57 protein-coding genes are annotated in these 52,429 nt (G+C 58.7%); 43 read left to right on the top strand and 14 right to left on the bottom strand.

Translation table 11 applies throughout. The features are described from left to right. The 6 genes from VWY75_RS01600 to VWY75_RS01575 all read left to right on the top strand — a co-directional run. Positions 1–685 (top strand): amino acid ABC transporter permease (locus VWY75_RS01600; RefSeq protein ID WP_416541596.1); only part of this gene is annotated, 685 nt, incomplete at its 5' end. 10 nt (positions 686–695) lie between these two features. Continuing rightward, positions 696–1,556, top strand: coding sequence for an amino acid ABC transporter permease (locus VWY75_RS01595; RefSeq protein WP_416541595.1), 861 nt, complete (start codon positions 696–698; stop codon positions 1,554–1,556). A gap of 10 nt (positions 1,557–1,566) precedes the next feature. Further along, on the top strand, positions 1,567–2,337 hold the full coding sequence (locus VWY75_RS01590; RefSeq protein WP_416538560.1) for an amino acid ABC transporter ATP-binding protein: 771 nt from the start codon (positions 1,567–1,569) through the stop codon (positions 2,335–2,337). Positions 2,338–2,346: 9 nt separating this feature from the next. Next, positions 2,347–3,717 (top strand): aspartate ammonia-lyase, encoded by a 1,371-nt coding sequence (locus tag VWY75_RS01585; RefSeq protein ID WP_416538559.1) that lies wholly within the window; start codon positions 2,347–2,349, stop codon positions 3,715–3,717. Continuing rightward, on the top strand, positions 3,714–5,162 hold the full coding sequence (locus VWY75_RS01580; RefSeq protein WP_416538558.1) for an aspartate/glutamate racemase family protein: 1,449 nt from the start codon (positions 3,714–3,716) through the stop codon (positions 5,160–5,162). Before VWY75_RS01585 ends, VWY75_RS01580 begins: the two co-directional genes overlap by 4 nt. Before the next feature lie 134 nt (positions 5,163–5,296). Further along, positions 5,297–5,992 carry a hypothetical protein gene (locus VWY75_RS01575; protein WP_416538557.1) on the top strand — a complete coding sequence of 232 codons (696 nt, stop codon included), beginning with the start codon at positions 5,297–5,299 and terminating at the stop codon, positions 5,990–5,992. 317 nt (positions 5,993–6,309) lie between these two features. On the opposite strand, the gene VWY75_RS01570 is transcribed toward VWY75_RS01575, so the two are convergent. Genes VWY75_RS01570 through VWY75_RS01560 form a run of 3 tightly spaced genes read right to left on the bottom strand, consistent with a single transcriptional unit; the run spans position 6,310 to position 8,657 of the window. Beyond that, on the bottom strand, positions 6,310–6,777 hold the full coding sequence (locus VWY75_RS01570; RefSeq protein ID WP_416538556.1) for a thioesterase family protein: 468 nt from the start codon (positions 6,775–6,777) through the stop codon (positions 6,310–6,312). 15 nt (positions 6,778–6,792) lie between these two features. Next, positions 6,793–7,659: an amidohydrolase family protein gene (locus tag VWY75_RS01565; RefSeq protein ID WP_416538555.1), complete on the bottom strand. Its 867-nt coding sequence runs from the start codon at positions 7,657–7,659 to the stop codon at positions 6,793–6,795. Then, the gene (locus tag VWY75_RS01560) at positions 7,656–8,657 is read right to left on the bottom strand and encodes an ester cyclase (protein ID WP_416538554.1); all 1,002 of its coding nucleotides are present in this window, start codon (positions 8,655–8,657) and stop codon (positions 7,656–7,658) included. Before VWY75_RS01560 ends, VWY75_RS01565 begins: the two co-directional genes overlap by 4 nt. Before the next feature lie 136 nt (positions 8,658–8,793). Here VWY75_RS01560 and VWY75_RS01555 point away from each other — a divergent pair, with 136 nt between their 5' ends. The 15 genes from VWY75_RS01555 (at position 8,794) to VWY75_RS01485 (ending at position 23,882) form a co-directional block, all read left to right on the top strand. Beyond that, positions 8,794–9,849, top strand: coding sequence for an ABC transporter ATP-binding protein (locus VWY75_RS01555; RefSeq protein ID WP_416538553.1), 1,056 nt, complete (start codon positions 8,794–8,796; stop codon positions 9,847–9,849). A gap of 81 nt (positions 9,850–9,930) precedes the next feature. Beyond that, positions 9,931–11,154, top strand: coding sequence for an ABC transporter substrate-binding protein (locus tag VWY75_RS01550; protein ID WP_416538552.1), 1,224 nt, complete (start codon positions 9,931–9,933; stop codon positions 11,152–11,154). A 65-nt stretch (positions 11,155–11,219) separates the two neighbouring features. Continuing rightward, positions 11,220–12,248, top strand: coding sequence for a carbohydrate ABC transporter permease (locus tag VWY75_RS01545; protein WP_416538551.1), 1,029 nt, complete (start codon positions 11,220–11,222; stop codon positions 12,246–12,248). Between the two features lies 1 nt (position 12,249). After that, entirely contained in the window at positions 12,250–13,131 is an 882-nt protein-coding gene (locus tag VWY75_RS01540) for a carbohydrate ABC transporter permease (protein WP_416538550.1), read from the top strand. Positions 13,132–13,315: 184 nt separating this feature from the next. Then, on the top strand, positions 13,316–14,290 hold the full coding sequence (locus tag VWY75_RS01535; RefSeq protein WP_416538549.1) for a hypothetical protein: 975 nt from the start codon (positions 13,316–13,318) through the stop codon (positions 14,288–14,290). Positions 14,291–14,485: 195 nt separating this feature from the next. Then, a complete protein-coding gene (locus tag VWY75_RS01530) occupies positions 14,486–15,016 on the top strand; it encodes an ester cyclase (RefSeq protein WP_416538547.1) in 531 nt (176 codons plus the stop codon). A gap of 11 nt (positions 15,017–15,027) precedes the next feature. Next, positions 15,028–16,356 carry a histidinol dehydrogenase gene (gene hisD, locus VWY75_RS01525; RefSeq protein WP_416538601.1) on the top strand — a complete coding sequence of 443 codons (1,329 nt, stop codon included), beginning with the start codon at positions 15,028–15,030 and terminating at the stop codon, positions 16,354–16,356. Between the two features lie 65 nt (positions 16,357–16,421). Then, a complete protein-coding gene (locus VWY75_RS01520) occupies positions 16,422–17,471 on the top strand; it encodes an ester cyclase (protein ID WP_416538546.1) in 1,050 nt (349 codons plus the stop codon). After that, positions 17,468–18,232 carry an SDR family NAD(P)-dependent oxidoreductase gene (locus tag VWY75_RS01515; RefSeq protein WP_416538545.1) on the top strand — a complete coding sequence of 255 codons (765 nt, stop codon included), beginning with the start codon at positions 17,468–17,470 and terminating at the stop codon, positions 18,230–18,232. Before VWY75_RS01520 ends, VWY75_RS01515 begins: the two co-directional genes overlap by 4 nt. Further along, a complete protein-coding gene (locus VWY75_RS01510) occupies positions 18,229–19,245 on the top strand; it encodes a LacI family DNA-binding transcriptional regulator (protein WP_416538544.1) in 1,017 nt (338 codons plus the stop codon). The genes VWY75_RS01515 and VWY75_RS01510 overlap by 4 nt, the downstream gene beginning before the upstream one ends. Next, the gene (locus VWY75_RS01505) at positions 19,242–20,231 is read left to right on the top strand and encodes an ester cyclase (protein ID WP_416538543.1); all 990 of its coding nucleotides are present in this window, start codon (positions 19,242–19,244) and stop codon (positions 20,229–20,231) included. The genes VWY75_RS01510 and VWY75_RS01505 overlap by 4 nt, the downstream gene beginning before the upstream one ends. Before the next feature lie 151 nt (positions 20,232–20,382). Next, complete coding sequence (locus VWY75_RS01500; protein ID WP_416538542.1) at positions 20,383–21,345, top strand: cupin; 963 nt, start codon at positions 20,383–20,385, stop codon at positions 21,343–21,345. Positions 21,346–21,373: 28 nt separating this feature from the next. Beyond that, positions 21,374–22,498 carry a cobalamin-independent methionine synthase II family protein gene (locus VWY75_RS01495; RefSeq protein WP_416538541.1) on the top strand — a complete coding sequence of 375 codons (1,125 nt, stop codon included), beginning with the start codon at positions 21,374–21,376 and terminating at the stop codon, positions 22,496–22,498. Further along, positions 22,495–23,190: an alpha/beta fold hydrolase gene (locus VWY75_RS01490; protein ID WP_416538540.1), complete on the top strand. Its 696-nt coding sequence runs from the start codon at positions 22,495–22,497 to the stop codon at positions 23,188–23,190. Before VWY75_RS01495 ends, VWY75_RS01490 begins: the two co-directional genes overlap by 4 nt. Further along, positions 23,187–23,882, top strand: a complete 696-nt coding sequence (locus VWY75_RS01485) for an RraA family protein (protein ID WP_416538539.1) — start codon at positions 23,187–23,189, stop codon at positions 23,880–23,882. Before VWY75_RS01490 ends, VWY75_RS01485 begins: the two co-directional genes overlap by 4 nt. Positions 23,883–24,267: 385 nt before the next feature. Here the strand turns inward: VWY75_RS01485 and VWY75_RS01480 are convergent, their stop codons facing one another. The 3 genes from VWY75_RS01480 to VWY75_RS01470 form a co-directional block, all read right to left on the bottom strand. After that, positions 24,268–24,495, bottom strand: coding sequence for a hypothetical protein (locus VWY75_RS01480; RefSeq protein ID WP_416538538.1), 228 nt, complete (start codon positions 24,493–24,495; stop codon positions 24,268–24,270). A 169-nt stretch (positions 24,496–24,664) separates the two neighbouring features. Next, complete coding sequence (locus VWY75_RS01475) at positions 24,665–24,922, bottom strand: helix-turn-helix domain-containing protein (protein WP_416538537.1); 258 nt, start codon at positions 24,920–24,922, stop codon at positions 24,665–24,667. Positions 24,923–25,046: 124 nt separating this feature from the next. Continuing rightward, complete coding sequence (locus tag VWY75_RS01470) at positions 25,047–25,307, bottom strand: hypothetical protein (RefSeq protein ID WP_416538536.1); 261 nt, start codon at positions 25,305–25,307, stop codon at positions 25,047–25,049. Between the two features lie 203 nt (positions 25,308–25,510). Between VWY75_RS01470 and VWY75_RS01465 the strand changes: the two genes are divergently transcribed. Genes VWY75_RS01465 through VWY75_RS01395 form a run of 15 tightly spaced genes read left to right on the top strand, consistent with a single transcriptional unit; the run spans position 25,511 to position 36,978 of the window. After that, a complete protein-coding gene (locus VWY75_RS01465) occupies positions 25,511–25,864 on the top strand; it encodes a hypothetical protein (RefSeq protein WP_416538535.1) in 354 nt (117 codons plus the stop codon). A gap of 43 nt (positions 25,865–25,907) precedes the next feature. Next, positions 25,908–26,522, top strand: a complete 615-nt coding sequence (locus VWY75_RS01460) for a lytic transglycosylase domain-containing protein (protein WP_416538600.1) — start codon at positions 25,908–25,910, stop codon at positions 26,520–26,522. Next, entirely contained in the window at positions 26,519–26,812 is a 294-nt protein-coding gene (locus VWY75_RS01455) for a TrbC/VirB2 family protein (RefSeq protein ID WP_035252599.1), read from the top strand. Before VWY75_RS01460 ends, VWY75_RS01455 begins: the two co-directional genes overlap by 4 nt. Beyond that, complete coding sequence (locus VWY75_RS01450; protein WP_416538534.1) at positions 26,805–27,083, top strand: type IV secretion system protein VirB3; 279 nt, start codon at positions 26,805–26,807, stop codon at positions 27,081–27,083. Before VWY75_RS01455 ends, VWY75_RS01450 begins: the two co-directional genes overlap by 8 nt. Continuing rightward, complete coding sequence (locus tag VWY75_RS01445; RefSeq protein WP_416538533.1) at positions 27,073–29,436, top strand: type IV secretion system protein B4; 2,364 nt, start codon at positions 27,073–27,075, stop codon at positions 29,434–29,436. The genes VWY75_RS01450 and VWY75_RS01445 overlap by 11 nt, the downstream gene beginning before the upstream one ends. After that, a complete protein-coding gene (locus tag VWY75_RS01440) occupies positions 29,433–29,600 on the top strand; it encodes a hypothetical protein (RefSeq protein WP_162841715.1) in 168 nt (55 codons plus the stop codon). The genes VWY75_RS01445 and VWY75_RS01440 overlap by 4 nt, the downstream gene beginning before the upstream one ends. A 55-nt stretch (positions 29,601–29,655) precedes the next feature. Continuing rightward, positions 29,656–30,744, top strand: a complete 1,089-nt coding sequence (locus tag VWY75_RS01435) for a lytic transglycosylase domain-containing protein (protein ID WP_416538599.1) — start codon at positions 29,656–29,658, stop codon at positions 30,742–30,744. Then, positions 30,744–31,553, top strand: coding sequence for a type IV secretion system protein (locus tag VWY75_RS01430; protein WP_416538532.1), 810 nt, complete (start codon positions 30,744–30,746; stop codon positions 31,551–31,553). Before VWY75_RS01435 ends, VWY75_RS01430 begins: the two co-directional genes overlap by 1 nt. Positions 31,554–31,567: 14 nt before the next feature. Continuing rightward, positions 31,568–32,224 (top strand): virB8 family protein, encoded by a 657-nt coding sequence (locus VWY75_RS01425; protein WP_416538531.1) that lies wholly within the window; start codon positions 31,568–31,570, stop codon positions 32,222–32,224. A 1-nt stretch (position 32,225) separates the two neighbouring features. After that, complete coding sequence (locus VWY75_RS01420; RefSeq protein ID WP_416538530.1) at positions 32,226–32,921, top strand: TrbG/VirB9 family P-type conjugative transfer protein; 696 nt, start codon at positions 32,226–32,228, stop codon at positions 32,919–32,921. Beyond that, positions 32,918–34,297, top strand: coding sequence for a TrbI/VirB10 family protein (locus VWY75_RS01415; protein WP_416538529.1), 1,380 nt, complete (start codon positions 32,918–32,920; stop codon positions 34,295–34,297). Before VWY75_RS01420 ends, VWY75_RS01415 begins: the two co-directional genes overlap by 4 nt. A gap of 4 nt (positions 34,298–34,301) precedes the next feature. Beyond that, positions 34,302–35,288, top strand: a complete 987-nt coding sequence (locus VWY75_RS01410) for an ATPase, T2SS/T4P/T4SS family (RefSeq protein WP_416538528.1) — start codon at positions 34,302–34,304, stop codon at positions 35,286–35,288. Then, on the top strand, positions 35,285–35,479 hold the full coding sequence (locus tag VWY75_RS01405; RefSeq protein ID WP_416538527.1) for a hypothetical protein: 195 nt from the start codon (positions 35,285–35,287) through the stop codon (positions 35,477–35,479). The genes VWY75_RS01410 and VWY75_RS01405 overlap by 4 nt, the downstream gene beginning before the upstream one ends. Then, the gene (locus tag VWY75_RS01400; RefSeq protein ID WP_416538526.1) at positions 35,476–35,889 is read left to right on the top strand and encodes a hypothetical protein; all 414 of its coding nucleotides are present in this window, start codon (positions 35,476–35,478) and stop codon (positions 35,887–35,889) included. Before VWY75_RS01405 ends, VWY75_RS01400 begins: the two co-directional genes overlap by 4 nt. A 12-nt stretch (positions 35,890–35,901) precedes the next feature. Beyond that, positions 35,902–36,978: a type IV secretion system protein gene (locus VWY75_RS01395; protein ID WP_102859897.1), complete on the top strand. Its 1,077-nt coding sequence runs from the start codon at positions 35,902–35,904 to the stop codon at positions 36,976–36,978. Positions 36,979–37,188: 210 nt separating this feature from the next. Here the strand turns inward: VWY75_RS01395 and tnpC are convergent, their stop codons facing one another. The 5 genes from tnpC to VWY75_RS01370 all read right to left on the bottom strand — a co-directional run bounded on the left by tnpC (position 37,189) and on the right by VWY75_RS01370 (position 42,082). Continuing rightward, positions 37,189–38,700, bottom strand: a complete 1,512-nt coding sequence (tnpC, locus tag VWY75_RS01390; RefSeq protein ID WP_416538525.1) for an IS66 family transposase — start codon at positions 38,698–38,700, stop codon at positions 37,189–37,191. 55 nt (positions 38,701–38,755) lie between these two features. Continuing rightward, a complete protein-coding gene (gene tnpB, locus VWY75_RS01385) occupies positions 38,756–39,109 on the bottom strand; it encodes an IS66 family insertion sequence element accessory protein TnpB (protein ID WP_416538524.1) in 354 nt (117 codons plus the stop codon). Then, positions 39,106–39,492 (bottom strand): transposase, encoded by a 387-nt coding sequence (locus VWY75_RS01380; RefSeq protein ID WP_416538523.1) that lies wholly within the window; start codon positions 39,490–39,492, stop codon positions 39,106–39,108. The genes tnpB and VWY75_RS01380 overlap by 4 nt, the downstream gene beginning before the upstream one ends. Positions 39,493–39,760: 268 nt before the next feature. Beyond that, positions 39,761–40,381, bottom strand: coding sequence for a LysE family translocator (locus VWY75_RS01375; RefSeq protein WP_416541593.1), 621 nt, complete (start codon positions 40,379–40,381; stop codon positions 39,761–39,763). Between the two features lie 702 nt (positions 40,382–41,083). Further along, positions 41,084–42,082 (bottom strand): IS110 family transposase, encoded by a 999-nt coding sequence (locus VWY75_RS01370; RefSeq protein ID WP_416538521.1) that lies wholly within the window; start codon positions 42,080–42,082, stop codon positions 41,084–41,086. A gap of 72 nt (positions 42,083–42,154) precedes the next feature. Here VWY75_RS01370 and VWY75_RS01365 point away from each other — a divergent pair. Further along, positions 42,155–43,506 (top strand): IS3 family transposase gene (locus tag VWY75_RS01365; protein WP_416538520.1). Its coding sequence is split into 2 segments (ribosomal slippage): positions 42,155–42,491 and positions 42,491–43,506, totalling 1,353 coding nucleotides; the frame shifts between segments, so codons are not numbered across the junction. 30 nt (positions 43,507–43,536) lie between these two features. Here the strand turns inward: VWY75_RS01365 and VWY75_RS01360 are convergent. Further along, complete coding sequence (locus VWY75_RS01360; RefSeq protein WP_416538519.1) at positions 43,537–43,698, bottom strand: hypothetical protein; 162 nt, start codon at positions 43,696–43,698, stop codon at positions 43,537–43,539. Further along, the gene (locus tag VWY75_RS01355; RefSeq protein WP_416538518.1) at positions 43,695–44,615 is read right to left on the bottom strand and encodes a helix-turn-helix domain-containing protein; all 921 of its coding nucleotides are present in this window, start codon (positions 44,613–44,615) and stop codon (positions 43,695–43,697) included. Before VWY75_RS01355 ends, VWY75_RS01360 begins: the two co-directional genes overlap by 4 nt. 50 nt (positions 44,616–44,665) lie before the next feature. On the opposite strand from VWY75_RS01355, the gene VWY75_RS01350 reads away from it, so the two are divergent. Beyond that, positions 44,666–45,562, top strand: coding sequence for a DMT family transporter (locus VWY75_RS01350; RefSeq protein WP_416538517.1), 897 nt, complete (start codon positions 44,666–44,668; stop codon positions 45,560–45,562). Between the two features lie 317 nt (positions 45,563–45,879). Here the strand turns inward: VWY75_RS01350 and VWY75_RS01345 are convergent, their stop codons facing one another. Next, on the bottom strand, positions 45,880–46,671 hold the full coding sequence (locus tag VWY75_RS01345) for a response regulator transcription factor (protein ID WP_416538516.1): 792 nt from the start codon (positions 46,669–46,671) through the stop codon (positions 45,880–45,882). A 114-nt stretch (positions 46,672–46,785) separates the two neighbouring features. Here VWY75_RS01345 and VWY75_RS01340 point away from each other — a divergent pair, with 114 nt between their 5' ends. Genes VWY75_RS01340 through VWY75_RS01320 form a run of 5 tightly spaced genes read left to right on the top strand, consistent with a single transcriptional unit; the run spans position 46,786 to position 52,288 of the window. Continuing rightward, complete coding sequence (locus VWY75_RS01340) at positions 46,786–47,841, top strand: ABC transporter ATP-binding protein (RefSeq protein ID WP_416538598.1); 1,056 nt, start codon at positions 46,786–46,788, stop codon at positions 47,839–47,841. Continuing rightward, positions 47,841–48,731, top strand: a complete 891-nt coding sequence (locus VWY75_RS01335) for an ABC transporter permease (protein ID WP_416538515.1) — start codon at positions 47,841–47,843, stop codon at positions 48,729–48,731. Before VWY75_RS01340 ends, VWY75_RS01335 begins: the two co-directional genes overlap by 1 nt. A 41-nt stretch (positions 48,732–48,772) precedes the next feature. Next, entirely contained in the window at positions 48,773–49,516 is a 744-nt protein-coding gene (locus tag VWY75_RS01330) for an ABC transporter permease (protein WP_416538514.1), read from the top strand. Positions 49,517–49,544: 28 nt separating this feature from the next. Then, complete coding sequence (locus tag VWY75_RS01325) at positions 49,545–50,567, top strand: extracellular solute-binding protein (RefSeq protein WP_416538513.1); 1,023 nt, start codon at positions 49,545–49,547, stop codon at positions 50,565–50,567. Beyond that, a complete protein-coding gene (locus VWY75_RS01320) occupies positions 50,546–52,288 on the top strand; it encodes an amidohydrolase (RefSeq protein WP_416542753.1) in 1,743 nt (580 codons plus the stop codon). Before VWY75_RS01325 ends, VWY75_RS01320 begins: the two co-directional genes overlap by 22 nt. Positions 52,289–52,429 lie beyond the last annotated feature (141 nt).

Genomic DNA, 52,429 nt, shown 5'->3' with positions numbered 1-52,429 from the left:
CTACCAGCCCGTTCAGGCTGGAAAGATCTGGACAGGGATACAATACACGCTGCTGCTTTCCGTGGCCTGTCTGATTTTCAGTGTCATCATTGGCGTCGTCGGGGCATGGCTTCAGGGATCAAAACTGCGCGTGCTGAGGGCCGTGGTTCAAGGCTACATCCAGCTTTTTCGGAACACGCCGCCCTTCGTTCAGTTGCTTTTCTTTTACTTCGCGCTTGGTCAGTTGACACCGACCTACTCGCCAGACGGGTGGTTGCAAGTGCCGATCATCTCGAATGTCGGCTGGGCGATCATCTCGCTTTCCTTCTTTGCTGGCGCTTTCAACGTCGAGATTTTCCGATCTGGCATTGAGGCAGTTCCGGACTCTACCATTGAAGCCAGCGAAGCGCTCGGCATGACCCGACTGCAGACCTACATCTACGTCATCCTGCCGCTGGCCTTCCGGGTGAGCCTTCCTGCGCTCAACAACAACCTCGTGAACCTGATCAAGACAACCACACAGGCCTTTGCAATCGCCGTGCCCGAGCTTCTGTATCAGGCGGTGACGATTTGGAACGACTACCCGTCCGCGCAGTACCCCGCCATGCTTCTGCTTTTCGTCGTCTATATCGGCCTCGTCGGCATCATGGTTTTTGGCATGAATCGTTGGGAACGCCGCTTGGCAATTCCAGGTTACGGAAACTGAGGATTAGACCATGAATACAATGAAGCCTCTGGCTGTCCTGAAGCCCGTTGACCGGACTGGGCTGCAATACGACCCCATGACTCTCACGCGCGTGATTGCCTCGGTACCGTCGTGGGTTCCATTCGCCTTCTTCGTTCTGCTGGTGTTGTGGCCGACCCTGGCTGCCGCACAGTCCGGTGAAGCTGTGCGCCCATTCAACGCCCTTTGGCGGTGGGCACCCTTCCTGATCACCAAGGGGTTCTTCTTTAACATCCTGATTTCGTTCCTGTGCCTCCTGATTGGTACGTTTGTCGGCGTCCTGCTTGGGCTTGGCCAGATATCCCTGTCCCGCCCGGTGCGCGCCGCCGCCTGGTTCATCACCCAGCTGTTTCGCAATTCGCCATGGCTCGTGATCCTTTTCATCGTGATGCTGGCCTTGCCGTTCGAGGTCACGATCTTTGGCCAAGACTACTTTGTTCCTGCCTGGATCAAGGCGGTTTTCGGGTTGTCCTTGCCAATCATGGCGAACATTTCTGAAATCGTGCGCGGGGCCATCGGGTCTGTGCCCAACACCCAGTGGGAGGCCGCTGAATCGCTGGCGTTTACCCGCACCCAGACCTTGTGGCGCATCATCCTGCCACAGTGTTTCAAACGCATGATCCCACCGTGGATGAACTGGTATGCGATTCTGACAATGGCCACGCCGCTGGTGTCGATCCTCGGGGTAGAGGAGGTCGTGAACCTGACCCGTCAGGCGATCGTCGCCGAAAACAACCGCCCCGAGCTGCTGATGCCGTTCTATGGCTTCGTGCTGATCTTATTCTTTGCCTATTGCTATCCGATTGCGCGGCTCACGCTGCGGCTGGAACGCAAATTCGCCGTCAAGCTGTGAGGACCTCAAAATGACCGCAACCGATACATCAACCGCCCCATGGACGCCGGACCAACCCATCGTGTCCATCCGCAATGTGCGCAAGTCCTTTGGTGCGCTGGAGGTGCTGAAGGGCATCGACATGGACATCATGAAGGGCGAGGTGATCTGCATCATCGGCCCGTCCGGGTCCGGCAAATCCACCCTGATCCGTTGCATCAATGCGCTGAACGACATTCAGGAAGGATCGATCAAGGTCGAAGGAATGGAAGTGCATCAACCCGATCTGGATAAACTGGCCCTTCGTAAAAAGATCGGGATGGTGTTTCAGCAGTATAACTTGTTCCCGCACAAGACGGCGCTTCAGAACATCATGATGGCTCCGGTTCTTGTAATGAAACAGAACAAGACAGAGGTGGAGAAACGCGCACGCGAACTTCTCAAGAAGGTCCGGTTGGAGGGCAAGGAAGACGCCTATCCCGGCGAGTTGTCCGGTGGTCAGCAGCAGCGGGTTGCGATTGCACGGTCACTTGCGATGCAGCCCGACGTGATGTTGTTCGACGAGGTGACGGCGGCTCTTGACCCGGAAACGGTCAAGGAGGTTCTGGTGACCATCAAGGAACTGGCGGCCGAAGGCATGACCTGCATCCTAGTGACCCACGAAATGGGGTTCGCAAGAGAAGTGGCTGATCACATCTATTTCACCGATCGCGGCGTTATTGTTGAACACGGCCCACCGACGACCTTCTTCGACAATGCCCAGGACGACCGCACCAAATTGTTCCTCAGTCAGATTCTGTGAGTATAGCTCATGAACATGCACCACGGCCGAACCGAGCGGGACAGTATCGGCGACAGCCTCATTCCCGAAGACGCCGCCTGGGGCTCCCAGACCCAACGAGCCCTTGAGAATTTTCCGATCACGGGCATTCCGATCAGCCACTATCCAGAAATCGTGGTTGCGCTGGCGCAGGTCAAGAAAGCCTGTGCCCGCACCAACGCGGAACTTGGCGTGTTGGCGTCCGACAAGGAACAGGCCATTATCAAGGTCTGCGATGAGATCATCGCAGGTCAACACCATGATCAATTCGCTGTGGACGTTATGCAGGGCGGGGCAGGAACCTCAACCAACATGAACGCTAACGAGGTGATCGCAAACCTCGGTCTGCGAGATCTCGGGGCGGATTTCGGGGACTATGCCAGGCTGCACCCCAATGACGACGTGAACAGGTCGCAATCGACAAATGACGTCTATCCGACGGCGATCCGTCTTGCGACTCTGGCCAAGGCGGGCGATCTGACCAAGGCGCTGCGCGCGCTGGTCGATGCCTTCCGCGAGCGCGGAGAGGCCTTTGCCCATATCAACAAGGTCGGGCGAACCCAGCTTCAGGATGCCGTTCCGATGACCTTGGGGCAGGAATTCAACAGCTTTGCCAATACCCTGGCCGAAGACATCGACCGCATAGCGGACCTTGGCCGCCTGTTGACCGAAGTCAACCTCGGCGGCACCGCAATCGGCACCAGAATCAACACACCGGAAGGCTATGGACCCCGCGCCGTAGAGCATCTGAGTGAGATCACCGGGTTGGCCCTGACCCCCGCAAGCGACCTGATCGAAGCGTCATCCGATCTGGGCGCCTTCGTGATGTTTTCAGGTGCATTGAAACGTGTGGCGATCAAGCTGTCCAAGATCTGCAACGACCTGAGGCTGCTCAGTTCTGGCCCGCGCGCGGGTCTGGGGGAAATCATCCTACCGCCCGCGCAGGCGGGATCGTCCATCATGCCAGGAAAGGTGAACCCGGTCATCCCTGAGGTCGTCAACCAGATCTGCTATCAGGCGATCGGCAACGACCTGACCGTCACCATGGCGGCGGAAGCCGGACAACTACAATTGAACGCGATGGAACCGGTGATCTTCTACAAGGTCATGGAAACCATGACGACACTGGCAAACGGCATGAGCGTTTTGACGACCCGGTGCGTACAGGGCATTCAGGCTGACGAGGGGCGCTGCGCGGAGCTCCTTGACGGAAGCCTTGTCCTTGCCACGCTGCTCGCACCTGTAATCGGCTATGATGCAGCGTCGCGGCTTTCCAAACAGGCGCTGGCGGACGGTATTACGCTCCGCGAGGCCTGCAAGGCGCAGGGTGTCGACACGTCGGCTCTGGACACGGTCAGATGAAAAGCGGGCGCGTGAAATTGGGGATTGTGGGCGGCCTCGGGGCGCGTGGTGGTGCCGATATCCTCAACCAGCTTGTAGAGGCCACACCGGTCCGGTCCGAAAGCGATCACCGGGACATTTTGTTCGAGCAGAAGCCGCTGACTGAAACCGTTCCGGTTTCCAGTCCGGATTACACACCGACGCATCGGAAATTCTATGTTTTCGACACGCTCGCGCGGATGGAGCAAAATGGATGCCACGTAGCCCTTCTGCCCTGTTTCATCACTCATACATTCATTGAAGAGCTTGCCGCGGAGTTACCGCTGGAACTGATTTCGATCGGGGACGCGATCGCCGGAGAATTGAAGGCCACCTGGCCTGAAGTGCGTCGGATTGGCGTGCTGACCACACCCTACGTGCGCAAGAGCAGGTTCTTCGAAAAGCTGCTCGGTGAAAATTGCGAGGTGGTCTATCCCGATGACAAAGCTGAGACGGCGATGTTGGGCGCAATCTATGGTCCCGACGGTTTCAAAGCGGGGCGCGCGCTGGAAGACGTACGCGGCGAGATCGAGCTTGTCATCCGTTCACTCGCTGAAGAAGGAGTCGATCTGGTGCTGCCGGGGATGACCGAGCTGCCGATCATCCTTCGCAATATGGATCGCGAGAACGGCCCTAGGATAATCGACGTAAATGCCGTCTATGCAACCTACGCGCTTCGTCAAACCTCGGCCAAAAAGCGTACACCTTTCAAAGTAGGTGTAGTAGGGGGGGTCGGCCCTGCGGCTACCGTGGATTTCCTCAGAAAAGTCGTAGCATCAACGGCCGCACAACGCGACCAGGACCACATTAAGCTGGTCGTTGAGCAGAACCCGCAAATCCCCGACCGGACAGAAAACCTCACCAAAGGTGGCCCGGATCCGACAATCGCGCTCTATTCCACTTGCAAGAAACTTGAGCACGCCGGAGCTCAGATCATCGCAATACCTTGCAATACGGCACACGCCTATGTTGATCGACTCCAACGGCACCTAGATATCCCGATCGTAAGCATTCTTTCTGAAACGGTTGGCCACATCCAGGACATGAAGCCAAAAGTTGAACGGGTCGCCGTCTTGGGCACGAACGGCACAATCGCAAGCCAGTTGTACCAAACCGCCTTAGAGCAGAAGGCGCTTGTCCCGATCGTTCCGGACATCGAAGTGCAAGCGAAGCTCATGGAGGCAATTTATGGCCCCGAGGGTGTCAAGGCAGGCCGTACAAAAGGCAAATGCGCAGAGCAGCTTCTTGATGTAATCAACGAAGTCACCAGGTTGGGTGCGGAAGTTGCGATACTGGGTTGCACAGAACTTCCTCTCATTGAATTCTTGGGGACTGAAAAACCCTGCATCCCGTTGGTTGATCCAACCCAGGTGCTCGCCACGGCATGTGTGAGAGCTGCGGAAATGTTTGCCAGTCCGCGCGGGTAGCCGGCGTACCGATCGACCGGAGGCCGAAGCGGATGGATCAATTAACATAACCATTGTTATGCGTCGTTATACTTAATGTTGCGATAGTATATTTTCGTATGCATGCTGGGCTCCTGTCACGGAGGCACCTCAGCATGCGCCATTTACTCAAGAATCTCCTCCCCTCGATCGCTGTCGCTTTGACTGTGACAAGTTTTTCGTTGCCGACACCTGCGCGCGCGCAGACTTACCCGATCGATTGCGCGATACTCCTCTGCCTATCTGGCGGGTGGCCCGCTTCCGTCCCTTGCGCCCGGGCTCGCGCCGAATTTATCCGGCGGATTACGCCCTGGCCGTTGGAACCACCGCTGCAAATCTGGCGCTGTCCCATGGGCGCCTCCTATGAGGGCGATCGGCCATCAAACAACGCTGCCCGCATCTTTGAAGCCTTGTACCGGCCCGACAGCCGTCGACCGCTCCAATCCTTGCCAGTCGACGATCTCGTTTCCACCGACCAGGCACTCCGGCTCATTCAGGACCGCGCGGACATCGATATTGGCGGACCTGAGTTCAACTTTGTGCGGTCCATCCGCGTCTTTGATGTTCGCTATGCGCGGCAGCATGAATCCGGTCGTGACGGTGACTGCAATCACAGCGCGACCGTGGTCCTCGGCACCTATGGGATCCAAGGCGATTTCTCTTGGCAACGATCTTCCATAACTGCCCTGCCCGAGGCCCATGTGGGACTTGAACGTTGGGGCCAGAATTGCCCCGGTATCTACCACCGATCTGTCTTCGTCGATTGGCGTGACTATGAGGGCAACTACGGCTTCGAACAGGTGAATTACTAGCGCTGGCAAAGGCGGCGAGGCTATCGAACTGCAGAAACCTGAGCGTGCTAAGTCACTCAAATACCGGCCGTTCGGTGCCGTCGGCGACAAGGTCGGGAGAGCGGGACCTAGTGAACTTTCGCCGCACTAGCCCCAATGACAGCTATTTGCACATTGCGGTCGCAGCGAAAAGTACCATGGGGGTGCGGACTTTCGCTACAGATTGGTGGAGGGTCATCATTTCTACCCGAGGCGTCTAGAAGATGAGTAGTGACGGCTCTCGGCAACGTCTCTTACCAGCGGCGAGCGTCGCGGACTTTGAGATAGTTGCATTCGTGTTAGGATGATCGCTTCAGCATCATCCTGCGCGATCGGGATTTGAGAGCTTCAGGGTTGGAGACCCGTGCGGCGGCCAACCGCTCGGCGATTTCGGTGGGCATCGCTTCAGCATGGGGTGTCGGGTGTTGGTTGACGTGCAGCTCCATCGTTTCGCTGATGGCCACGGGGGTGCCGTCGTGTAGCATGGTCAGGTGCAGGTGAAACCGCTTTTCGTCGCTGTCCAGCACCACGGTTTCGATACGCAACGCCGCGCCCAACTTGACCTCTTTCAGGAAATACTTGTGGTCTTCTAGCAGATAGATCGTGCAGCCGGTGCGTTTGCGATAGGCCGCGTCGAACCCGATCGCATCCTGCACGGCGTCGACGGCATAGCTAAAAATCAGCCCGTAATAGGCGTCCTGCATGTGACCGTTATAGTCGATCCAGTCCGAGATGACGGTGGTCTCGTAGATGAAGGTTTCGCTCATCTTTCAGCCCTTACCTCACAGCGCATAGAATGCCGCGGCTGTATCATGGAATACCGCCTTGTGCATCTCGTGCGGGACGATGGCGCGGTGCGCTTGGACCAGCGTGGCATAATCGGAATACAGGCTGTCGACCGGGAAGTTTGATCCGAACATGCAGCGGTCGGGGCCGAACTGGTCCAAACAGGTGTCGGTGATGGGCCGGAAGTCATCGACCATCCAGTTGTGCTGAAACATGCCCAGCCCCGACAGCTTGCAGGTGACCTGAGGCAAGGTGGACAGGGCGCGGAGTTTCGTGGCCCAATCGGCCAGCCCTTGGGGTGAGCGATCATGCGGGCTGCCCGCATGGCATAGGGCGATCTTGGTGTACGGGGTCTGCTCCAACACTCGCGCCGTTTTCTCCATTAGCTCGGGGATCAGTTGCAAATCGAAGGATAATCCGCGCTGTCCGGCTTCCCGCAGTCCGTCCAGAAATCGCGGATTGTCCAACAGATCGTTGGTCCCTGTCACCGCATCCTCGCCCGGCGCGCGCCCGACGATCTGGCGCACGCCCTTTACCGTGGACAGGGCCTGAAAGGCATCCAATTGCGTGTCCAGGTCTGGTGCGGTCAGGTCGCAGAAGACCACCTGCGCAATCGGCCATTCGGGCGTGGTGTCGGTGACGGACTGAACCCATGTGGCCTCGGCCAGACCGTCTTCGGCACCGACCTGAATGTGCACGGAGGCCGAGACCCCTTGTGCCGCGGCATCCGCGCGGAATTCATCCAGCAGATAGTTTCGTTGAATCGGTGAGGGGTCTCCGAAAAACCGTTCGACGCCTTTGGCCATCAGCCAAGGATAGCGAACCGCAGTCAGGTCCCACAGGTGATGATGCGCGTCGATCATGCGTAGCCTCCGTCTTGCAGGCGCTGCAGGATATCGAGACCCTGAGTTTTCCAGAAATGCAGCAGGTCGATGAAGATCCAGTTTTCTGCCAGCTTGTCCCCGTCACGGCGATAGATGTCGATCACGCGAAACTCACCCGTCTTATTGGTCGCAGGCATTCCCATGAAGTCACCTCTCAGGCGGGCCGTGAAATTGGGCCAGCCGAAGAACCCGCCATAGGCGCCTTCGGCCAGTCGGGCGATGTGTGTTGTTTTGGATCGATCAGAAAACGCCGCGCGGAACGGGCCAGAGTGCTGTTTCGCGTAGCGTTGGATCGTATAGGTCGCGCCAATCCCGGTTGGACCCCACCACAGCATGTCCTCGGCCCAAGTCTGTCGCAACTCATCCTCAAGGCTCAATCCGCTGTCCCATTGTCCCAGATCGCCGATCATCCGGTTGATCAGGGCCAGCGTGTCCACGCCCTCTTGCACGGGCTGGGCATCAAACAGCAACCCGTCATGGGTTTGTGGCCCGGGTTGCACCAACTGTGCGGCGGTATGATCGGGGAAAGGCACGATGCCCGCCTGCGCCATCAGGTGGGGCAGGTCGAAATACATGGCCGTTTCGACGATCTTGTCGCCTTCGATCCGGTGAAATTCGCAATAGCGCAGCATGGCGATCTTGCCGGTCGGCGGGATGCCGCAGAAGGCCTTGTCGAACAGGCCCATCAGGTGCCCCATCGACACCACCCAGACGCTGCTGAAATCGTCCATCTGATTGGTTCCGGCGAAAAAGATATCTTGGCGCCGCTGAAGTGATGTCAGGCTTTGTCGCAGAGGGGTCCAGAACAAGGATGCGACCTGACCGGGGCTGGTCATCTCGTTGAACGGATGGAACCCGCGCCACACGAAATTCGGGCCTGTATATGTCTGTAAGACCTGCACCAGATCTGCATCTGGGGCGTCGAGTGCTGCTTGGAATCGCTGCACCACGGCTTTGGCGTCTTGAGCTATCGTCATAAATTTTCGCTTTCCGTCAGTAGCTTGAAGGCTTTGTTGCATACGTTTGCAAATTTACCTTGCCAAATTGTTGCAGGCTAGCCTAACGTTTTTGCATGCGTATGCAAAATCCGATTCCAATGGGAGGGGAATCCGAATGGCCGAGATCCAGCTGAAGAACATCAGCAAGCGTTGGGGCAGTTTCGTCGGGGTCGACAATTTCGACCTGACCATTGCGGACAAAGAGTTTCTGGTGCTTCTGGGGCCTTCGGGCTGTGGCAAGACCACCACCATGCGCATGATCGCAGGGCTTGAAGATGCGACCGAAGGCGACATCCTGGTGGATGGCGTCAAGGTCAATGATCTTGAGCCCAAGGACCGCGATGTGGCGATGGTGTTCCAAAGCTATGCGCTCTATCCCAACATGAATGTCTACGAGAACATCCGCTTTCCGCTGAAGGTGCGTGGCATTGATCCCAAGACCCATGACGAAAAGGTCCGCCGTGCCAGTTCCATGGTCGAGCTGGACGATTTCCTACACCGCAAACCGGCCGAACTGTCGGGCGGCCAGCGTCAGCGCGTGGCTTTGGCCCGTGCCATCGTGCGCGAGCCCAATGTGTTCCTGATGGATGAACCGCTATCGAACCTTGACGCCAAGCTGCGCGTCTCGACCCGTGCGCAGATCAAAAACCTGTCGCACGAACTGGCGGTGACCACGATCTATGTGACCCACGACCAGATCGAAGCGATGACCCTTGCCGACCGTGTGGTCATCATGAAGCAGGGAGTGGTCCAGCAGGTTGGAACCCCGGTCGATATCTACGACCGTCCAGCCAATGCCTTTGTCGCCAGCTTCATTGGCTCACCCGCAATGAACCTGATCGAAGGAACGATGGAAAACGGTGTATTCCGCGCGAAATACACCGAGGTCCAAGGTCTGAGCGCACCTGACGGTCCCGTTACCCTTGGGTTCCGCGCAGAAGATGCAAGCGTTGTGCATGATGGATCTGGCGGCGAGATCAATGCGCCGATCTATACCTTGGAGCTGCTGGGAGACAGCACCATGGTCTCGGTCCGTTTGTCCGGGCAACTGGTGTCGGTGAAAGCCGACAAGACATTCCGCGCCGAGATCGACGACACTGTCTCGCTGCACATCCACAAAGATCACTGCCACCTGTTCGATGCTGAAACAGGGGCGCGTTTGGGGGAATAACCCCACTTTTTCCGTCGCAAGGCGGGGCAATCAAGGGGTGCAGCCTTCGAAGATGCACCCACCATCCAGGGAGGAATACCAATGTTTTTTAGGAAAGTGGCTCTGTCCAGCGCCTTTGCCCTTATGGCAGGAAGCGCGTTTGCCTGTGAGATTGGCGCGCGCGTCAGCATTGTCGGCAACGAGTTTGCCGCCATTCAGGCCATCGGCGCCGCCGCGCAAGAATGCACCGGCGCGACCGTCGAATCCAACCTAACTTCCGAGCACCAGACCATCAACGTGGCTGGCCTGTCGGGCAACCCGTCGGAATACACCACGGCAATCGTTGCCAACAGCTCGATCGTGGCTCTGATGAACGAAGACGTTATCCGTCCGCTGAACGATCTGGTCGCCAAACATGGTGAGGGGCTGCAAGAAACGCAGCTGATCAAGATTGGCGGCGACATTATGGCTGTGGCCTTCATGGCCAACGCACAGCACCTGATGTTCCGCAAGGATATCCTTGAGCAGGCTGGCGTCGACGTTCCCACGACCTATGAAGAAATGCTTGAGGTCGCAGAGGCGATCCGGTCGCAGGGTATCATGCAAAACCCGGTTGGCGGCGCATATGCCGCAGGGTGGAATCTGGCCCAGGAATTCAACAACATGTTCCTCGGCTATGGCGGCACCCACTTCAAAGCGGGCTCGGCTGAACCCAACATCAACACCGAGGCCGGCGTCAACGCGCTCAACATGATGAAGGCTCTGTCGGAATACATGAACCCCGACTTCCTGACGCATGACTCCAACGCCACCAACGCGGAATACCGCGCGGGTAACGTCGCGATCATGAACATGTGGGGCTCGCGCGCGTCACAACAGACGACCACCGAAGGTGTTCTGGAAGAAGTTGTGGCTGGTCACGCCATCGCGGCTCCGCTGACTGTTGGCGGTGGTACGACCCCGGCATCCACCCTGTGGTGGGACGGCTGGACCGTGGGCAAGAACATTTCTGACGCGGAAGCAGAAGCGACCTTCATCGCCATGAAACACGGCATTCGCCCCGAGATGCTGAACGAAGAAACCAGCCCGTTGGCTGTTTGGCTGATCGACGGCTACCAGCCGACCGACGCGGCTCAGGGTGTGTTCGCGGCCGCGCAGATGGGGACAACGCCCTATCCGATGCTGCCCTATGTCGGCCTGCTGCACAGCGCGCTCGGCAACGAACTTGCTGACTTCATGCAAGGCAAGGAAAGCGCCGAACAAGCGCTGGCCGATGTTGAAGCAGCTTACCGCGCTGCTGCCGTCGAAAAAGGCTTCCTTCAGTAAGGAACCACACGTGCGGGCGGCTTTCCTAGCCGTCCGCAACTTCTAATTCACGCCGGGATAGTGCTATGCGCCATAAGACATTCCTTTGGTTTTTCCTGCCCACAGGACTAGCGATGCTCTTGTTCATCGCGCTGCCCATCGTCTCGGTGGTGACCCAGTCGATTTTTGCCCCGCACCCGGCGGTTCTGATCGAGGTCGAAAACTGTACCCCGCTTGTGGGCTGCACGACCGAAACCACCATCGACCAAGATGCAACGGCCGCGCTGCGCGCCGAGCAACCTTTGGGACGCTTCGTGGGCTTGGATATCTACTTTGATCGCGGCCATCTGGCCGTCAAGGAAGTCGGCGAACTTTGGGCGACCACCGACAGCTTGGGTGCGTTCTTTTCAGAATTGGGAAACTTGCCTTTCTATCGCGCGATGGCCTTTACGATGACCTTCGTCGCTGTTGTGACGCCGCTTACAATCGTGTTGGGCTTGATCATCGCGCTGGCAATCAATTCTCTGCACCGGCATCTCAAGGGGCTGATGATCTTCTTCTCGCTCCTGCCGATGATCGTAACTCCTCTGATCGGCTCGTTGATTTTGTTCTGGATGGTCGACAGTCGGGGCGTCATTGGATCAGCCCTGGTCGCCTTGGCCGGAGACCCGAACTTCAGCCTCAAGGCCTCAACGGGGCTGATGTGGGTGGCTCTGATCGTCTATGGTATCTGGCACGCCGCCCCCTTTGCCTTCGTGGTATTCTATGCCGGTCTACAAACCTTGCCAAAGGATCAGCTTGAGGCTGCCCAGATCGACGGCGCGACCCGCTGGCAACAGGTCAAGTTCGTGGTTGTGCCTCACCTGATGCCGCTGGTCACGTTCGTGGCGCTGATCCAGTTGATGGACAATTTCAAGGTGTTTGAACCCATCATCGGCTTCAACGCTGCAGCCCACGCACAATCGCTCAGTTCGTTCATCTTCAATGACCTCGGCGGAGAAACACGCCAGCTTTCCTCTGCTTCCGCAACTTCCGTGATCACGATTATCGGGGTCGCCATTCTTCTTTCGCCCGTGCTTGTTCGCACTTGGCGCGACTTCAAAGGAGCACGATAACATGGCCAGCCGCGCACAAAGAATGCCCAAGGGTTTGAGGATCGCGTCATCCCTTTTCGTCATCTTCTGGTTCATCCTGGCGGCGTTTCCCTTCGCCTGGACGGTCTGGGGGTCGTTCAAAGTCGAACTCGACTTCTTCTCGATCGCCGACTGGACCAACGCGATCACCGGCGAACGTACGAAAGCCGTTTACGGCTCGGCCTTTACCGATACCGGTTATGCCGGAGCATGGATCCAGGAAGAGTTCTGGCGAAATGTGCTGAACACGGGCCTCGTGTGCTTCTTCGTGGTCACCATTTCGCTGACCATTGGGACGCTGGGGGGGTATGCCCTGTCGCGTTCCACCTATAACTACACGTTCTGGCTGCTGATCACGGCGCTGATCTTCCGCGCCATGCCGCCGATCACTCTGGTTGCCGGTTACCTGCTGCCGTTCTTCGAGTGGAACGTTTGGGGCATCCTGCCGACCACGATCATCGTGTTGGTGGCGATCAACCAGCCGTTTACCCTGTGGATGCTGCACTCGTTCTTCAAGAACATTCCGAGCGAGCTTGATGAAAGCGCCAAAGTAGATGGCTGCAACCAGTTCCAAGCCTTTCGCCGGGTGATCATTCCTGTGATGTGGCCGGGTGTTATCACCACGGGCCTGTTCAGTTTCCTGCTGGCCTATAACGACTTCGCTGTGGGGGCGATGCTGCTGTCTGAAAGCAACCGCACCATGGTTCCGGCCATTGCAGCCTTCCTTGGCACCACCCAAACCGAAGGTAACGTGATGTTTGCCGTTGCTGCCGTGGTCTCGGCCACTGTGCCGCTATTCATTCTGGTGATGTTCTTCCAGCGCCAGATCGTCGGCGGCCTGACTGCTGGCGCGGTGAAAGGCTGACCAAAGTGGAGTGTTTTGAATCTCAATCCGTTTTCGCCCATGGACGAACAGCCAGACTGTCCCTGGCGGCTGTTCGTGCGCGGCGACCAGGGCGGATTCCGTTTGCGCAGATGCGGGCGGGTCCGGGTTGCGTGACGTCGATCACACGCACGCAATTCCGTACCTATCACGAGGACCAAGACTGATGTCTTCCGCCAAAACCACCTACTTCGCCTATTCCGATGCGTTGCAGCATCCCGGCGATTTTGACGCCGCCGCGCAGCGTTTCTTTGCAGCAGACGCAAAAATCAACATCGTACATCCGTTCAATGAGATCGCAGGGGCCGACGCCTATTGCGAACATTTCCTGAAGCCTTTGCGTGCGGCATTCGAGGGCCTATATCGCCGTCAGTATGTCGCTATGACTGGCGAGTTCGAAGGCGCAACCTGGGTCAGCGCCACCGGTTATTATGTCGGTCATTTCGCCCGCGACTGGATCGGTATCCGCGCCACCGACAAGCTCACCTATCTGCGGTTCGGCGAGTTTTTCCGGGTGGAAGGTGGCAAGGCGGTCGAGAGCTACATCTTCCTCGACATTCCGGAGCTGATGAACTCCTGCGGGCAGTGGCCGCTCAGCTATGTTCCCGGCGATGAGTACGGCCATACCGGGTTGGTTCAAGGCCCAGCTTCACAAGACGGCATCAAGCGTGGCGAGATGGATGCCGACGCGGGGCGGAAAAGCTATCAGATTGTCACCGACATGTTGTCGGGACTTGCCACTGAAGACGAGGCCTGGCGGCCGTATTGGCACGAAAACATGATGTGGTACGGCCCGGGTGCTTGGGGCTCGTACATCGGGATCGACCATTTCCGGTCGTTCCAGGTGCCGTTCGAAAGCCAGTTCGAAGGCTGGTCGGGCGGGTCCGCGAATAATGGCATGACACGGCACTTCACCCGCTACGGAGAGGGCGACTACACCTGCTCCGGTGGGTGGCCTTCGCTGACCGGTGTCAATGTCAAACCGTTCATGGGCTTCGGCCCGACCAATGAACGGGTACTGTTCCGGGTCAGTGACTGGTGGCGTCGTGAGGGCGATCTGCTGGTCGAGAACTGGGTGTTTGTCGATGTTCCCCATGCGTTGTTGCAGTTCGGGTTCGACGTACTGCCGGCGGTCAAATGAGCGGCGGCTGGCCACATATCACTGGGATGCGGGTCATACCGCACTCCGGGATCGCGGAGGACGCAGCATGAGCAGTTCCGCACGCAAACCCGCCGGAGCACGCTACCCGGCGTTGAACAGAATGCCACGGGATTTTCTGATCGGGGTGCGTGTCACCCCCTCACAATCCCAACGCATTCTGAAAGGAGAGGCCCGATGAAAGGCTCCCGCCCCGAACAAGCCGTGCTGACGCGCGACACCGACATGAGCAAAACCGATGAAACCCGACAGGTGATTGAAACCATGGTGGACGGTCTAAACGACCACCGCATCGACGACATTGGCGACTTTTTCGCCCAAGGATTCCGCTGGATGGGCAACCAAGGCTGCGGCACCAAGACCGGCCTGCAAGAGTTCCAGGACAACTGGCAGCGCCCGTTCCAAGCCGCGTTTTCGGACAAAACCTGCATCGACGAAGCGCGCCTCTATATGGGTGAATGGGCCGCCGCCTTCGGGCGTCAGGAAGCCACTCATTCCGGCGAGTTTCTGGGCATCGCACCAACCGGCAAGCGAGTCGAGATCCGGTACATGGATTTCTGGAAAGTCGTCGACGGCAAGATCGTCGACAATTGGGTGAATGTCGATTTCGCCCACGTCGCCGCACAGCTGGGCGTCGATATTTTCAAAGGCGAAGGCTGGGAAGCATTCGATCGCGGCGAAAAAGTAGCGCCGCGCCCCGACAAGTAAGGAAGAAGATGATGGCTATTGAATATCTCAAACGTGGCAAACCCGAAGCCGACCGTGCCGAGGATGACGCCAAGACGGCGGCCGTTGTCGCCGCCACGCTGAAAGACATCGAGACGCGTGGCGACACGGCGGTGCACGAGCTGGCGGTTAAGTTCGACAGTTATGACCGCCCCAGCTATCGCCTGTCTGAAGACGAGATCGCGTCCATCATCGCCAAGGTCTCGGATCAGGAAATGGCTGACATTCGCTTTGCCCAAGAACAAGTGACAAACTTCGCCCAGGCGCAGCGCGACAGCATGCTGGATATCGAGGTCGAAACCCTTCCCGGTGTGATCCTTGGCCACAAGAACATTCCGGTACAATCGGTGGGCTGCTATGTGCCCGGCGGCAAGTTCCCGATGGTCGCATCGGCGCATATGTCGGTCGCCACGGCAAAGGTGGCCGGCGTGCCGCGCATCATTGCGTGCACGCCGCCGTTCAATGGTGAACCGAACCCCGCCGTGATCGCCGCCATGCATTTGGGCGGCGCGGATGAGATCTATGTTCTGGGGGGCATTCAGGCCGTCGGTGCGATGGCGATTGGCACCGAAACCATTGCGCCCGTGCACCTGTTGGTCGGCCCCGGCAACGCCTTCGTGGCAGAAGCCAAGCGTCAACTGTTTGGCCGCGTCGGTATCGATCTGTTCGCCGGCCCGACCGAGACCATGGTGATTGCAGATGACACGGTGGACGCCGAACTATGCGCCACCGATCTGCTGGGTCAGGCAGAGCACGGATATAACTCTCCTGCTGTGCTTGTCACCAACTCACGGACCCTGGCCGAGGAGACCCTGTCCGAGATCGACCGCATCCTAGACATCCTGCCCACCGCTGGCACCGCGCGGGTTAGCTGGGAAGAATATGGCGAGGTGATCCTGTGTGACACTTATGACGAGATGTTGGCCGTCGCCGACGACATCGCCTCGGAGCACGTGCAGGTCATGACCGATCGCGACGACTGGTTCCTTGAAAACATGACCTGCTATGGCGCGCTGTTCCTTGGCCCGCGCACCAACGTGGCCAATGGGGACAAGGTGATCGGCACCAACCACACGCTGCCGACCAAGAAGGCGGGGCGCTATACCGGTGGTCTGTGGGTTGGCAAGTTTTTGAAAACGCACAGCTATCAGAAAGTAACCACCGACGAGGCCGCGACGCTGATCGGCGAGTACGGCTCGCGTCTGTGCATGCTTGAAGGCTTTGTTGGGCACGCCGAGCAGTGCAACGTGCGGGTGCGTCGTTATGGCGGGATCAACGTCCCCTATGGCGAAGGCGCGCCCTATCGTGACGCTGCTGAGTGAGGAGAGCTCGGGAACGAGGGGCGCTGCCCCTCGCGCTCCCCGAGGTATTTTGAGCAAGAGGAAAGATGGATCGTCATAGCCGCCACAAGCAATTGATTGCGCCCCTGCGTGCAGCGATGCGGGATTTCTCTGCGATGTCGGTTCGGAAGGCTCTTGAAGGGCTTCTGGTCGAGGATGCCGAGATCCGTCTGTGTCATCCCATCGGCTCTCTGCGGGGGGCAGGGGCGGTTTATGACGCGGCCTATGCGCCGCTCTTATCTGCGATGCCCGATTTGGAACGGCGCGATTGGATCGTGATGGCGGGCGTGGATGATCACGGCTGTGATTGGGTCGGGTGCGGCGGGCACTATGTGGGGACGTTTATGGCGCCTTGGCTGGACATTCCACCGACCGGCCATTTGGCGCATATGCGCTTTCACGAGTTCTATCGCTTTGAGGGCGACAAGGTTGTCGAAGTGCAAGCGATCTGGGACGTCCCGGAACTGATGATGCAGGCCGGGGCGTGGCCTATGGCTCCGTCGCTGGGGCGCGAGATGCTCGTCCCCGGACCTGCAACGCAAGACGGGTTCGTGGCCGGCCCCTGGGACGCCGCGCGGGCCAAGGCATCTTGTGACCATATCGTTGATATGCTGGCACATTTAGTTCGGCACCCGGCGCAAGGTGGCCCCGAAGTTATGGAGATGGAGCGCTTCTGGCATCCACGGTTCAACTGGTATGGCCCGGCCGGGATCGGCACCGCGCGTGGCGTCGAGGGCTTTCGCAACTGGCACCAGATTCCGTTTTTGGCTGCCATGCCTGATCGCGGCGCCCATGATGATGCGTTGACGTTCCACTTCTTCGGGGATGGCGACTATGCCGCCGTTACGGGCTGGCCCAACATGAAACAAACGATCAGCGGTGATGGCTGGTTGGGGATCGCGCCCGCTGGGCAAGAAATCACTCTGCGCTCGTTGGATTTCTGGCGCATGGAAGAGGGGCTGATCCGCGAAAACTGGGTACTGGTCGACCTGCTGGACATTTTCGACCAGTTGGGTGTGGATGTGCTGGCACGTATGCGCATGTTCAACAAGGCCCGACCAACGGGCAGAATTACTACGACCGGAGACCAGACATGACCCTGCCCAAGACCCCTTCTTTCCGACTGGACGGAAAACGCGCATTGGTCGCCGGGGCCAGTTCGGGGATCGGCTTGGCCTGCGCCGTGGCACTGGCCGAAGCGGGCGCCGAGGTCACTGTCGCCGCGCGCCGTGCTGAGGCGTTGGAAGATCTGGTCGCGCAGTTGAAAGACGCTGGTTTCGCAGCCAAAGCGCTGGCGATGGATGTGTCGGATGTGGCGGCCACGCAAGCTGCGGTGGCGGAGCATGGGCCGTTTGACGTGTTGGTGAACTCGGCCGGGTTGGCGCGTCACACGCCAGCCGAAGACACCTCGGAAGATGATTTCGATGCGGTCGCGGGGCTGAACATCAAGGGGGCCTATTTCCTGACGCAGGCCGTGGCCAAGGGGTTGATCGCGGCGGGGAAACCCGGATCTCTGATCAATATCTCAAGCCAGATGGCCAAGGTTGGCGGTCTGGACCGTGCTGTTTATTCCGCCACCAAGCACGCTGTGGAAGGGTTCACCAAGTCGATGGCGATCGAGTGGGGCAAGAAGGGCATTCGGATCAACACGATCTGTCCGACCTTCATCGTCACCCCTCTGACCCAATCGACCTTTGATCGCCCCGAACGCCGCGCTTGGATCGAGGACAAGATCAAACTTGGCCGCATTGGTCAGGTCGAGGACATTATGGGCGGGGTGGTGTTCCTGGCCTCCGAAGCGTCCAGCTTGATCACCGGAACCGCGCTTATGATCGATGGGGGGTGGACGGCAGAATGAAGCTCAAGGTCACATCCGCCGAAGTTGCCGAACGCGCTGGCGTCAGCCAGTCTGCGGTCAGCCGCGTCTATACACCCGGCGCGTCTGCGTCGAAGAAAACGATCGAGAAGGTACGCAAGGCCGCAGCGGAACTGGGCTATCGCCCCAATGTTCTGGCGCGCGCGATGGTGTCAGGGCGGTCGCGCATCATCGGGCTGGTGGTCGCGTATCTGGAAAACCAGTTCTACCCGATCGTGCTGGAGAAGCTGTCCAATGCACTTCAAGAGCAGGGCTATCACATCCTGATTTTCACGGCGCCAAACTCGACAGACGGAATCGACGGAGTGATTCAAGACCTGATGGATTATCAGGTGGATGGGATCGTGGCGGCCTCGGTCTCTTTGTCGTCGGACTTGGCGGAACGCGCCACGCAAGCCGGCATTCCGGTAGTGCTGTTCAACAGGGGCCAAGACAACAGCCCCTTTGTCGAGGTGACCTCGGACAACATTGCGGGTGGGCGACAGGTGGCAGAATTTCTGCTCGAGGCTGGCCATGAACGGATTGCGCATATCTCGGGCTGGCAAGGCAGTTCGACCGGGCGTGAACGGAAACAAGGTTTCAACGCCGCCCTCGCCGATGCCGGTGCCGCGTCAGTTGCCACGCTGGACGGGATGTACAAGCGTGATGTGGCCATCGCGTGCACCGAAACCCTGCTGCGTGATCACAACCCGGACGCCATTTTCGTTGGCAATGATCACATGGCCTTTGCTGTGATTGATACGCTGCGCGCCAAGGGCGTTGTGGTCGGCAATGACGTCTCGGTTATCGGCTATGACGATGTGCCGATGGCCGCGTGGGGGGCGTATGACCTGACCACGATACGACAGCCCGTAAACCGCATGGTGGACGCCACCGTCTCGGCGCTGATGCACCATATCGAAAACCCACAGAACGCTGAACTGCGACGCGAGGCCATCGAAGGGCCATTGATCGTGCGCGGATCCGCCCGCAAACCCAAAAGGATGGAGCAATGAAGGGCTTTGACCCCAAGTTCAGGGATTTCCCAGACTACATTATCGGGATCACCAAAGAGATCTGGGAAGATCGCGGTCTGGCCACGCTGCACGACTACTATGCGCCCAAGATCGTGGTGCGCAGCCCCGGCAGCGTGGTGATCGGCAATGAAAGCGTGATTGGCGCCACCATGGCGACCCTTGCAGAGTTTCCCGATCGAGAGCTGTTGGGCGAGGATGTGATCTGGTCCGGCACGCCCGAGGATGGGATGTTGTCCTCGCACCGGATCCTGACCACGGCGACCCATCTGGGGGATGGCGTCTATGGGGCAGCAACTGGCAAACGTTTGGCCTATCGCGTAATTGCGGACTGTCATGCCAAGAACAACGCCATCGACGATGAATGGCTGATCCGCGATCAGGGTGCAATTGTACGGCAAATGGGTTGGGATGTGGTGGGTTACGCCCGTGATCTGATTACCCGCGAGGGCGGACCCGAGGCTTGCGTCAAACCTTTCACGCCCGAGATCGACCAGCCCGGTCCCTATAAGGGTCGCGGCAATGACAATGAATGGGGAAGTCGCCACGCAGACATCCTGACCCGCATCATGAATGCCGACATTACCGTGATCAAAGCGGAATATGACCGCGCGGTTCAGGCTGAATTTGCGGGCGGAGTGACTGGCCACGGCTGGGATCCCGTTGAACGCTTCTGGATGGGTCTGCGCGCATCCTTCCCGTCTGCGACGTTTGAAATCCACCACCAGATTGGCCGCGACGACGCGCATATGCCGCCCCGCTCGGCCATTCGATGGAGCCTGACCGGCACGCATGACGGCTGGGGCGCATTCGGACGTCCGACCGGGGCGCGCGTGCATGTGATGGGCGCCAGCCATGCCGAGTTCGGCGCGGTCCTGCCCGGTCAGGTCAAACTGCGTAGCGAATGGACCCTGTTCGACGAAACCTCGGTCTGGAAGCAGATCCTGCTGCACACCGGTAATCTCTAAATGACGACCCGGATTTCATATCTGGATGCCAGTCAGGCGACCCGTAGGTTCCACTGCTTTCGAGCAGCCTTGCGGGCACGGCGGCTGAACAATCGCCCGCCCGGAGCTGAGATTTGCCCCCCAAATCTCAGCACATGAAAGGACCAAAGATATGAGCACCATCCAATCCCGCATCGTTCGTTACGGCGAACTGCAACCCTGTAAAACCGCCTTCATCGACGCCCACACACCGGGCTCGGACCAGAAGGAAAACTTCACCATCATCGGCGGCGGCGTGTCGGAAAGCCCCGACCAACATGTCCACATCACGGACAAGGTTGGCTTCAACATTGGCGCGGCAGGGCAGCCTCCGAAATGCCGCAACAGCTTGCACAGCCACACCACCGCCGAGGTGTTTTTCGTGGCCAAAGGCCGCTGGCGCTTCTTCTGGGGCCTGCACGGCACCGCTGGCGAGTTCATTGCCGAGGAAGGCGACATCTTCAACATTCCAACCGGCATCTTCCGTGGGTTTGAGAACGTGGGCGTTGATTATGGAATGATCATGTCGATCCTTGGCGGTGATGATGCGGGCGGTGGCGTGACTTGGGCCCCGCATGTCATCCAAGATGCTCAGGCGCACGGCTTGATGCTGGGCGAAAACGGCGTGCTCTATGACAGCAAAAAGGGCGAGGAGTTGCCCCATAACGTGGCCCAGATGCCGCTGCTGACCGACGAGCAGCTGAAGGACTATCCCGAGGTGCCCGTCGACGCAGTGATCGGCCACTATGTTGCCCGTTACTGGGATCTGGCGGCCCTTGCGGCCAAAGCGCCTGCGAAGGTCATCGGCGAAGATGCCGTCATCAAGGATAAACCGGGGTTCGAGGTCGAGTTCCTGGCGCGTGGCTCGGCCCAGACCGAGGCGATCACCGCCGACCAACCGGTGGTCCTGATGCCCGCACGTGGCCACTGGCGCGTGTCGGTGAATGACGTGATCACCACCGTGTCCAACGGTGACACCGTTCTGGTTTTGCCCGGCGAGAGCTACTCGGCAGCACCGTCCATGACGGGCGAGGCGGGGCTGTACCGCATCACCGCCACGGATGATCCGGCAGGTGCCACCTGGACCGGCAATTGATCTGAAACCAATGGGAAGGAGCCCCAATATGACACGTATCAAAACGACCCATGTGGGCTCCCTCCCACGCTCGCAGGATGTGGTCGATTTCATCTTCGCCCGTGAGAATGAACAACCGTTCAACCAAGCCGCGTTCGACGCCTGCATGACCGCTGCGGTGTCGGACACCGTACGCAAACAGGTCGAGGCCGGGGTCGACATCGTGTCCGATGGAGAGACCTCGAAGATCTCCTATGCGACCTATGTGAAGGACCGCTACACTGGCTTTGCAGGCGATAGCCCGCGCAATGCCCCCGCCGATCTGAAGATGTTCCCCGGATTTCTGAAGCGCTTGGCAGACGACGGTGGCACGCCCCAGTATGCACGCCCCATGTGCGTGGGCGAGGTCACGTCAAAAGGGCAGGGCGAGCTGGAAAAGGACATCGCCAATCTGAAGGCTGCGATGGCCGAACATGGCGCGGAGCGGGGCTTTATGAATGCGGCCTCGCCCGGTGTGATCTCTCTGTTTCTGCAGAACGATTATTATAAGAACCGCGAGGCCTATCTGGCCGCGCTCGCCGACGCGATGAAGGCGGAATACGAGACCATCGTTGCCTCGGGTCTGGACCTGCAACTAGACTGCCCCGATCTGGCCCTGTCGCGCCACATGCTGTTTACTGACTTGTCGGATGAAGAGTTCATCAAGGTCGCCAATATGCATGTCGAGGCGCTGAACCACGCGCTGTCCGACGTGCCTGCTGACAAGGTGCGCGTACATATCTGCTGGGGCAACTATGAAGGCCCGCATTGCTGCGACATTCCCATGTCCAAAATGTTCGATACGCTGATGGCAACCAAATCGCGCTATGTGCTGTTTGAAACCTCAAACCCGCGCCACGGTCACGAATGGACCACCTTCCGCGACCGCAAGGGGGACATCCCGGATGATAAGGTGCTGGTGCCGGGCGTGGTCGATACGACAACCAACTTCGTGGAACACCCAGAACTGGTCGCCGAACGCATCACGCGCTTTGTCGACATCGTGGGTGCAGACCGTGTGATTGCCGGGTCGGATTGCGGCTTTGGGACATTTGCGGGATTCGGCGCGGTTGACCCCGACATTGCCTACGCCAAGCTGAAATCACTGTCCGATGGGGCGAGATTGGTCAAATGACGCCTCTGATCCTGCTGCCTGGCATGATGTGCGACGCGCGCCTGTTTGGGCCGCAGATCGACGCGCTGTCCGGGCGCACTCGCCTGATGATCATGCCGATGGGCGCGCATGACAACATGTCCGCGCTGGCCGGGGATGTGCTGCGCTACGCGCCGCCGCGCTTCGCCATGGCGGGTCTGTCGATGGGCGGCATTCTGGCGATGGAGGTCCTGCGCCAAGCCCCCGAACGCGTGGTCGGGATCGCCCTGATGGACACCAACCCCTTGGCCGAGAAGGACGAGGTGAAAGCCCGCCGCGCCCCTCAGATCGCTGCCGCTGAAAACGGCGAGCTACGCCGTGTGATGCGGGATGAAATGAAGCCGAACTACCTGACCGATGGACCCAATCGCGGGGCCATTCTGGACCTGTGCATGGCGATGGCGACGGATCTGGGGGCAGAGGTGTTTGTGAATCAGTCCAAAGCCCTGCGCGATCGCCCCGACCAGACGGATACGCTGCGCGCCTTCACTGGCCCCGCGCTTGTGCTGTGCGGGCGGGATGACACGCTGTGCCCTGTCTCACGCCATGAACTGATGTATGACCTCATGCCCCACAGCACGCTTGAGATCATCGAAGACGCGGGCCACCTGCCCACGCTGGAACAACCCCAAGAAACCACAGCGGCCCTGTCCCGCTGGTTGGAGGCCCTATGACCCCATCCCTACTTGCCCTTCTGCAAAAAGTCGACACGCCCACAGTTTGCAATGCCATCGAAGTGGCCCAAGGCAAACGCGGCTTCATCTCCTTCACCCGCGGTACCATGCTGTGTTCTGACCCCGATGGTGGGGCAATGGTGGGCTATGCGCGGACCGCGAAAATCGCCGCAGTGAACCCGCCCGAAGAAGCGCCCGAAGTTATCAGAGAGCGGCGCATGAACTACTACCGCCACATGTCCGAAGGCCCGCGCCCGGCCGTCACGGTGGTCGAGGACTTGGACTATCCCCACGCCATCGGGGCCTATTGGGGCGAGATCAACACGACAGTCCACAAAGGATTCGGCATCTCAGGCGCACTGACCAACGGCGTGATGCGCGACCTCGGCGATCTGCCCGAAGGCTTCCCCGTAGTTGCGGGCTCGATTGGCCCGTCGCACGGTTTCGTCCATGTGAAAGAGATCGGCACTAAGGTCGAGATCTTCGGCATGAAAGTGCGCGACGGTGATCTGGTCCATGCCGACCGCCATGGTGCCTTGGTCATCCCGCCCGAGGTCATGCCGATGCTCGAAGACGCGATCCACAAGCTGCTCGACACCGAAAAGCAGGTTCTGGATCCCGCCCGTGCCGACGGTTTTGACTTCGACGCGTTCGAGAAAGCTTGGGCAGCGTTCGAAGCTTCACGGACTTGAAGCCAAGTTGGGCAAGATTGGGCTTAGGACTCTGTTCAGAGTGACTGATGCATCGAAAGATGCTCAACTCACGGCGTGGGCAATATGTTGGATTTCAGGGATCCGAGTTGATTGAGGCGATGCTCTTCGGACACGGCTTGCGACCAAAGCAACTTGGAAGGTACAGGTTGGAATAGAGCCGCAATTCATTGCGATTGTAATGAACGTCGGTTGTGGGTCGCCTTAGCGATGGCAAACGGCAGCAATGCGCGGTTCTCGCTCATAAATACGAAGTGCAGCATTGGGTACAATGGGCTCTTTGCCGACCTTCGCTGCCATCTTCTCCAATGTCCGGTGTGCTAGCGGACCACTTCCATCCAAATGTGCTGGCTGCTACCCGACAAGCCTATCCACCGTCGCCTCTTCCGATCCGCGTGAGTGCATCGAAGTCGAGTTCCTGTTTCTGTTCATCACTGATATCCGGCCGGATTTCCGATACCGGCTGGGGTCCCTGGATGTCCCACATCACCGCATGCGTGCCTATACTCCAGCGATAAACCCAACCAACAATGCTGCACCCATCGGTCCCGATCAGATTGGCGATCGCGACGCCTTCACCGTTATCCTCGTTCACTGTTTACTGACTTCCTGCACTGTGGCGCTGAATTTGCGGCATGGTGTCATAAGGCGCTCACTCGCGCCGTAGGCCGCACGTGTTGGATGTTGGCTAACTGCTCTTTCTTGAGGTAGCTGATCTCACGAGGGGGCATCCAACGCGGTTCGCCCCGAAAATTTCTTTGCTCTCAAATCTTGTGGTCGGGCTCCGTGGCGGCTTCGACGATCGCCAGAACCTCGGATAAGTCGAAGCCAAGCGCTCGGGACAATACGATGAACTCGACGACGTCGATCCGTCGCTGGCCACTTTCAATGCGCGCCACGAGCGATTGATGACAGTCGAGCCTGTCCGCCAAATCCTTTTGCCCCAGACCCGCTCTATTTCGAGCCTCGACCAAAGACCGACAAAGGGCCAGATGCCCGGTACTCCAGATTGTTTTCGCCACGCGTCACATACCTTTTGTGACGTCGCTAGCGGATGAAATCTGTTATCTAAAAAGTAGATATTTGAGGGTGTTATCGGCGTCTGGTTTCCAAGGGATGCAAGTCTGGTGCATGCCCAGAGGCCCATCAATCCCCCACCAGTTCAAGAAACCGACCATAGTCCTGACTGACTTCGCGGGCTTCCTCGAAAGCACGCGCACGCTCCAGCTCGAGGCAGCGGAAGTAGTCCTGAATGCCTGTGATATAGGCCTCGAAGTCTTGGCGGATGATGTCAGCATAGTCCCTGGCCGCTTGCGAATCGCTTGGCACGAAGGGCCGGGACGGGGCGAGACAGGTTTCCGCCTGGCTTGCAGCCGGAACGAGCAAAAGCAGTGCTACAGACTGCATGCCCACCCATCGGCTCAACCTCAGGTTTCTGAAACCCCTATTTTCCTTGATAGACGCCAATGGCCGTGCCTAGAGTTTGAGTAACCGAGATACAGCCGTATCTGCCGCATTATATCTTGCGGTTAATAATATACTATCGTAACTCTGGGCTTCAAGTGGGAATGCCCGGGCGTTGCGCGTTTGAAGAAAGCGTGAGCCGGGCCATGAACTGGGACATCGAAGCACCAAATGTGGTTACGGAAGCACGTTTCCGCGAACTCGTGGAAAGCGGCTATAGCGCTGAAATCCTGTGCCAGGAGTCGGCACATAAGAAGGGCCCCAGCTATTATGGGGTCTGGATCATGCGTGTGGTCTCTGACGAGGGCGTGGAAAAACTCCTCGTCACTGCGCGCACCCGGACGACCTATAACGACATCAAGATCCGCGAATTCAAAACCATCACGGGCGTGGTGTCCTTCCTCATCGGGATCGGCTTCTCCCATGCCGATGTCCCGCTCGAAGAAGGCCAGCGGACGACGCACAAGCTGGCTAAAACCGACAAGGACGGCAGCAAGTAGCCTTCTCCTTTTCTGTTATCTCGTGGGTCCCGCCTCCGCGCAGATGGTGCTGGTCATGGAGAGCGACGGCTCTCTGACCCCATCCCGCTCCCAGGACAGCTTTGCCCGCAATTACAATGACGGCATTGGACAAGGTTCAGCGGCCGATGATCTGGCAATCTTTGGCGAACGGGATGGTGAGCCAGACGACATCCAATTGGCAGCCCTCTCACGGCCTGCGCCCGTACCCCGCGCCGATATCCTCACTGCCATCGAGGCCACCGCCTTTCGCTATGCCGGGCATCCCGGGCTACGCGGCGCGGAGCTCTCGGTTCGCGATTGGCTAACCCTCTACCGGGCCAATATCGAGGTGGAGAGCGCCTACCGGCAGGATGCGGTCTCGAGTGCAGGCGCCATTGGCCTTGGTCAATTGATGCCAGCGACGGCGCGCGACCTCGGTGTCGACCCGCGTGATCCTATTCAGAACCTAGACGGTTCCGCCCGCTACCTCGCGATGATGCTGGAGGCATTCGGCGATCCGCGGCTCGCGCTCGCAGCCTACAACGCCGGACCGGATGCGGTCCGCCAGTACGGCGGCATTCCCCCCTACAGAGAAACCCAGAACCATGTGACCCGTGTCATGGCCGTCGTGGCCCGATTGGAAGGATCAAATTCATGAAGCACATATCTAACCTGTTTATTGCGTCGCTCGCTCTCTTCCTGCTCGTCGCAGAGCCTGCGCTTGCTCAAAGCATCGATCTCTCCCCGATCCAGAGCTTGTTGCAGGGCATTGTCGATGCGCTGACCGGTCCGCTTGGCGTTGTCATCGCGACGCTGGCCGTGCTGGGCGTCTTCCTGAGCTGGTTCTTCAACATCATCGATCTGCGCCAAGCGCTTTGGGTTCTTGTCGGCATTGCTGGCGTTGCCGCCGCTCCCACGATCGTGGCCGCGGTCTTTGCCGGTGGCTGAGCGCTCGCCCCTCTTTCTGGGCCTCGTGCGCCCGCCGAAGCTCCTGGGCCTGCCCATCATGTACGCGATGGTCTGGCTCTTCGGTTCGGTGCTGCTCTTTGTCTGGGTCCAGCACATTGCCGTGCTGGGCGTGGCCGCCCCGCTCTATCCCGTGCTTTGGAAGGCCGCGGATTGGGATCCGCGCTTCATCGACGTGATGATGACGGCGCTGCAGGAAACCCCGCCGACGCGGAACCGGTCTTTCCACGGCGGTGACAGCTATGCCCCGTGATGCTGCCCTTGATCTCCGCACGATGACGCCGGACTGGTATGCCCGCGAAACCCGCCTCGCGCATATGCTGCCTTACGTCAGCCTGGTCGATGACCGCACCGTTCGCACGCGCGTGAACGAGCTTTTCCAGTGCATCCGGCTCGACGGGGTCAACAGCTACACGACGGATGACGCCTATCTCGACAAGGTGACGGCGCTTTTTGCCCGGATCATCGCGCAACTGGGACCGGAGTTCAGCTACTACGTCCATAAGGTCTCCAAGGCGATCACGCCGGACCTCGAGCTCGTGCGCGACGACAGTTTTGCGGGCGAGGTGGATCGGCTTTGGCGCGCGAAACTCGCCTCAAGCGGTTTGCGCGACAAGACCCTGACCCTCACGGTGATCCATCGCCCGCCTCCGAAAAGCGTCCTGCCCTTCCTGAACCGAAGCGCGCCGGATCGCCTCAAGGAAGCAACCGAGAAGCGCCTGCGCCGTCTTGGCGAGGCCGTGAGTGTCTTCCTGTCAGGCCTGACGGAATTGAATCCGCGCGTGCTCACGGCCAAGAGTGGCGAGTTGATCGGGTTTCTGGGGGCGCTCAACACGGGAACGGAACTGCCGCTCTATCCGGCAAACACCTACGGCTTCCTGTCCTTCAACATTGCCAATACCCGGGTGACGTTTCACGGAGATCACTTCGAGCTCTCCGAAGGCGTCGTGGGACATCGCTACGGCAAGAGTTTCACCATCGGCGAATACTCCGAGGCCACCTCCTGCACTATGTTCGACATGCTGAACCTGCCGGTCGACATGATCGTCACGCATTCCTTCACGCCGATCAATTCGAACCTCATGGCGGGCCGCATCAAGCGGCAAAAGCGGCAGATGCAGGCCAGCCAGGACGCCGCCCTTTCGCTCATGGAAGCCCTCGACATCGCCGCCGATGATCTCGAGGCCAAGCGCCAGAGCTTTGGCGAACACCATATGGTCGTGACGATCTTCTGCGATACGCTGGATGAATTGCAAACGCTCAGCGCCGAGATCGTCAACGCCGCCGCCGCCGAAGGCGTGAAGATGATTGGCGAGCGGGTCGCGGCCAAGGCGCATTACCTCAGCCAGCACCCCGGCAACCAGCCAAAGCGCGTCCGCGCCAGCGCCGTCACCAACCGCAACTTCGCGGATTTTGCGGCCTTCCACCGGACACAGCTCGGCAAACCTGCAGCACTTACCCCCTGGGGCCGGGTCGTCACATATTTGCCCACGCCGGAGCAGAGCGCCTATCGGTTTTCCTATCACGAGCAGGGATCGCCCGACAAAGAACCGACCAGCGGCCATACCCTGATCATGGGGCGGCCCGGGTCCGGCAAATCGGTGCTGTCAGCCTTTCTGATGACCCAGGCCCGTCGCGCGGGCGCCCGGATCTTCGTCTTCGATTACCGTCTAGGCATGGAGATGGCGGTGCGCGCCAATGGCGGGCGCTACGCCTCCCTGAACGCCGGCCAGCCCACGGGTCTCAACCCGCTCTGGACAGAGACCGATGCGCGCGGCACCGCCTGGCTCTCGGACTGGCTCACAACCCTGCTCTACCGCGCCGACAAGCCCCTGACCCCGGCGCAGACCAACCGCATCCAGGAGGTCGTGCGCCAGAATGCCCAGGCCACCAATCCGGCCCTGCGGAACTGGCGGGATTTCGCATCGCTGTTCGTATCGACCGATGATGGTGGCGATCTGCACCAGCGCCTGCTCGAGTGGACCGAAGACGGTCGCTACGGCTGGATCTTCGGACAGACCCTGGAAGACACGTTCTCGCTGAAAGGCGATGTGGTGGGCTTCGATCTCACCGGTATTCTCGACAGCGAGGCCGACAAGGAGCGGATGGCGGTCCTCTCCTATCTCTTCCGCCGGGTCGAGCGCGAAATCGAGGACCGCCGCCCCACCATCATCGTCATCGACGAGGCCTGGAAGGCGCTCGACAACGCGTATTTCGCCGAGCGGCTGTCGAACTGGCTCGTGACCGCACGCAAACAGAACACCGTCGCTGTGATGATGACGCAATACGCCAGCCAGCTCGAGCGCACCCGGACCGGCAAGACCATCGTCGAGGCCGTACCGACGCAGATTCTGCTTCCCAATATTCGCGCCAATGCAGCGGATTACGCGATGCTGAACCTCTATGAGAAGGAACTCGATGTGCTTCTCAACACGGGCAGCGACAGCCGCCTTGCGCTCATCCGCGACGACCAGGGCTCGATTGTCGTCGATGCCGATCTGAGCGCCCTCGGGCCCAATCTCACCATCCTCGGCGGCATGGAAAAAGGCGAGGCGCTCGTGGGCGCCGATTACCGCGACCGCCCAGACTTTTGGAGGCTTTCATGATTCGTACCCTGTTTCTTCTCACCGCGCTCGGCGCTTTGGCCTCCTGCGCCCAGTACCAGGAACCGCAGGCGAACTGCTTCACATTCCTCGCGTCCACGGCACCTGTCGCGCCTGATTGCACCTTTACGCCTCTAGATGCGCCGGAGGGCGACATTGAAGTCTAGCCTGCCTCATATCCTGGCACTTTGCCTGCTGCCCGGTCTCGCCTTGTCTCAAGGCGTGCCGACCAATGACAGTGGGCTGACCGCGCGTGACATCGTCGAGACCGGCGATCGCGAGGCAGACTTGGCTGTTCAGGCCGAAAAACTTGCAGTGCGCGAACTCATCGCCGAGATCGAACGGGAGCAGCTGGAAACCCTGCAACGCATCCTCGATGCCCAGACCAGCTTCGGCGGTCAGGGCTTGCCGGCGATGGTCTCTGGGCTGGAAAGCGGCAGCGGCGATCCAGCCCGTTCCGTCGAAGCGGTCTACGGCAATGCCGAGATCGACCCCAATCCCGGCGGCGCACAGATGTTCGGGGATGCGGCAGAAAGCATCGAGCAGCTCATCATCCGCATCGCCCAGGAAACCAGCGGCTTTGCGGGAGTTGGCCGCGCGGGTCTCTCCCCCGTCCAATGGCGGGCCCTCCTGCAGGCGCTCATCTGGCAGGAAAGCCGCTTTACCATCGGCGCGCGCTCGCCCGTCGGGGCCTTCGGCCTCACCCAGATCATGCCCGGCACAGCCAGCGATCTCGGGATCAACCCGGAATATTACGACAGCCCCTACCTGCAGGTGCATGGCGGCGCGCGCTATCTCGCAACACAGCTGAACACCTTCGATGGCAACATCATCAACGCCCTCGCGGCCTATAACGCCGGACCCGGCCGGGTTTTCGAGTATGGCGGCGTGCCACCCTTCCGCGAGACCCAGCACTACGTGTCAGTCATCCCTGAACGCTACAATCTCTATCTGAGCCGCATCGGCGGGATCGAAGCGCTCGGAACGATCGATCCCGCGCTTCTGGCCAACGCCAACCTCTCGATCACCGGCCACGGCGCGGCCTTTTATGGCAGCAACTCACCCGCCGCGATCCGGCAGGCGGCCCTGCGCATCCGCGATATCGTCGAACGGATTTCCGAAACCGAGGATGTGCAGGAGAGCGTCGCGCTCAACACCTATGCCCGCGCCGAACTCGTGCGCTTTGTCGCCGCGCGTATTCGAATTCAGGCGGCACGCACCCGCGTCCTCTCTGCTGAGGAGTTGGCCCAGGCCAGCGCCCGAATGGCAGAGGGCGCGTTCATGGAATTCACGATCAGGGAGATTGACTGATGGGACGGAAGTTTCTGAGAACTGCCTTGGCCACAACGCTTGGGATTGGCCTGCATCTGGGAGCTCTCTCCCCTGCCCTCGCGCAAGGCGTGCCGGTCGTCGATACCCAGAACATCGCGCAGAACATCCAGCAGCTCCGGCAGATGATCGAAGACGAGATTCTGCAAAACGAGCAGCTGACGCAGCTCCGCGAACAGCTCGGCCTTCTCACGGATCAACTCGCGGAACTGCAAAGAACCTATGAGGCGCTCACCCGTCTTGCCGAACTGCCGGAGATCATCCGCACGGAAATGGAAGACGAGCTAAATGGCCTGCTCGATCAGGAGTTCGGCGACATCCTTGCGACGATTGAGGCCATCAAGACGGGGGATTTTTCGGGCCTCTCGGGCTCCGGCGCAGGCGAGATCGAAACCCAAATGGACCGGGTACTGGCCGACCTCGGATTTGACGATGACACCCTCTCGGAAATGGCCACCAGCGGCAATCCCGGGGCCAACCGCGTGGCGACGCAGGCCACCACCGGCGCGCTCGTCTCGGCCGCTGCCCAGAACAGCTATGAGGATGCCGGCCAGTCGCTGGAACGTGTCGACCGGCTCGTTGGGCTCATCGATGACATGGACGAGCTGAAGGAAAGCGTCGATCTCAATACCCGCGTGACGGCGGAGCTCGCCATCGCCCTGGTCGCCATGTGGCAGCTTGAGGCCGTGCAGACCGTGGGCGATGGCACCGGCGGCGTCATCGATGCCGCCACCATCGCCGAAGAACAGCGCTTCATGGATTTCACCTTGCCGGACCTTCGGGCCGAGTAATCGTGGGGGCATGAATGGTGGCGAGTGAACAAGAAATCATCGAGGAAGAACTGGTCTACGGTGCCTTGCGCCGCGAACTGCTCTGGCAACGCCTTGGCCTGATCGGCCTGGTCTTCGGTGTCATCGGCTGTCTGAGCGCCGCGGCTGTCTCGATCCTCGATGTTGATCCGCCGCCTGTGGTCGTGCCCTATGATCCCGCCACCGGCTTTGCACTCCCCGAAGCCTCGGTGGGCGCCTCCTCGGTGACCGCCAACCAGGCGATCATCGAGGCGGAAGTCTTCCGCTATGTGACCGACCGGGAGGTCTACAACCAGCTAGACAACGATCTGCGCATCCGCAGCGTCCTGCGCCGCTCGGACGGAGCTGCCGAGAGCGGGCTGCGCCAGATCTGGAACAGCGCCAACGAGAATTATCCGCCGACGGTCTATGGCCCCAATGCCAGGCTTGATGTCGAAATCCTCAGCATCAACCGGATCGGCACAAACCGCGCCACCATTCGCCTGCGCAAGCGCCTGACATCCCTCAATGGTGTCCAGACAGGCCTCTTCACCGCCACGCTTCTCTTCGAGTTCCGCCCCGAGACCCGCCGCTCCATAGATGAGGTCTGGACCAACCCCTTCGGCTTCACGGTCCTCGAATATTCCATCCGCTCCGACAGATTGGAGAATTAGTTTGATCAGTAAGTTCCTTGTTTCTGGCTTATTTGCCCTACTGCCGCTCTTTGCGTTCGCCGAAGCTATCCCGCGTGGCGGCCCCAACGACAGTCGGGTTCGGCTGGCAACATATCAAGAAGGTCAGGTCTACCGTCTCAGCGTGTCGCTCACCCATGTGACGACCATCGAGTTCGGCGAAGGTGAAAGCATCCGCTCGATCATCGCTGGCGACACAGAGGGCTTCGAGATCGACGGCGTGCCGGGCGGGCAGGCCTTCGCGATCAAGCCCGTTGCACGCGGCGTCCATACCAACGTGACCGTCTATACCAACCGGCGCAGCTATTATTTCAACGTCCAGGAGACCCGCAGCCCAACCTTCTACGTGGTGCAGTTCCGTTACCCCGATGACAATACACGGCCCACGCGTGCCATCGCGGCCCAAGCGCCGAACTATAATTACGGTGCCAGTGCGCGGACCGAGTTCACCCCCACCCGTGTCTGGGATGACGGGACCTTCACGTATTTCGAATTTCCGCGGAACGCGCCGGTGCCTGCGATCTTCCGCTACGCCAATGGCCGTGAGCGCACGGTCAACACGCAAGCCACCGAGGACGGCGTGATCCGGGTTTCAGGCGTGAACAGGCAATGGGTGCTGCGGATCGGGGAGGAGGTGGTCTGTATCGAGGCCACTCCGCCTGCGGGGGTGGGATCATGAGTGCTACCGGAAACGCAGACCTCGAAAAACGCCTCGCCGCCCTCGAACATGGCAAAGGCCCAAGTGCGCCCCCTGCCCCACGGCGCTCACAGCTGCTCGCATTGGTCGTCGTCCTCGTGATCGGCGCGGGCGGTGCCTTGCTCTACCTCATATCCCAACCCGAAGAGGAGGAAGCCCTGCACACGGCCACGCCGGACGTGTTCCAGAACGAAGGCGACGGGTTCGGCGCCATCGAGACCTTGCCCCCGCCCGAGCCCGAGGTTGTGTTCGTCGCACCCGATCCGGTCGAGCCCAATGCTGAGCTTTTGGCGCAGATCACCGCGCTGCAGGCCCAGATCGAGGAATTGCGCAACGCCCCTGAACCGGTCGTCGAGGAAGACACCGCCGCCGCAGAGGCGATCGACGCGCTGACCGCTCAAATCGCGGAGCTGCAAGCCGCCTCGGAAGCCGCACAGCAACGATTCCAGGACGAACTGACGGCGCGGGATCGCAGCCTTGAGCAACTCCGCATGGATCTTGAACTCGCACAGCTCGAAGCCAACCGCCCCCTCCCCGCACCCGTCGGCCCCACAGAGGACGAATTGCGCGCGCGGGAAGAAGAACGGCTCCGCCGAGAAGAGGAAGCCCGAAGGCTCGCGGAACTTGAACGCCGTGCGGCTGAGGAGCGCGCGTTTCAGGAGCGCCGCATCACTTCGCCCACCATCGCCTTTGGCGGCACCTCGAGCGCAAATGAGACGGCTCTGGCCGAACGCACCTTTGGCGAGGTGACGGATTTCGTGTTGAACGGCGCGCTGCCCACGTCCGTGACGCAGGCCGAGGTCATCGCCAATCCCTCCAACACGATCATCCAGGGCACGATGATCCAGGCCGTCATGGAAACTGCCCTCGACAGCTCCCTGCCCGGCCAGACGCGGGCTGTTGTTTCCGAAGATGTGTTCAGCTTCGATGGTTCGCGCCTCCTGATCCCGCGCGGATCCCGTCTCATCGGGCGCTATCGCTCTGGCGTCGATATCGCGCAGCGCCGCGTCACCATCGCCTGGGACCGGATCATCCTGCCCGATAATCAAACCATCCAGATCAGCTCCTTCGGGGGTGATGAGTTGGGTCGCTCAGGTATGACCGGCTTTGTCGACACCCGCTTTGATGAACGCTTCGGCTCGGCGGCACTGATCTCGCTAATTTCCGCCGCGCCAAGTGCTGCCGCCGCAAACGTGCAGGACGAAACCGCCGCGGACGTGCTGGAAGACGTGGGCGATGATCTGGCAGATGCGACGGACAGCGTCATCGGCGACTATCTCTCAATCGGCCCCGTCATCTATGTCGACCAGGGCGCCCGCGTCACGGTCATGGTCGATCGCGATCTGGAGATATTCTGAGCCCATGTCACTAAGCTATCTCGAAACCTCCCTCGACCGGATCGACGCCGCCGCCCACGACGATGTCATCGAGATCTGCATCAACCCCGACGGGACCTGTTGGGGCGAATTCCAGGGCGATCACTTCATGCGGAAACTGGACCAGATGCTGACCGCAACCGACGTGAAGGACCTCGGCAACCAGATCGCCTCCTCCGCCAATACCACCCTGAGCAAGGACCGCCCCATCGTCTCGGTCTCGATCACCTATCGGGATCGCCCAATCCGGGCACAGGTCATCACCCCGCCCGCCGTGCTCTCGGCCATGTCGATCAGCTTGCGGTTCTTCTCCAGCCTACCGCTCAAGGGCATCGAACTCGACTTTCTCTTCGGTAAGGAACGCAAGCTCGAAGAGCTGCGCCTCGAGAAAACCCGCGAGCTGCGCGAGGTCGTGGCCTCCGGTTTGATCGATGACGCCCTCGCCTTCTGTGTCGAGAACAAGCTCAACATGATCGTCTCGGGCGGCACCTCGACCGGCAAGACAGTCGCTGCGCGAAAGATCCTCTCCCATGTGCCGTCTGAGGAACGCATCGTCACCATCGAAGAAGCCGCCGAGCTTCTGCCGACCCAGCCAAATGCCGTGACCCTCATCGCCAATCGTGACGCGGAATTCCAGACCGCCGATGTGCTGCTCACCGCAACGCTGCGCTTGCGGCCTGACCGGATCATCCTCGGCGAGGTGCGCGGTATGGAAGCGATGACCTTCCTCGAGGCGATCAACACCGGCCATGGCGGGTCCATGACCACGCTCCATGCCGAAACCCCGCAACTGGCCGTGCAGCGTCTGGCCATTGCAGCCCTCAAGACCGAGATCCCGATGACCTATACCGACATGATCCAATACATCGAGAACTCCATCGACGTGATCATCCAGGCCGGTCGCCATGACGGCAGGCGCGGCATCACCGAATTCTACCTCCCCGGCGCACCCGAGATCGGAGCTTCCCCATGAAGACCTTTGAATACGATATCCTGTCCTTTCCCATGACGCGTAAGACCAGCCTTGCCGTCATGCAGGCCAGCCTGAATGCCAAAGGTGCGAAAGGCTGGGATGTGGTGTCGATCAGCTCCTCGGAATTCGCCAATGTGGGACACACGGTCTTCCTGAAGCGTGAGACCACACCCGCCGGAGCTACGGCATGAGGCAGGCGGGCTGTACCCTCGCACTGATTGCGCTGGTCCTGGGCCTTACGTCGGCACCCGCCTTCGCTGAGCGCAATCTGGTGCCGACCCACGAGCGCAGTTTCGACGTCTGTCCAGACCGGCCCGCTGAACCCAAGTGGATGCAGGAGATCCCCCTGCGCCAAGCCTATCAGCGCGTGCTTGTCCAGGACATCTACCGCGCCCAAAACCTCGAGCGCATCGTCGAGACCGAAAGCTGTGACTGTGAAATCCGGTTCCCGTCTTGGGACGCTGCCGAGGCGGAGTTTCATGAGCAGCACGCGAGTGACGAACGCTGGAAAATGCTGGAAGCATCCGACGCCTACAATCAGCGCGCCAACGACGTTCGCCTTGAGGCTAAAGCCATCTGCGAAACCGCAGGCAATTGGTAAGGCAGCCCCGTTATGAGCGTCGTCACCTATTTCGTTGAAACCTCCCAGGGCTATCTCGACACCGCCGCCGAAACCCAGTTCGGGTCCGTCGCGGCGACAGTCGGCACGCTTTTGGTGCTGGGAACAACTCTGGTGGTGATCCTCGTCTTCCTGAACATGATATACCAGTACAAGGCGATGGACGGGCGCACGGCGTTTTGGCTCGCGGTCAAGATCGGGCTCATCGGGATATTCGCGACCAACTGGGTGCAGTTCAATGCCCTCTCCTCCGCCATCCTGGCCGGCATCGACAGCATTGCGGGGGCGCTTGTCGCCTCGGTCGGTGGCGGAACCCCGGGTCCCTCTGGCACCTTTGCAGAAGAATTCGATCGGCTGATCGCGGAACTAGGGGACTATCTCAACGCCGCCGGGTCCGAGCTGAACTGGATGGCAGGGGCCATGCTCGACATTGTCGGGGTCCTCTTACTCTCGATCCTCGGCGGGCTGGCCGCCTTTATCCTCGTGGCCTCCCGCCTGATGATCGCGCTTCTGATCGGGATTGCGCCAGTGATGATTTTCCTCACCCTCTTCGAGGTCACCAAGGACTATTTCGCGCGCTGGCTGTCGGCGCTGGTCTCCTTCGCGCTCTACCCCATAGTCGTGGCCGGTGTGTTCGCGACAATCACGGGCGTCTCCTCTGCCCTCATAGGCGAACTCGGCGACCCGGAGGGAGCCTCAAACATCGGCGCGCTCATTCCCTTCTTCATGATGGTGCTCATGGCCAAGGGCTTCATCATTGCCACGCCCTTCATCGTCCGCGCGATCTCCGGAAATATCATGATGCCCGCCCTCTCCGGTGGTCTCGGCGGCGGCTACAGCTTTGCCCGCGCCGCAATGGGCAGCCAGCAGGCCTACAATCGCTACCTGATCGGTGGGGCAAGCGGTGCGGAATATGCAGCCCTCAGAGCGCGGCAGTTCTTCGGTGTGCAGCAGATGCCTGTTCGGCAAGGGATGGGGCAGACGGGTTCCGCAGGAGGCACAGGATCCGCAGACTCGGGGTCAAAAATGCTGGCGCAACTGGCGAGACTGGGTCGACTTGGACGACGGTGACGGCCCAAAGTTGACGTCCCCCCTGTCATCGAGTGCTGGGGTCGCAGCCTGCATTGCGGACATCGGATTTGAACCAACTGATGGCGGGTGGGAGAAAGGCACGCTGGACACTCGCCTGAAATAAGAATTAGTCTATTGATTGCGGGAGTTCGTCACTCCCGACGGCAAATGATTTTGGCAACTGTAGTCTAAATGTAAGCGGTGCGCCGTTCACACGGGTTTGGCGTAGTTCCAAGGCAGCAACTCTTTGATGTCCGTTTGTTTGTGCCCGCCAGCAATGGCTTTCAGGACGGCGGACAGATAGCCGTGGGGCTCAATCCCGTTGAGTTTGCAGGTCTCGATCAGGGAGGCGATGACGGCCCAGTTTTGTGCACCTGCATCGTGGCCCGCGAAGAGTGCGTTTTTGCGGTTGAGGGCAATGGGTCGGATCGTACGCTCGACAGGATTATTGTCGACTTCGATGCGGCCATCGCCAATGAACCGGCACAAGCCCTCCCAGTATTTCGCGATGTATTTCAGAGCCTCCCCGGTCGGCGATTTGGCGGAGACACGGGCGCGGTTTTGCGCGAGCCATAGTTCGAATACGTCGATAATGGGTTTTGAACGTTCCTGCCGCGCGGCACGGCGTTGGTCTGCAGTGAGGCCACGTAGATCTTTTTCTATGCGATAGAGCGCCTGGATTTGAGCCAGGCCTTCCTGTGCAATCGGGGCCGCACCAGACTGGGTGACATCATGCAATTTTCGCCGCGCGTGTGCCCAGCAATAGGCCAGCACCACATCCTGTGTAGGGCGTTTGAGCAAGCGGTTATAGCCTGCGTATCCATCAACCTGCAAAGTGCCGTTGAAGCCTTTCAAGATATTGTCCGCGTGCTGGCCAGACCGACCGGGCGCATAGGTAAAGGCCACGCCGGGTGGGTCTTCACCGCCCCATGGCCGGTCATCGCGGGCAAGGGCCCAGAAGTAGCCGGTTTTGGTGCGTTTGCACCCCGGTGCCAGGACCGGTGCAGGTGTTTCATCCATGAAGAGCTTTGTGGAGCGTTTCAGATCGTCCATCAGCGCCTCATAGACAGGGGTCAATTCGAATGCCGATTTGCCGACCCACGCGGCCAGGGTTGAGCGATCCAGATCGATCCCCTGGCGGCTGTAGATTTGCGCCTGCCGATAAAGCGGCAGGTGATCGGCGTATTTGGAGACCAGCACATGAGCCAGCGTTGCCTCAGTCGGCATGCCGCCTGCGATGATGTGAGCGGGTGCCGGGGCTTGGGTGATCCCACCTTCGCAGGACCGGCAGGCATATTTGGGGCGGCGGGTGACGCTCACCCGGAACTGGGCGGGGACAATATCCAGCCGCTCGCTGACATCTTCGCCAATGACGTGACGATCGGCCCCGCAGGCACAGGACAGCTCGGGCTCAATGACCACTTCCACCCGCTCCAGATGTTTGGGCAGTGACCTCCGGTTGGTCTGGCGCGGTTTTACTAGCCGCACGGGCGCAGTGCGCTCATCGGCATCGATCTCGGCTTCGGCCTGCGCGATGGCGGTCTCGATGTCTTCGAGTTCCAGCTCGTATTGGGCTGGATCGATTTTCTCGGATTTGGCCCCGAACAATGCTTTCTTGAAGGAGGCAACCAGGGCCTCAAGCCGCGCATTCTGATCCTGTTGCGTACGGATGATCGCCTTCAATTCGGCAATGTCATTGGGCAGATCATCAGGGGTACTCATGACCGATCTCATAACAAAACAAGGGCGGGATGGCCCGCGCAAACGACCCCATGAGTCACTCCGCCGCAGCCGGAGCCGCCACCTCCAAAGGGCGCACGCGTCGCCAATCCAGACCTGCAAACAGCGCCTCGAACTGGGCAAGTTCCAGGCGCATCACCCCGTTCTTGATCGCGGGCCATGTGAAGCTGTTATCTTTGAGCCGTTTGTACGCCATCACGAGCCCGCTGCCGTCCCAATAGATCAGCTTCAGCCGATCCGCCCGCTTGGCGCGAAACACATAGACCGATCCATCGAAAGGTTTTTGCCGCAGGTGGCTCTGCACCAGGGCAGCCAGCCCGTCATGGCCTTTGCGGAAGTCCACCGGATCACTGGCCACAAAAATCCGCACCTTGTGGGATGGCGTGATCACGTCGCCAAAGTCCGCGCGATCTCGCCGATCCGCGCCGCTGGCGTCGCCGCATCAAGACGAACGGTGACATCGCCCTTGATCACATCAATGGTGCTGGAGGATGTCACCGCCAGAGGCTCGGGAACTGACGCAGGCGTCTCAATCTCAACAGGTACAAAATCCATGCCCTCCAAATTCGGCAGGACCAACTTGCCCTGCCGCGCCAGCCGCCGCCAATCCGACACTGTGCTGGGGATCAACTCATACCGCTTCGCAACCGCATTGACCGTCTCGCCTTCAATCAACGTCTCAGCCACGATCCGGGCCTTCAACTCCGGAGGCCAATTCCGCTTGCCATCCGCCCGGCGCGGCACCATTGCCAGAAACTCGCTTATAGCTCCCATCGAGAAACTCCCTAACAAACAAAGAAGCCTCTGAATCGCAGATCAGGCATCAGCTCGAAAGTGTGGGAACGGCGCACCGCTTACCCTTCGCCCACATGCAGCGAAGCTCACTTTGTCCGCTGAGTGCCATTTCGAGGCCGGTAGAGTGAACGACGGATGAGCAGCGGACGTTCGTGAAACACACTGCGAAGGCCAGGACGGAGCCCAATAAGACCGATGCTGCACTCCGCATAGAAGCCAATCAATAAGACAGATCCAATATGCCGCGCTAATTGCGTGCAGAGGAAGCAGTTAGCACACCTGACGCAACCATTGCACCTGCTCCGCATCGATTGAGGATAGCAAGTGTTTTGTTGCTCTTTGCTCCACGGCGTAAGCCACTACCGGCAAAGGCACTCACAATCGCCGCCATCAGAGCAACGACACAGAATGTAGCCCCTAAAATAGTGAATTGAGGTAATGCTGCCGCCGTTCCATCCACAAACTGTGGCAAGAATGCGATGTAGAAAATCAATGCTTTCGGGTTTAGGACCGCAACAACAAAGGCGGGCCAATAAAGGCTTTTCTGAGGTTTTGCATTATCATTTGAAACTGATGGATCACCGGGGTCGGACATCCATAAACGCACTCCAAGAAAGATCAAATATCCCGCGCCAGCCAACTTTAGCACAGTGAATAGTTGTGCTGAGGCCAGCAAGACAGCACCAGCTCCTAATAGGGAGATGGTGATCGAGACCACCAACCCAAGTGCAAGGCCAGGAAGCGCGGTGAAAGCTTTGGTCAAGCCATCGTTCAAAGCGATCCCGATCATAAACAACATCGCGGGCCCCGGTACGAGCATTAATGCCGAGCTTGCCAGAACAAACGTCATCCAAACTTCGAAACTCACGCGCCGACCTTCCCACTGTGGTTTCGAGAACTTTGTCAGTTGTCTTTAACGTTGTCTATGCTGGGCAGTAGATGTAGCTCCAGGCCACTGCTAGTCCCACACATCGTGGATGAAGAGCGGCATATGTCGGGAGGCTGTCACGATCTGACAGAACCGGCCATTGGTCAGGAACAGGTCATTGACGGCATTGTCCCGCGGTCCGGTCATCCATCTACGGTCAAATGCTGCGACCTGCTCGAATGTCCGCAATGCGGGCTGCGACCGCAGCATTCAGGTGCTGTGGTCAACGGCAGGTATGGGCCGAAATTGCCTTCTTCATTCACCGCCTACTGCTATTCAAAGGCCACCTTTCAAGAATTCCAAATTTGTCTGACGTCAGCGCCAATGGGACAGTTTAGGGCGATTTGATAAGAGAGGGTTTCTGGCACATCGTAACCACCAAGGAGTGGATCTATGGACGCCCCCTGCGCAAGGTGTTTTTCGCGATAGCTTCAACGGCATTGGATGCGTGAATCTATCCGGCCTTTGATTGAAGCACCTGTGCTCCTGGCCTCGATGGGATCCGCTGATTTCATTGCCTTCTAAGATGACCGGCCTTTTCTGGCCATCACTCCTTACAGGCTGTGAATTGGCGGCCCTTGCCGTTACACCATCGTTATATCACCTCGCATTCTTGGAAGCCGAAGCTTTCCGCGTTACCTGTTACGCGGTTTTGTAGCTTTCTCCACTCCGCAACACCGCCCAGGCAATGCGAGCTGTCTTGTTGGCGATTGCCACGAGCGTTTTGTTGTGGCCTGCGCGTGCCAGCAAGCCCTGCGCCCATCTGGCACGTTGATCGTTACGGTTGGCGATCCTGATCAGGACGGACCGGGCACCGTGGATGAGTTGGCGCCGGAGGTATTGGTTACCTCGTTTGCCTATGCCACCAAGCCGAGGTTTGCCTCCCGTCGTATATTGTCTGGGAACCAGACCGATCCATGCCGCGAGTGCCCGGCCAGACGAGAAGTGCCGGCCGTCATCAACGGCAGCGATCAATGCGGTGGCTATTACTGGGCCGACCCCGGGAAGCGTAGCCAGACGTTTGCATCGCTCATCGGTTCGGCAAATCGCAACCAGTTTACGGTCGAGCTCGGCGACGCGTGTGTCCAACGCTTCGAATTCTGCGATGAGCGCGTTGAAGTTCTCTGTTGCCAGAACCGACAACTTGGCCTCAGCGACGGCATTTCTGATATCCTTTCGGAACCGAAAGGCACCGACTGGAATGACAACGCCATACTCCCCCAGAAGGCCGCGAATGTGATTAATCAATCCGGTCCGCTGTGTAATGAGCCGGTCGCGTGTTCGGTGCAGCATCTGCAAATCCTGTTGCTCAGTCGTCTTCACTGGGACAAATCGCATAGTCGGGCGCTGTGCAGCCTCATAGATCGCCTCGGCATCAACGGCGTCATTCTTGGAGCCTTTGACAAACGGCATTACGAACCGCGGATGAATAAGGCGCACGAAATACCCCAGGGCCTCGAACTGTCGGCCCCAATGATGAGCGCTAGCGCAAGCCTCCATGGCGACGGTTTCCGGGGAAAGTTCCTGAACGGCGGCTTCGAGCTTTGAGCGGGTCACCTTCTTCGAGATCACCTCGCCCTCATCAGTGATCCCGTGGACGTGAAACGACTGTTTGCCTAAATCAATCGCAAGTAACTGCATTTGTGAACTCCTTCTGCTTGCTACGTTTGCCGAAACTATCGGCTTGGGTGCAAGGGGCGTCCATTCCATAAGATGAGACAGAAACCCGGAACACGAAAGAGCCACGGCGAGAAGGTCGTCAAAGACATTCGCCGAGCCACCCGCAAGCAGTATTCAACGGAAGAGAAAATCAGGATCGTGCTGGACGGCCTGAAGGGTGAGGACAGTATTGCAGAGCTGTGCCGTCGTGAAGGCATTGCCCAGAGCCTATATTACAGCTGGTCCAAGGAATTCCTCGAAGCTGGAAAGAAGCGCCTGGCAGGCGACACGGCCCGCGCAGCGACGTCGAGCGAAGTTAAAGACCTGCGCCGTGAGGCACGTGATCTGAAGGAGGTCGTGGCCGAACAGGCCCTTGAACTGCGACTGCTCAAAAAAAGCATGCTCGGGGATGGGGACGACGACGAATGAGGTATCCTGCATCCGAGAAACTGGAGATCATCCGGCTGGTTGAGCGTTCACAGCTGCCGACCAGGCGCACGTTGGACAAGCTCGGGATTCCCCGAACGACTTTCTACCGCTGGTATGACCGGTATCTGTCGGGCGGCCCTGAGGCGCTTGAGGATCGAAGTCCCAAGCCGTCACGGGTTTGGAACCGCATTCCGGAGCCGGTGCGCGAGAAGATCAAGGACCTGGCCCTGAAGGAATGCGATCTGTCACCGCGCGGGCTGGCCGTTCAGTTCACTGACACAGAAAAGTATTTTGTGTCAGAGGCTTCGGTTTATCGCATCCTCAAGTCCTATGACCTGATCACCAGCCCGGCCTATGTGGTTCTGTCGGCCGCTGACGAGTTCAAGGACAAGACCACACGGCCGAACCAGCTCTGGCAGACAGACTTTACATATCTGAAGGTCATTGGTTGGGGCTGGTTCTATCTCAGCACCATCCTCGACGATTACAGCCGTTACATCATCGCCTGGAAGCTCTGCACGACGATGAAGTCGGGCGACGTGACCGACACGCTAGACTTGGCGTTGCAGGCCTCGGGCTGCGATCAGGCGACGGTTCTGCACAAGCCGCGCCTGCTCAGTGACAACGGGTCGAGTTACATCTCGGGCGAGTTGGCCGATTGGCTGGAGGATCGACAGATGGATCATGTTCGAGGTGCACCTTATCACCCGCAAACTCAAGGCAAGATCGAACGCTGGCATCAGACGCTCAAGAACCGCATCCTGCTGGAAAACTACTATCTGCCGGGCGATCTCCGACAGCAGATCGACGCTTTCGTCGATCATCATAACCACCGGCGTTACCACGAGAGCCTGCAAAACCTGACCCCGGCCGATGTCTACTTCGGGCGCGGCCAGACCATTCTGAAACAACGAGAAAGGATCAAACGGAAGACCATCGAAACCCGGCGCTTGCTTCACAGCAAATCCGCCGCATAATCAAAACAACCAGATGAGCCAGACCCTCTCTTAGATCAGGCCTCCAACTGGCCCAAAACCTCTGACGAAGGACAGTAATCGTCCTTGGTTCATGGCGACGCTGAGAATGAGCATGATGCCCGGCCCCGGCGAGATGACCCCCATGAACTGGATCGACCAAGCAAGGGCAAGCTGGGGCAGATACTCCGTCATTGGACGCCTGACCGGCGCCGACGATACACTGAAGGTGTCATGCCGGTCTGCGCCTTGAATACTCGCGTCAGATGGCTCTGACAGGAGAAGCCGCAGGCCGCTGCAATGTCGGAGATACTCCCGTTGACGCTCAATCTGTCTTTCGCAGCGTCAATTCTTCGCATCATGACCCATTTGTGTGGAGATGTGCCGCGGGACGTCCTGAACATTCGGTGAAAGTGAAACTCTGACAGTCCCGCTACCGCTGCGAGATCGGAAAGCCGTATGGAAGTGCCGAGGTTCGCGTCGATCCACTCGTCTGTTCGCCTCAGTTGTTTGGCCGTGAGGCCGCCTTGTAGCTCTTTCGGGCGTTCCGGCAGTCTATAGATCAGTTCGGCAACCGCCCCGTCCGCTGAAAAGGGATCATTCATCTTGGCGGCGTGCGCCAATCGGGAGAGCAGGGCCGTCATCGCGGGGGCGACGCCATACATGATCTCGGTCACGTCGAAATACCTGGCGTCCCGATCATGGATACGAGAAAACCATGCGCGCAGCGGCTCATCCGGCAGTACCAGATGCACGAACCGAAAAGGGGTCGTGATTTCCCAATCGGAGGTCTGGCCTTCCGGCAGCACGCAGATAGCGCCTGGCCAGCCAGTAATACCACCCGCGTCCAGCCGTCGTGTCCCTGTGCCACCCTTCAGATAGAGGCTGAAGGTGTGACCCTTGGGCTTGTCGTAGAAAATCCTGTCGGTGCGGTTTTCCCAAATGGTCACGGTTCGGCCTGCCCCTAGATCGAGCCTGGCGAGTGCCTGAGCGGTCGGTGATCGCTCCAGATAGTCCGAAACCGTTGAAACCATATGGTCTTGTAGCCGCTTTTCCGGTCCGTCCAAAGCAGCGAGACAAGGCGAGCCGCAGAAAACCGCAAGATCGTGCAAGCTTGCATCCCCCCGTGCGCCGATAACACCTTCAAGGAAAGGTGCCGATCTTGAACAGCGCAGTCTTATTTGTCGTTACAGTTCTGATCTGGGGAACAAGCTGGATCGCGATCGCCTTGCAGATCGGCCCAGTGCCGGTCAGCGTTTCGGTCTTCTATCGGATCGCGCTCGCGGCGATCCTCCTGCTTTTGGTATTGGCTGCAACCAAGCGTCTCAGATTTCCTGCGCAATGGCGGTTCGTGGTCCTTCAGGCGATCTGCCTGTTCAGCCTGAATTTCGTGGCGCTTTACAACGCAGCAGCCCTGATCCCATCGGGGCTGCTCTCGGTTGTGTTCTCTTTGGCTTCCATTTTCAACGCGCTGAACGCCCGCGTGTTCTTCGGTGAAAAAATCACGCTCCGAGTTGTGCTGGCAGGCTGTCTGGGAGTGTCCGGCCTCGTGCTGCTGTTCTGGGACAGCTTGGCAATCTCGTTCAACCCTGACACGCTGCGTGGCGTCGGTTGGGCGTTGCTGGGCACCATGATCTTTTCATGGGGCAACATGGCGTCCCGTCGAAACAGCGCATCCGGCACGACGCCGATTATCGCCAACGCATGGGGCATGGGGATCGGAGCCGGTGTTTTGCTCTTTCTTGCTCTCGCGACGCGCCAGCAATTGGTGGTGCCGACTGACCCGACCTACCTCGCCGCCCTGATGTATCTGGCTGTGTTCGCCTCCGTGGTCGGATTCACGACCTATCTCATGCTCGTCTCGCAGATCGGTTCGGCGCAGGCGGGCTATGCCACAGTGATTTTCCCGGTCGTCGCCTTGGTGATCTCCACCTTCTTCGAGGGCTATGAGTGGACCGTCCCTGCCGTCCTCGGTGTCGCGTTAGCTCTGTTGGGAAATGCCGTGATGTTCGGAAAATTTGGCCGCAATAGAACCGGCAAAATCCATAAGCTGACATAGCGAACCAACAATCGAACGGCAGAAAAGTCCGCGTAGCGGTCGTCCGCGCCAGATGCAGCGAGCGGCAATCTCGAGCCCCATTGGACCTTTCAAATTCGTGCTGCAGGCGCGCACATTGCGAAAAATGCCGCACCTCCGCGAAATCCTTTTTTGCAACGCGGCGGATGTTGCGGCCGTTCATGCAGGTCGCAGAAAATCTGAAACCGTGAATTCACAGATCGCGGGACAAACGGGCTTTTGATGCGGGCGAACCAACGACCGGTCCTGTTGATGCTTGGTGTTTTCAATTTTTGGGCCACCAATCGCTGCCAAACGTTTTAAGCTCTCGTGTTCCAATCGTATTCAACCAGCAATCTGAAAAGTTCGTTTTGGGATGAGATGATCAGCTTTTTATACAGTGAACGGCGATGCACTTTGACGGTATGGTTGGAAATCTGAAGCTTCAGGCCAATCGCGCGGCTTGAGTGGCCAAGAACGATAAGCGCAGCGACTTCGGCTTCCCGCTTTGAAATGTTTGAGCCGCGGCTTTCGGAGAGAGCCAGAAAGCGTTGTTCAAGAGGTTTTGCGTCTTCGGTCCGCTCGGGAGGCTGGTGCACCACGATTTGGCGTAATTTGGGCGCCAGGACGTGGCAGTATTGTTTGAAACGGTTGATCTCGCCTTGCCGGTAGCGCCTTTCACCAGAATTGCGGCCAAGGGACAGGGACACCGAGACGTTGTTTGAAACGCGTGCGACGAATGACATTTCGTCCACCATCTGTGTCGCGCCAAAATAGGCGGTGAAATAATCCGAAGTCTCAAAGCGATCCGGGGCGATCGCGCGAAGCGGAAAGGCCGCCCAATCTTCGGTGAGCCAGGCCTGTTGATAGTAGGGGTCAAGCATGAAACCGAACTTCCCATAGTCCTGGTCAAATCTCAGGCACAGCTCTTTGTCGGGAATCCAACGGAAAAGGATACTGGGTTCGCCGCCACGGCGATAAGAAATGCCGATGACGCTTTGGGCTGAAAAGCTTTTGCTCAAGTGGGAAATGGCGGCTTCTGCATAGCTTTCAATCGATTCTGCGACCGAAACCCTTCCTAAGAACTCAAAGTCTTTCGACGTGTGATTCACAGGGCCTTACCCTCATTTTAGCAGCTTTTTCCAAATTTATACCACGCTGGTGGTATTGTTGCCGACTTGTCAAGTCAACTAGCCTTCGAGTGTCATGGGAGGTGGCAACAAATTATGACTTCAGCAATTGGGATCAACGGGCTCAAGAAAACATACCCCGGAGCGCCTCCGGTAACCGCATTGTCAAATGCGGTTCTGGACATAAGCGACAATGAATTTTTCACGCTGCTCGGGCCTTCGGGTTGCGGAAAGACGACATTGTTGCGTTTGATCGCAGGGTTTGAAACGCCCACCACCGGGCAGCTGACGCTTTTTGGGGAAGAAATTTCCCATCTTCCACCAGAGGCACGGCCGGTGAATACGGTCTTCCAGCATTACTCGCTGTTTCCTCACATGACAGTTCTGGAAAATGTTGCCTTTGGTCTTATGCGCCAGGGCAAATCTGCTGACCGGGCCAGAAAATCAGCACAAGAGATGCTTGATTTGGTTCAGCTTGCCGATTTTGCACCGCGCAAACCCAATCAGCTTTCTGGGGGCCAGCAGCAGCGCGTGGCCCTGGCGCGCGCCTTGGCGCCTCATCCCAAGGTCTTGCTGCTGGATGAACCCTTGTCGGCGCTTGATCTGAAATTGCGCCAATCCATGCGGTCCGAGTTGAAGCGGCTGCAAAAGGAAACCGGCATCACCTTTGTTTTCGTGACCCATGATCAGGAAGAAGCCCTGGCCATGTCCGACCGCATCGCGGTGATGTCGCAGGGCGAAATTCAGCAAGTGGGTGATCCATCTTCGATCTATGAGTTCCCCGGAAACCGCTTTGTCGCCGAGTTCATCGGCGACGCGAATTTCTTTGCGGCGGACGCCGATGGCAGTGGAAACTACCGCCTTGCCAATGGAGAGATGATCACCGGCCCCGATGACGTGGGATCAGGTCCGAAAACTTTGTTCTTCCGGCCCGAAAAAGCCCAGCTTTCCACATCAGGCGGCGGGCTCAAGGGCGTGGTTCAGGAAATTCTCTATCTGGGGAACAGCACCGACTATCTGATCAATCTGGCAAGCGGCGGCGCGCTGACCGTCCGTTCGGAAAACCACAAGGACGGAACGGCAATTGCGGGGGTGGGAGCGGAAGTTTCGGTTTCCGTTGATCCCAAGGCCATACGGGTTTTGAGGGATTGATGCGGGTTTCTGACGCCATAAAATCATATGCGGGTATTCTGCCTGCGATGGGGATGATCGGTATCTTCATGATCATCCCGATCCTGATCATTCTGGTCTATTCTTTCCTGGCGCCGGGCGACTATGGCGGGGTAAAGCCGGAGGTTTCGGCCGAGGCCTATCAGCGGCTTTTGTATCAAAAGAACCTGTTTGATCAGTTGGTCTTCGATCCCGCCTATCTGAAAATCGCCTTCCGTTCGCTTTGGGTGGCTGTGGTGGCGGTGATCGGGTGTCTGCTGATCGGCTTTCCCGTTGCCTATTACATCGCTGGCCAGCCGGAAGAGCGGCGCAATATTCTCTTGCTGCTGATCACCATACCGTTTTGGACCAACCTTTTGATCCGCACTTATTGCTGGATTTTGGTGCTGCGCGACACCGGGTTGATCAACAACGCGCTTATGTGGAGTGGCGTGATCAATGAACCCCTGACCATGCTCTACACCGAAGGAGCGATCGCTTTGGGGCTGGTCTATACTTACGTTCCCTTCATGGTGCTGCCCATCTACGCGGCACTTGAGCGGCTGGATGTGCGCCTGATCGAAGCCTCACGCGACCTGTACTGCAACCGCTGGAGTGCGTTGCGTTTCGTGGTGATCCCGCTGGCGATGCCCGGGATCATCGCAGGCTCAATTCTGGTGGTCATCCCTGCCTTGGGAGCCTTTATCGCGCCTGACCTGCTTGGCGGCGGCAAGAACCTGATGCTGGGCTCGCTGGTGCAACTTCAATTTTCGGCGGCACGGAATTGGCCCTTTGGGTCGGCCCTGGCGATGGTGATTATGGCCATGGTTCTCCTGTGCCTCTTTGCCTATGCGCGAAACATTAAAAAAGGCGGGGGAGGAATTCAGCATTGACCCGCAATCGTGACATCCGATGGCTGCCCGGATTCAACTGGGTGACGCTGTTCTTCTTTCTGTTTCTCTATCTGCCTCTGATCATCCTGGTGGTTTTTTCTTTCAACGCCTCGCGGTCGGCCACCCTGTGGAGCGGGTTTTCGCTTGAGTGGTACGCCAAAGCCTTTGCCAACGACGACATTCAGCGAGCGGCGAAAAACAGCCTCATCATCGCGGTTTTTGCCACGGTCAACGCAACGGTGATTGCCACAATGGCGGCCCTGGCCTTGGGGCGGAACCAGGCGGTGAAACACAAGAACATGTTCAGCGGTATCCTAATCTTGCCGCTGATGATCCCTGAAATTGTCACCGCCGTCGCAACTTTGACCTTCTTCTCAGCCATCGGCTTGTCGCTGGGTTTAGGCAATATCATTATCGCCCACACCGTGTTCTGCATTCCTTTTGCCTATTTGCCCATCCGCGCCCGGCTGGCGGGCATGGATGAAACACTCGAAACCGCTGCCCGTGATCTCTATTCCAGCAAATGGGCAACCCTGCGTTATGTCACCATACCGATTTTGATGCCGGGGATCGTCTCAGGCGCAATGCTCGCCTTCATCATCTCGCTGGATGACTTCATCATTACGCTGATGGTGGCCGAGGCCGGTTCAACAACGCTGCCCATCTACATCTACAGCCTTGTCCGTATCGGCATCACACCCGAAGTGAACGCCATTTCAACCGTACTACTGGCGATATCAGTCCTCTTCGTCACCGTGTCCTATCTGATCGGAAAAAAGAAATGAGGACACATTCCAACAACTGGAGGAAACTATGGAAAAGCTTGCAACATCTGTACTTGGCCTAACGCTAAGCGCCGGAACGGCCTTCGCCGAGGGCGAGTTGTTCCTGTACAACTGGACAGACTACACCGCGCCCGATCTGATCGAGAAATTCGAAGCGGAAACAGGAATTTCCGTGACTTTGGACACTTACGATTCTAACGAAACCCTGCTGGCCAAACTGCAATCGGGGGCCACCGGATATGACATCGTTGTGCCCAGCCACAACTTTGTCGAGATCATGGTAAGCGAGGGGCTTTTGCAGCCGATCAACGCTTCGGGTTTGGCCGGTTATTCAAACCTGAACGCCGATTTCACCAGCCCATCCTGGGATGCCGACAACACCTACACCGTGCCATGGCAGTGGGGGACCACATCCTTCACCGTGAACACCGATGTGTATGGCGGCGACATCAACACCTATGGCGTCTTGTTCCAGCCACCGGCGGAACTGCAAGGCAAGATCGGCATGTTCAAGTCAGCGGATGAAGTGATTTCCATGGCGCTGATCTCGCTTGATCTGCCTTTGTGCAACGAAAGCCCGGACGACATGCAGAAGGTGCTTGAGGTGCTTCAATCCCAAAAGCCCCACGTGAAAACCTATAGCTCAGACGGCATTTTGGAGCGCCTAGTCTCGGGCGATGCTGCCGTGCATCAGAACTGGAACGGCTATTCCATCCGTGCACGTGATGAAAACCCGGCCATGAAATACGCGTTCCCGAAAGAGGGTGTGATCGCCTGGGCCGACAATGTGGCCGTGCCCGTTGGTGCGCCGAACTATGACAATGCGATCAAATTCATTGAGTTCCTGATGGATCCTGAAAACATCGCGGTTCAGTCGAATTTCGCGGGCTACTCAAACGGCGTATCGGGCAGCGATGCTTTCATGAGCGAGGCACTCAAAACTGCCCATGAACTGTCACCGCCAGAGGGCACGCCTTTGGTCTTTTCCCAGACCTGTTCGCCAAAAGCGATTGATCTGCAGAACCGCGTTTGGACTGCGTTGTTGCAGTAAAACCGTCAACCGTGGCGGGGCCTAACGCTCCGCCACACTTTTTTAGAAGTCAAATGACAGACCTCATCATCATAAACGCCGATGTCTGGACGATGGACAATGACGCGCCGCGTGCGGAAGCTATCGCCATCCAAGGCAACCGCATTTCTGCGGTCGGTCCGAGCAAAGATATCAAAGCACTTGCGAATGACGATACTCGTGTGATCGACGCCCAAGGCAACACGGTTCTTCCAGGCTTCATCGACAGCCATGTGCATTTGTTCCAGGGCTCGGCCGAGTTGGATTTTCTGCCGGTTGGCGGGATCAAAGATCTTGAACTGGTGCGCCCAAAGGTTCTGGACTATGCTGCAAGCCGTCCTGACGAGCCTTTGATCCTGGGGGTTGGCGCGTTTTACGATCTATTTATCGGACAAGACAAAGCCCCCCGTCTTCTTCTTGACGAAATCATATCAGACCGCCCTTTCGCCCTTCTGGCCGCCGATCTTCACACGGTTTGGGCCAATACGCTGACCTTGGAAAAAGCCGGATTGCTCTTCGGGGCCGAGGTGCCAGAGGGCAGCACGGTCGTGATGGGCGATGACGGAATGGCAAACGGTGTTCTGCTGGAAACCGGCGCATTCGGACCGGCGCTGGCGCTTTCGCGTACCGGCGGGCGCGACATGCTTGGATATGTTACAGGCTCTGATCCCGTGCCGCCTGCAACCCCGGAAGAACGCGAAGCCGACAAAGACCTCTTGTGCAAAGGTCTGGCCCATGTGGCAAAGCACGGCATCACCACGCTGCACAATATGGATGGCAATTTCTATCAACTGGAACTGCTCAGTGAGCTGGAAGCAGAGGGCCGTCTAACTGCGCGCGTGCAGATCCCCTACCATTTCAAGAACTATGATCCGCTGGAACGGCTGGAAGAAGCGGCAGAAATGCATGCCAGATACCAAGGCGGCAAGGTTTGGTCAGGCCGGGTGAAGATGTTCATGGACGGCGTATTGGAAAGCCGCACCGGGCTGAAGACACGTGCCTATCCCGACGATCCCAAGAACCATGGTGAAGCGGTGTTCGACCCCGGCCACTTTAACGAAGCCTGCCGCATTGCCGATGCCATGGGCCTGCAAATCAGCGTCCACGCGGTGGGTGATCTGGCCGTGAAACGGGTTCTGGATGGTTACGAGTATGCCCGCGAAAAAAACGGCCCCCGCGACGCGCGCCACCGGATTGAGCACATCGAACTGATCACCGAAGAAGACCTGGACCGCATGAAACGCCTGGATGTGGTCGCCTCAATGCAGCCGCGCCACGCGGTCTTTGCCGGGTTCTTCGACCCCCCTGCGCCCAACACCGTATTCTACGAAGATGAATGCAAACTTGCCTTCGCCTGGCGCAGCATTCGGGAAAAGGGCATTCCGGTGGCATTTTCAACAGACTGGCCCGTGGTGCCGGTGCATGTCCTTGAAAACATTCAATGCGCTATCGCGCCAAAAAACCTCGGCCCCGAATGGCCTGATCAAAGCCAGTCATTGGAAGAGACAATCGAAAGCTACACCGCCGCAAACGCAGCAGTCGCGTTCAAGGAACACCAACTCGGATGCCTGCAAACCGGGATGGCCGGCGATGTTGTCATGCTGAACGGTTCGCTGGAAAACACCGGGAAAGAGAAAATCGGATCGATGGGGATCGCAATGACGATTGCAGATGGTGAAGTTGTCTATGCAAGTAATGTCTAAGATGCAGGAGCGTAGCCACGTAAGCGGAAGCTTTCAGCATGTCTCAGGTTTGACCTTCGCAGAGCGGACGTTATTTGACCGCGCCGCATCCTGCACGTAGGGCTCAGGGTCAGATTTTTGCCGCGTCTCGATAGTTCTGAC

The organism is Phaeobacter sp. JH20_08, from assembly GCF_048056635.1.
Lineage (GTDB): Bacteria > Pseudomonadota > Alphaproteobacteria > Rhodobacterales > Rhodobacteraceae > Phaeobacter > Phaeobacter bryozoorum.
Note: the sequence above shows the minus strand (reverse complement) of the source record. Positions and strands in the feature narration are given on the sequence as shown.

Coding starts and splice junctions, on each gene's coding strand:
- VWY75_RS01585 (WP_416538559.1), top strand. CDS start 2,347: ATGAACATGCACCACGGCCGAACCGAGCGGGACAGTATCGGCGACAGC.
- VWY75_RS01465 (WP_416538535.1), top strand. CDS start 25,511: ATGAACTGGGACATCGAAGCACCAAATGTGGTTACGGAAGCACGTTTC.
- tnpC (WP_416538525.1), bottom strand. CDS start 38,700: ATGAGTACCCCTGATGATCTGCCCAATGACATTGCCGAATTGAAGGCG.
- VWY75_RS01580 (WP_416538558.1), top strand. CDS start 3,714: ATGAAAAGCGGGCGCGTGAAATTGGGGATTGTGGGCGGCCTCGGGGCG.
- VWY75_RS01405 (WP_416538527.1), top strand. CDS start 35,285: ATGAAGACCTTTGAATACGATATCCTGTCCTTTCCCATGACGCGTAAG.
- VWY75_RS01545 (WP_416538551.1), top strand. CDS start 11,220: ATGCGCCATAAGACATTCCTTTGGTTTTTCCTGCCCACAGGACTAGCG.
- VWY75_RS01325 (WP_416538513.1), top strand. CDS start 49,545: ATGGAAAAGCTTGCAACATCTGTACTTGGCCTAACGCTAAGCGCCGGA.
- VWY75_RS01455 (WP_035252599.1), top strand. CDS start 26,519: ATGAAGCACATATCTAACCTGTTTATTGCGTCGCTCGCTCTCTTCCTG.
- VWY75_RS01335 (WP_416538515.1), top strand. CDS start 47,841: ATGCGGGTTTCTGACGCCATAAAATCATATGCGGGTATTCTGCCTGCG.
- VWY75_RS01440 (WP_162841715.1), top strand. CDS start 29,433: ATGATTCGTACCCTGTTTCTTCTCACCGCGCTCGGCGCTTTGGCCTCC.
- VWY75_RS01460 (WP_416538600.1), top strand. CDS start 25,908: ATGGTGCTGGTCATGGAGAGCGACGGCTCTCTGACCCCATCCCGCTCC.
- VWY75_RS01555 (WP_416538553.1), top strand. CDS start 8,794: ATGGCCGAGATCCAGCTGAAGAACATCAGCAAGCGTTGGGGCAGTTTC.
- VWY75_RS01565 (WP_416538555.1), bottom strand. CDS start 7,659: ATGATCGACGCGCATCATCACCTGTGGGACCTGACTGCGGTTCGCTAT.
- hisD (WP_416538601.1), top strand. CDS start 15,028: ATGGCTATTGAATATCTCAAACGTGGCAAACCCGAAGCCGACCGTGCC.
- VWY75_RS01515 (WP_416538545.1), top strand. CDS start 17,468: ATGACCCTGCCCAAGACCCCTTCTTTCCGACTGGACGGAAAACGCGCA.
- VWY75_RS01495 (WP_416538541.1), top strand. CDS start 21,374: ATGACACGTATCAAAACGACCCATGTGGGCTCCCTCCCACGCTCGCAG.
- VWY75_RS01520 (WP_416538546.1), top strand. CDS start 16,422: ATGGATCGTCATAGCCGCCACAAGCAATTGATTGCGCCCCTGCGTGCA.
- VWY75_RS01560 (WP_416538554.1), bottom strand. CDS start 8,657: ATGACGATAGCTCAAGACGCCAAAGCCGTGGTGCAGCGATTCCAAGCA.
- VWY75_RS01485 (WP_416538539.1), top strand. CDS start 23,187: ATGACCCCATCCCTACTTGCCCTTCTGCAAAAAGTCGACACGCCCACA.
- VWY75_RS01395 (WP_102859897.1), top strand. CDS start 35,902: ATGAGCGTCGTCACCTATTTCGTTGAAACCTCCCAGGGCTATCTCGAC.
- VWY75_RS01535 (WP_416538549.1), top strand. CDS start 13,316: ATGTCTTCCGCCAAAACCACCTACTTCGCCTATTCCGATGCGTTGCAG.
- VWY75_RS01415 (WP_416538529.1), top strand. CDS start 32,918: ATGAGTGCTACCGGAAACGCAGACCTCGAAAAACGCCTCGCCGCCCTC.
- VWY75_RS01470 (WP_416538536.1), bottom strand. CDS start 25,307: ATGCAGTCTGTAGCACTGCTTTTGCTCGTTCCGGCTGCAAGCCAGGCG.
- VWY75_RS01510 (WP_416538544.1), top strand. CDS start 18,229: ATGAAGCTCAAGGTCACATCCGCCGAAGTTGCCGAACGCGCTGGCGTC.
- VWY75_RS01425 (WP_416538531.1), top strand. CDS start 31,568: ATGGTGGCGAGTGAACAAGAAATCATCGAGGAAGAACTGGTCTACGGT.
- VWY75_RS01400 (WP_416538526.1), top strand. CDS start 35,476: ATGAGGCAGGCGGGCTGTACCCTCGCACTGATTGCGCTGGTCCTGGGC.
- VWY75_RS01575 (WP_416538557.1), top strand. CDS start 5,297: ATGCGCCATTTACTCAAGAATCTCCTCCCCTCGATCGCTGTCGCTTTG.
- VWY75_RS01490 (WP_416538540.1), top strand. CDS start 22,495: ATGACGCCTCTGATCCTGCTGCCTGGCATGATGTGCGACGCGCGCCTG.
- VWY75_RS01430 (WP_416538532.1), top strand. CDS start 30,744: ATGGGACGGAAGTTTCTGAGAACTGCCTTGGCCACAACGCTTGGGATT.
- VWY75_RS01570 (WP_416538556.1), bottom strand. CDS start 6,777: ATGAGCGAAACCTTCATCTACGAGACCACCGTCATCTCGGACTGGATC.
- VWY75_RS01445 (WP_416538533.1), top strand. CDS start 27,073: ATGCCCCGTGATGCTGCCCTTGATCTCCGCACGATGACGCCGGACTGG.
- VWY75_RS01370 (WP_416538521.1), bottom strand. CDS start 42,082: ATGCAGTTACTTGCGATTGATTTAGGCAAACAGTCGTTTCACGTCCAC.
- VWY75_RS01550 (WP_416538552.1), top strand. CDS start 9,931: ATGTTTTTTAGGAAAGTGGCTCTGTCCAGCGCCTTTGCCCTTATGGCA.
- VWY75_RS01540 (WP_416538550.1), top strand. CDS start 12,250: ATGGCCAGCCGCGCACAAAGAATGCCCAAGGGTTTGAGGATCGCGTCA.
- VWY75_RS01410 (WP_416538528.1), top strand. CDS start 34,302: ATGTCACTAAGCTATCTCGAAACCTCCCTCGACCGGATCGACGCCGCC.
- VWY75_RS01340 (WP_416538598.1), top strand. CDS start 46,786: ATGACTTCAGCAATTGGGATCAACGGGCTCAAGAAAACATACCCCGGA.
- VWY75_RS01595 (WP_416541595.1), top strand. CDS start 696: ATGAATACAATGAAGCCTCTGGCTGTCCTGAAGCCCGTTGACCGGACT.
- VWY75_RS01500 (WP_416538542.1), top strand. CDS start 20,383: ATGAGCACCATCCAATCCCGCATCGTTCGTTACGGCGAACTGCAACCC.
- VWY75_RS01530 (WP_416538547.1), top strand. CDS start 14,486: ATGAAAGGCTCCCGCCCCGAACAAGCCGTGCTGACGCGCGACACCGAC.
- VWY75_RS01360 (WP_416538519.1), bottom strand. CDS start 43,698: ATGACGGAGTATCTGCCCCAGCTTGCCCTTGCTTGGTCGATCCAGTTC.
- VWY75_RS01590 (WP_416538560.1), top strand. CDS start 1,567: ATGACCGCAACCGATACATCAACCGCCCCATGGACGCCGGACCAACCC.
- VWY75_RS01505 (WP_416538543.1), top strand. CDS start 19,242: ATGAAGGGCTTTGACCCCAAGTTCAGGGATTTCCCAGACTACATTATC.
- VWY75_RS01380 (WP_416538523.1), bottom strand. CDS start 39,492: ATGGGAGCTATAAGCGAGTTTCTGGCAATGGTGCCGCGCCGGGCGGAT.